Here is a 57,671-nt window from a genome sequence, read left to right as displayed (position 1 = left end):
ACCCACCCGACCCCGACGACCGCTGCCGTGCTCACCGCGAAGGCGAGCAGTGGGCGGCCGGCGAACCCGGACAGCGGCATTCGGGACAGAGCCAGGAACAGGGCCGACGGCATCGCGAGATGGAACACGAACCGGCCGAGCACCGCTGCCGCCGCCTCGCCCAGCAGGCCCCAACGACAGGCCGCGTAGCCGACCGCGGTGAGCATCCAGATCGGTACGAACGCCGACGCCATGCTCATCCGGGCGGCACCGAGGGGCGGGTGTCGCGCCGGCTCACGGCCTGGCGGGCGTCGGGAGAGTACGAGCCAATGAACCCGGCGACAGTCTCGACCTGGGCGAGGACGTCATCGACCTGTCGCAGGGCGAGCCGGGATCCGTGACACTCCGGCGGGCTTCCGCCGGTCTTCAATCGCACCGACGCGTCCGAAGTGCGTACCAAGCCGCCGGGCAGCCGGGGCTGCCGAAAGGTGCTTCGATCGGGGAAGCCACGTGTTCAGCCTCGCATCCCGTCCGGATCGGACGAACATCCCGCACATCCACCGGTGGCCGTGCGCGTACAACCGCCCTGCGACCGTCGCCCACCCTCGGACCGGCGGACGGACATGTGCTGGTCCGGAAGCACTCGCGTTGCCGAAGCTACCCGTCCTGGAACCATGCGATCGCTGGAGTGTTCATGAGGCCGACCTCAAACTCAGCTGGCCAACGCTCGCGCAGCGCGTCCAGTTCGTCAACAGTGGCCCCAGCAGAAGCGCATCGCGGCAAATGCAGGCAGCCCGGAAGCCCTGCACTGGCGAAAGCTCGGTGCATATTCCACGCCTGTGCCAGTTGCTCGCTGGAGAGCAGGTGAAGGGCGTAGACGCGAGGGTTGAAGTCCCACGTTTCGCCAGCCGCGTCGTTGGTGACCATGACGAACCAGTACTCGCGACCATCGTGCGCAGCGACACCCGTGATTGGCCCGTCGTACCAGTCGCTGAACCATACTTTCCGAACCTGGGCCAGCTCGGGTAGACCCGAAAGGCGGGATGCAGCGTGCACGGGCTCGACCATACTGCCGACAAAGACTGCGCAGCCGCCGTCCTCTTCTGCCGCTGACGGGAGTGGCGGTCGTGGGTGGGTGCGATGGCCAGCACGGGCATGCTGCCCGGGCTTTCTCTTCCACGCGTGCGGCTTGGAGAGGTGGTGGCGTGTCAGGTTACGCAACCCGCCACGCCACGTGCCTCACTCGCCGTTCGTGGTTGCCGGAGGAGTCCAGGCAGGCAGCGGGTCCATCCAGAAGCGGGTTAGCAGTACCGAATCGATAAGAAACCTACCGTTGACCTTCTTGTAGGTCTCGCGGTACTGCCCGTAGCCGTTGTGCCCCTCAGGAGCGTTCGGGCCGGCCGGGAAGGTGAGGATGTCTTCCATCGACCAGATTCCGGACGCCGTGTTCGGTCCCGTGATCGTGATCTCTGGCATGGCTCCCGAGTGAGCTGACGGGGCGGCGCCGGTGAGGTCGCGAATCGTGTAGGCGAACTCCTTCGGCGATTTCCAGGTGATCCCGTCGGTGACCAGCTTGGCGTCGGGCGTGAACAGCGCGGCCAGGTCGTCGTGCTTCTTCTCGTCCACGAAGCGGAAGTAGCGAGCCTTGAGTTGGTGGATCTCTTCGATGTCTTCCAAGCGCTGCACCCGCTCGGCGAGTGACTTGGAGGAGGTGCTCGTCGGGTGGTCGTGCGCGCTTGCCGCCCGGGAGGTGAGGGCTGCTGCGCCCACCCCGGCGCCGACCAGCAACGCAGCCGCCGCGGCCGCTGCGCTGACCCGCGACCGCAGCGTCGCCGCCCGACGGGTTTTCTGCTTGCTCATGACGTGGTTCCTCTCGTCTCTGTAACGGTCTCGGACGGCTCGGATCTCGTCCCTTGTAGGACGAAGGCCTCAGAACCGGCGAGCCCTCGCAATGGACTTGAATCGCTATGCGGACGGGTTGCGTCCGCTTTCAGACGGTGGCGAGCCTAGCCCAAGGGGACGACTGTCGTCCGCTTCTTTGGGTGGTCAACGCGGTGACCCTGGCCACCCCCGACGCGCACCGGAGCCGGTCGCCCGCCGCACGTCAGGCGGGGTCGGCCAGTCGAAGCGGAACGCCGCTTGTTTGCTGGTGGCGAGGGTCACGATGCCGGAGCTTTGGAAAGCGGACGATGCCCGTCCCGTTGGGTTAGAGTCAGATCCGGACGACGCCCGTCCGCCTAGTGATGCTCGATTGTTGATGGATGCGCAGGGAGGCCCCGTGAGTTCTCGCCATGAAACGTTCCGGCTACGGAACGGGTCGGCAGCGCTCGGAAGCAGTGAAGAGCGCCGGATCCCACACGTCTGGGCTGGGCTCCATGACTGACGTCCGGGCGGACGCTCGCCGCAACCGGCGCCAACTGATCGTTGCCACACGGGAGGCGATTGCCTCCCGTGGACTCGACGTGTCGGCTCTGGACATCGCCACGGCTGCGGGCGTGGGCGTGGGTACGTTGTACCGGCGCTTCGGCACCAAAGAGGCACTGCTCGACGCCGTGGTCCTCGGCCTGTATGACGAGTTGTGCGAGACCGCACAAGCTTGTATCGAACGCCCGAATCCCTGGGACGGGCTGGCCGAGTTCGTCATGGAACTGGCGGGGGCTCATCGGGACAGTCGTGGCCTGGCTGAGGTCACCGCAGCGTGCGAACGGCCGCCGTCGCCCGAACTGGCACAGCGGACCGCCGCGCTGCAGGACGCCGTCATCCGGCTGACCGAGCGGGCGCACGCCGCCGACGAGCTGCGCGCCGACGTGACGTGGCAGGACATCATGATCTGCTCACGTGCGCCGCTGGACACCGACCACTGTCTCGGTGTCGACGCGGGACCCGACGGATGGCGTCGCGTCGTCACCATCCTGCTCGACGGCATGCGTGCCCCCGGGCGAACAACTCTCGACGCGCCCGGCCCGCAGATCAGCCAGGCGTGAGCACCGGAGCTCCGCCCACGAGGTAAACCCCAGACTCCCTTCCGGCCGCAGGCGCAACCTCCTCGCACGCGACAGACCCCTCTCGAAAGGAGGCAGATCATGCATGTCGAAATCTGGTCGGATATATCCTGTCCATGGTGCTATGTCGGCAAAGCACGCTTCGAAAAGGCGCTTACTCTGTTCCGGCATCGGGACCACGTCGAGGTGACGCACCGCTCCTTCGAACTCGACCCTCAGCTTGCCCACACCGGCCCGACGACCGGGGCGGCGCATGCGAAGAAGTACGACCTGACTCCGGCCGAGGCCCGGGCGGCGGAGGAGAACCTCGCAGGCATCGCCCGGGAGGAAGGGCTCGACTACCTCGTCGACTTCCGGGACCACGGCAACACCTTCGACCTGCACCGGCTGTTGCAACTTTCCGCGGCCCGGGGTCTGCACGATGAGCTGCTGACGCTGTTCTATCAGGGCAACTTCGCTGCGGAACGGAGCATCTACGACTCCGAGCACCAGGTGGAGATCGCCGTCCGCGCCGGACTCGACGAGGCCGAGATCCGCGCCGTGCTTGCCGACAGGCGGGCGTACGCCGACGAGGTGCGAAGGGACGAGGCCGAGGCCGCGCAGCTGGGCATCACCGGCGTGCCGTTCTTCGTGATCGACCGGAAGTACGGCGTCTCCGGCGCCCAGTCGGTCGAGGCCTTCTCCGAGGTGCTGAGGCGGGCCTGGGCTGAACGCCAACCGGTGCTGACCGTCCTCGGTACCGACGACCGAGCCGGGTGCGACGCGCACGGGTGTGAAACGCCCCGCGGCTGGAGCACCGGCGAGCCAAGAACACCGGGCATTTGATGAACCCCGAGAGGAAGACTTTCGTGCGAGCTGTTGGTCTACATGAATTCGGCGGGCCGGAGGTGCTACGCGTCATCGAACTGCCGGAACCGCACGCGGGCCCCGGCGAGGTTCGGGTACGCGTACACGCGGCGGCGGTGAATCCGTCCGACACCCTGCTGCGCTCGGGCGTTCACGCGTCGGCCCTGGCCGGGGTGCCAGGGCCCTACGTGCCCGGAATGGACGTCGCGGGCGTGGTCGACGAGATCGGCCCGGGTGCGGTCACCGATCTGTCGGTCGGTGACCGGGTGATGGCGATGCTCCTCCCGGTGACCCCGACCCCGGACGGCACGCTGGAGAACAGCGGTGGCGGCTATGTGGAGTACGTGGTGCGTCCGGCCAGATGGGTCGTCCGCGCGCCAGCGGGCGTCAGCCATGAGGCGGCGGCGACGCTGCCGATGAACGGACTCACCGCGCTGCTCGCGCTCGACCAGCTGGCGCTCGCGCCAGGGTCGACCCTGGCCGTGATCGGGGCCGCCGGCACGCTCGGCGGCTACCTGGTCCAGATGGCCAGCAACGCCGGGCTGACCGTGGTCGCCGACGCCGCCCCGGCCGACGAAGCCCTGGTCCGGGAGTCCGGTGCGGCCATCGTGGTGGCCAGGGGACCCGATGTCGTCAACGGTATCCGGGCGCACTTCCCGGACGGTGTGGACGCCATCGCCGACGTGGCACTGTTCGGAACGGCACTCTTCGATGCCGTACGTGACGGCGGCATCCTGGTCCGGATCCGCCAGGCCGACGAGCCCGGCGGCTACGAGGCCGCGAGCACCCGGGGCATCAGGGTGCTGACGCCGTTCGTGCCCGAATACGCCGGCCGGACGGACAAGCTGGACGAGATCCGTCGGCTAGCCGAGGCGGGTGTGCTCGTTCCGCGGGTGGCGAAGATTCTGCCCGCCGTCGAGGCGCCCGACGCGCATCGCCGATTCGCCGCCGGCGGTGTCCGCGGCCGACTCGTGCTCACGTTCTGAACCACGCCTTTACTGAAACACTCCTCTGACAAAGACAAGGATCAACTGTGTCCACCCGATTCGCAGACAGGGTCATTCTGATCACCGGCGCCACCTCCGGCATGGGCCGGGCCACCGCCGAGCGGGTCGCCGCCGAGGGCGCGAAGGTCGTCCTGGCGGCCCGCGGCAAGGACGCCGGCGAGACGTTCGCCGCCGAACTGCGTTCCGCCGGGCGCGAAGCCCTCTTCGTGCCGACCGACGTGACGGTCGAGGCCGAAATGGCGCGGCTGGTCCAGCAGGCGGTCGACCACTACGGCCGGCTCGACGGTGCCTTCAACAACGTCGGCGCGGCCACCGCGTACGGCCCGGTAACCGACATCGACGGTGACGCCTGGGGTGCCGAACTGACACTCAACCTCACCAGTGTCTTCCACGGCCTGAAGCACCAGATCCCCGCACTGCAGGCCTCCGGCGGCGGTTCGATCGTGAACAACGCCTCCAACCTCGGTGTCACCGGGATGGCGGGCATGGCCGCCTACAGCGCGGCCAAGCACGGCGTTGTCGGGCTCACCCGATCGGCGGCACTCGACGTGGCCGCGACGGGCGTGCGGATCAACGCGCTCGTCACCGGTGGTGTCGACACCCCACTGCTGCGCGGCAACATGGGCCCGAACCCGCAGGAGGCACTCCGGGCTGCCGGCGCCATGCACCCCGTGGGCCGGATCGGAAGGCCCGAGGAGATTGCCGCGTTCGCGGCCTTCCTCCTCAGCGACGAAGCCCCGTTCGTCACCGGAGCCGCGCTCGCGATCGACGGCGGCCTGACCGCCGGCTGACGACTCGCCTGCAGATCTTCGGCGCGTTAACCGTGTGACCGACGATGCCATCGCCTCTCAGGTCGCCCGTTGGTATCCGGTGCCGTGCGACGCCATCCGACTCGCGCCACCAGTTTCGTCGTAGTCAATGGACTGTCCAGCCGGCCGCCCGGTTCGGATGCCCGGGTTGGCGATGCCCTACCGGGCGGCGGCGAGCGTCAGGCGGAGAGTTCGGCCGAGATCAGCGCGGCCAGTTCGGTGGGCTGAGAAAGAAATGGCGGGTGTGAGGAGTTCATCCGCAGCACCCGTTCAGCCCGCTTGGCCATGAGTTCCTGGGCGAAGGGTGGCAGGGCGTTGTCCGCCTCGCAGACGATGTAGGTGCTGGAAATGGTGTGCCACTCCGTCAACGAAAACGAGCACGGTTCTGGCCGCGCGTCAGCGCAACCATCAACGAAAGCCTCTCCCTCGACCGCAGGGTCGGTTCATCGGGAGACCGAAGGACCGGGCTCGGGAGCATCCCTCTGCCGGCTGTACACATTTGCTGCGGCAAACAGGCAGGCGCCGAGCTGACCGACGAGCGCGGGGAGGAGGGGTAACAGTGGGTCAGGCCGTACCCTGGCGGTTGACCCGCCCCTCCCGGGCCGTCTTAGAGCGGCTGTGGTCGCGCTCGGTGCCGGCTGATCCGGTCGCGGTGCGCTCGTGCCGCTGATTCGGCGAGTGCTCCACCGTGGCCCCTTGCCGGCCCCGCGCGCCGCTGCCCGGGTGCCGGCGGCCCCGCGCCGACTCGCCGCCGCTGTCATGCTTGTTGCGCTGCTGACTACCCATGCCCGGTGGTTACCCGGTGCCTGGGCGCCCATGCTTTCGAGCGGGATGCGGTCGGCGGGCCGCCATCTGTTTCATCCGGGACGACTCTGCCGATCTAGCCAGCCTTGCACAGTGTTGCCCGCCTCAGTGGGCGGGTCTGCCAGGAGCACGCCAGCTGGAGCCTCTCGACCGAACGGGTGGCCTAAGGATACGAGCTGATTTACGCCGGCCGCCGCAATGGTTCTCCGCGCTCGGGCGCACATCTTCGATGTCTTGGCTGAGCTTTCAGGTCCACTGTAGGTGCCACTGGTCATCGTGCCAGCAGGTGAGGCAGAGGCGGCACTGAGGAAGGCTTTGTAAATGAAAATCGCGGATTCCCTAGGAGGCAGGGGACACCTCGGCCGACTTGAAGGCTGGCAGTGCAGTCGATGATCGGGTTCCGTAAAGCTGGGAGCCTTTACCGCAAGCTGTGGCGACCAGCGCCACGCCAAAGGCACCCGGGAGCCACCCTCCTAGGATGCTGTACAGGTTGTGTCCGAGCCGGGACCCATTGATCTCCAGGGGCACCCTCCGCCCCGGAATGCTGTTGAGCATGGCGGGCCGCGTTGGGCGGTAGACGTTTTCATCTCCGAGTTGCCGTGAAACACCCGGGCGGGCCCAGCGACGAACGGCCGGTGGTCCGCGATGCCAGGAAACGGGCTCGGGTCTACGACCCCGAGCTGAGGCAGGTCTTACACGAGGCCCCCAAAGGTCCAGTCGGTTGCGGCTGCTGTGCCGGGCCACCATCGACTCAGACGGCACTGGTCGCTGACTTGTTTGTCGCTGCTTCGGGTAGTTACCCCCATGCGTGGCGCCCAGGAACCTTCGCCCGATCCGCCTTCAGTTGTCGACGCCGTAGCGGCCGAGGTGCGGCAGGCGGCACAGCAGGCTCGCCAGCGTGGGCGTCGGGGGTGGCGGGTGCGGCTGCACCTGACGGACGTCATTTTGGTGATCACGGTGCAGGCGGCGCTGGCCGCGGCGTTGTCCTGGTTCATCGGGCACGACGTGTTGGGCATTCCTGCGCCGGTTTTCGCTCCGTCCGCGGCGGTCGGGACGATCGTCGCCGCAATCGGCCAGCGGGTCCGACGAACCGTCCAGACGCTGATCGGCGTGGTAATCGGAATCCTCATCGGGGACGCTCTGCTCTATGTCGTCGGTCCGGGACCGGTGCAGATCGGCCTGGCGGTTGGTGTCGCGATCGCGTTCGCGCTGATCCTTTCCGGTGGCAGCGGCGCTACCGTCGCCCACGCGGGTGCTTCGGCTGTCGTGATCGCGACCCTGTCGCCGGCGGATCCCAACCTCGAGTGGCCCAGGATCCTGGATGCCTTGATCGGTGGGGCGGTGGGGCTGGCGGTGGTCACGCTCCTGTTTCCGGTCAACCCGATGCGCGTCCTCAACCGGGCGGCCACGCCGATCGTCGAGCTGACCAGCGGGGAGCTACGCACCGTCGCGACCGCGTTGGACAAGCGTGATGCTGAGCAGGCGACTGCGTCCCTGCAGCGCCTGCGGGACTCAGGACCCGACCTCGGACGGTTGTCGCAGGCGATCGACGGAGCGAAGGAGGTGGTGAGTCTGGCACCGGCGAGATGGCTCAGGCGTGACGACGTGGAACAGTTCGCCCACTTCGCGGAGCATGCCCAACGGTTGGTTGGCGACGCACAGGATCTGGCGCGTACCTCGGCGACCGTGTTGCAGTACGACGAGGCGGTTCCGTCTGAGCTGACCACGACACTCCGGCAACTCGCCGACGCCAACGAGCACCTTCGGGCTGAACGCGTGTCGGGCCGTGAACCGCAGCGGGCGCGGGCGACGGCCCTGGCGGCCATGCACAGCGCCCGCAAAGCCGGCGACGTTGCCACCGGCCGGTTCAGTCAGACGCTGATCACCCAGACGCGGGTCGCGGCGAGTGACCTGCTCCGCGCCAGCGGTCTCGATCCGGAGACGGCCAATCGGCTGACCCGGGAACGTTACGGCGAGAGCGCCTGAGATGGCCGTCGCGGTCAATCTTGGTCACTAATCTGGGCCAGTCGTGACCCCCGGGTGGCGGGAAGTGGTGTGATCTGGTCAATTGCTCTGCCACCACCGCCGGACGTCGATTCAGCTCGGCGGCTGCTGCCCCTGCGGGCCAGCCAGCCACGTCGTGACCTGCCTCAGCGGCTGGCTGCTGTTGACGATCTTCTTCATCCGTTGCCACGCGGCGTGGGCCGGAGACCCGCCCAGCACGCCGCCGAGACCCATGCCACCACCAGCCACCGTCCCGCTGCTGTGCGCACGTTGCTGGGTGCTCTGTCCGAGCTGCTGGGTGGCCTGCCCGAGTTGTTGGCCGACCTGCTGGGTCGCCTGCTGCAGCGTCTGCGACAGCGGTCCATCGGGTCCCAGCGCCTCCTGCGCCGTCTGCCCGACCTGGTGCACGGCGTTGTCCACCGTCTTCACGAGCGACTCGATGATCTGGGGGTTGCGCTCGATCGTGCGGAGGGCGCTGTCGAGAATGCCCCGAAGCTCATCGAGCCGAACCTCGAGCATCGCCTCGGCCTCCACGCCCTTGATGTCGACCTTCACCGTGCCAAGATGCGCCTGAACGCCCACATCGAGCTGGAGCAGGCTGCCTAGCCTTGCTCGCAGAGATACAGAGGTGTCCAGATCGTCTACCTCGACGTAGATCTGCTCAACCTTGACCTGCGGGATCTGGAGGACGACGTCGGGGTCCGACATCGTTTTGCTGCTGCGCCCACCGGCGGGCTGAGGAAGGCCGTGCGCACCACTCTTCTGGACGAGGGGGCGTTCGCCGGGCTCGGCCCCGGTTGGCCCGGTGGCGACACCGCGGTTCTCGCCCCACCCGGCGGATTCCGCGCCTTGCCCGGCGTCGCGCTGCCCGTCAACCCGCTTACGCGGTTGCCCCGGCGACTCCCGCGCGTCCGTGTCCCGGCTCTTTGATTCGGTCATCCCGCACTCCTCGGGCTTCGCCTGACGTGCGGGATCAGGTGCCGATCCGGCGGGGCTGGAGCTGTCCCGACCCCGGCCCGGTCAACTGCCAGAACTCCTGCGGCAACTGGTCGACGAAGTCCCCGTACTCCTTCGCGCTGGCAGCCTCACGGAGGGTGTCCAACACGGCTCGCGCTCCGTCGGTGGCCACCTTGTGGTCCACCCCTGCCCGGGACTGCACCCGTTGCAGGAACTCGGTGAGGCCGAACCGTTCCGGATCTTCGGTTTGCCTCGACACCAGGCCGCGCAGCTCCTCGGGGAGCTGGGAGGCGAGGTCCCTCGTCTGGCCACCGGTGACTCGTTTGGCAATGGTCTCAAGCGTGGCGCGGGTGATCGGTTCGGCCTTTTCGGGCGGAACCTTGGGTCGTGCTGCCACAGCCTGAATGAACTCGCTGTAGTTCACCTCGGATCCCCTCTCGAACCGGATCGCGGCGGGTACCCGCCGCCGCACGGGTGAAACGACGACTCGTCCGCCCTCAGGGTCGCGGCGGAGGACTGTGAGTGATACGTCGGGCCACGGGCGACTGGTACAGGCCGGCGCTGGTGATGGCGTAGAAGACGGGCAGGAGGACGAAGATGGTCAGGCCGATCAACGGCGCGGCCAGGTAGCCGACCAACCCCGCGAGGACGTACAGGACGACCCCGGCGAGCGCCCGGAGCCGCTCGACGGGAAAGAAGCCGCCCTTGGCCTGGTCCTTGAGCAGGTCTGGGTTCTTCGCCAGGTAGTGGTAGAACGCCAGCCAGGTAGCGCACAGCAACGCGCCGACCAGCGCGTAGAAGGCGACGGCCACCCGCTGGTCCGCGTTGTTGTGCTCCTGCAGCGCGTCCGACACGACGGCGGTCGGAAAAGGCAGCAAAGCCGTGCTGAACAGCACGAACAGGTTCATCCAGTGCAGGCCGCGATCGACCTGCTGGATGCGGTTGAACGCCGCCTTGTGGTTGAGCCAGACGACGGCTACATACGAGTAGGACGCGAGATACGCGGCGTACGAGGGCCACTGCTCGAGGAGGCCGGACAGGAGGCGGCCGGGAGGAACGTCCGGCACCCGCAGGTCCAGGACCAGCAACGTGATGATGATGGCGAAGATGGCGTCGCTGAACGCCACCGCGCGGCTGGTGTCTGACCGGGTGCCTAGGTCTGCGTCTGGCCCGCTCACCGACTGCGCCTACCCAGGGTCGTCTGCGGCAAACAGATGGAGAGCCGGGGTTGCGGATGCAGGCCGCCGCAGAAGATCGGTGCCCGCGGACACGCACCGCATCCGGCCACCGGGCGTGCCGCGGTGGCCGGATGCGGGTGGTGGTCAGGGTTTGAGGACGACCTTCTCGCAGTTGTCCTGCTTGTTCTTGAAGATCTCGAAGCCGTGTTCTGCCTGGTCGAGTGGCAGGGTGTGGGTGATGACCCGGGTCGGGTCGATCTCCCCACGTTCGATGCGCTGCAGCAGCGGTTTCATGTAGCGCTGCACGTGGCATTGACCGGTACGCAGGGTCAGTGCCCGATTCATCCACGCCCCGGCCGGGAACTTGTCGAGGAAGCCGCCGTACACGCCGATGACCGACACGATGCCGCCGCTGCGGCACGACAGGATCGCCTGCCGCAGCGCGTGCGGGCGCTCAGTCTCCGAGCGGACTGCCTGCTTGACCCGGTCGTAGGCGTGCACGTGCGCGGCACCGTGGCTGGCCTCCATGCCGACCGCGTCGATGCACTTGTCCGGTCCCCGTCCACCGGTCAGTTCGAGCAACCGGGACCGCACATCCACATCCTCGAAGTTCACCGGCGTGTGGCCCGCCCGTTCGGCCATTTGCAGCCGGTACGGCTCTTTGTCGATGGCGATGACCTTCGCGGCGCCGAGCGCCCGGGCGCTGTCCATAGCGAACTGACCGACCGGGCCGGCGCCCCATACCGCCACCACGTCGGTGGGCTGGATGTCGCACATTTCGGCGCCCATGTAGCCGGTGGGCAGGATGTCGGAGAGGAACAGCACCTGCTCGTCGGTGAGGTCGGACTCGATCTTCAGGGGACCGACGTCGGCGAACGGCACCCTCGCGTACTGCGCCTGACCGCCGGCGAAGCCGCCGGTCAGATGCGAGTAGCCGAAGATCCCGGCGACCGGGTGGCCGAACATCTTCTCCGCGATCCCGGCGTTGGGGTTGGAGTTCTCGCAGCAGGAGTACAGCTCAGCGGCGCAGGCGCCGCACGCGCCGCAGGCGATCGGGAACGGCACGACGACCCGGTCCCCGACGCGCAGCCGACCTGGGTCGACGCCCCGGCCGACCTCGACCACCTCGCCCATGAACTCGTGACCCATGACGTCGCCGTCCTGCATCGTGGGCACATACCCGTCGAGCAGGTGCAGGTCCGAGCCACAGATCGCGGTGGAGGTGATCCGTACGATGGCGTCGCGGTCGTTGAGGATCTTCGGGTCCGGTACGTCACGGACCTTGACCTTGTTGCGGCCTGCCCAGGTGTTGGCCCTCACGCGTCTGCCCCCTTCGCGAGCTCGGAGTCCGACAGCGGTTGCGCCGGACGCTGCGGGAACTCCTTGCGAGCCCGCTTGCCCCACGGGGCGCCGTCGGATCGGACGACCTGCCCGGTCTCCATCACCTGCTTGAGCCGGCGTAGGTCGTCGTCGAGCTGCTGGTGCGGTTCCTCACCGAAGTACCTGGCAACGGCCTTGCCGACCGGGCCGCCCGGGATGTCGTACGACATGACGACGTGCACCTCGGTGCTGACACCGTCCGGGGCCGGCACGAACCGGACCATGCCGGCGTTCGGCACGTCGGGGTTCCCGGTGGACCGCCACGCGATCTTCTCCCCGGGTGACTCGTCGATGATCTCTGCGTCCCATTCGACGTTCGTGCCGAAGGGCGCGCTGGCGGACCAGTGGCTCGTACGGTCGCCGGTGGCGCGGATCGTCTCAAGGTGTGCCATGAACGTGGGGAGGTTGTCCAGGTCACGCCAGAACGCGTAGACCGTGGGCGGGGGTTTGCGGATGGTTGTCGTGGCTGTCAGCTCCATGGATCCTCCTTCGCGTGGGCCTCGTACCGCCGGCGCCGAACCGATCCTCGGGACGCGGGTGGCCTGCACGGCGGTCAGCAGGTCCACCACCGTGATCCCGACGATGGCGCCGGTGACACCGACGAGGCGACGCCGGCGGTGCCCGCTACGGTGGGCGATGGCCACCCCGAGAGAGGCCAGGTCCATCGCGTCGCCCACGACCCGGGTCCACGCCCAGATGCCCTTGCGCCGGCTCGTCAGGAGTCCGGCCGCATGGACCAACTCCCGCGCCCCGACCAGTGGGACCACGGCCCGGGAGGTCGAGGAGTCGTCCACCCCGCTGATCCGGCGCACCGTGTCCGGTGCCGCCAGCTGTGCCACCCCCAGACCGAGACTCATCCAGCCGAGCCGGCGCCCTCGCCGTCGCACGTCTTCCCGCCTGGCCTGCGCGGCCTCCCGGGTTGCTAGTTGAGTCACGGGTCGCCTCCGTATCCGGTCGCACCCCGGTCGAGCCATTCCGGCTCGTGGAAGTCCGGCACGCAACCCATAGAGGCCCGCATACCCCTCGGAAACCACCTCAACCCGCGCATCGGTCGCGGTATAGAGCTGATCCCTGTCCCGCTGCTCAGCGCGGCGTCAGGGGATGCCACCGCTGTGGGGGCCCAGGATCCGGAGGATCCTGAGCCCCCACAGCGTCAGGCCGTCGCCATCTGGCGAACGTCTTCACCCTGGGCGAACACCTCTACCATCTTGGCGCAGAAGGCCGGAAGGTCGCTGGGGTTGCGGCTGGTGACCAGGCCGTTGTCGACCTGCACCTGTTGGTCCACCCAGTTCCCGCCCGCGTTGCGGATGTCGGTTCGCAGACTGGGGAACGAGGTGACGGTCCGGCCGCTGACCATGCCGGTCTCGACCAAAGACCACGGACCGTGGCAGATCGCCGCCACCGGCTTCTGCTGTTGAAAGAACGCCCGGACGAAGTCCATCGCCTGCGGGTTCATCCGGAGCCTGTCGGGATTGACCGTCCCGCCCGGCAGCAACAGGGCGTCGTAGTCGGCCGCATCGACGTCGTTCACGGTCCGATCAACGCGATAGTGGTTGGCTGGCTCGATGTCCTGGTTCATCGACTGGATCTCGCCGGACTGCAACGAGATCAGGTGCACTTCGGCTCCCGCCTGCTCGGCGGCGGCTCGGGACTGGGTGTACTCCACGTCCTCCACTCCGTCGGCGGCGAGGCAGGCGATTCGTTTGCCGGTCAAGGGCTGCTGGCTCTGCGCCATTTTGGCGGCCTTCCCTTCGTGGCGTCGCCCCGTCGGCGGCGCATCGTTCGCTCGCGGTCGCCTTCCCGGTGTCACTACCGGGAAACAGGTCGCCGAACGCCGCTCAAGGGGTGGACGGATCGGCCCTCTCGCCGATCCGGCACGGTCAGCGCGGAGCACGGTCGTGATACGAGACTTCTTCCGGTCGATGCGGGTAAACGCACTCACGCTCACGCCCTGGCGCCGAGGCCCCGGAAAGGCCGACATGACTCTCCCTACCGCTTCGACCGAACTGCCGTCCGGCCAGACCATGCCCGTGCTTGGTCAAGGCACCTGGTATTTGGGTGAGCGCTCCGGGAGGCGACGGGACGAGATCGCCGCCCTGCACGCTGGCCTGGACCTGGGTATGACCTTGATCGATACTGCGGAGATGTACGGCGATGGCGCGTCCGAGGAGCTTGTCGGCGAGGCCATTGTCGGACGACGCGATGACGTGTTCCTGGTCGACAAGGTGCTGCCGTCCAACGCCAGCCGGCAGGGAACAGTGCAGGCCTGCCGCCGTAGCCTGCAACGGCTCGGCGTCGACCACATCGACCTCTATCTGCTGCACTGGCGCGGCACGCACCCACTCGCGGAGACGATCGAGGCGTTCGCCGAACTCGTCGACGCCGGCGACATCGGGCAGTGGGGTGTGAGCAACTTCGACCTCTCCGACATGACCGAGCTGTTCGAGGCGGGCGGGAACGACTGCGCGACCAACCAGATCCTGTACAACCTCACCCGCCGTGGTCCCGAGTACGACCTGCTGCCGTGGCTGCGTGAACACCGAATCCCGGTGATGGCGTACTCCCCGATCGAGCAGGGCAGACTGCTCGGCCACGACCAGGTCGCGGAGGTCGCCGCCCGGCACGGGGCGACGCCCGCCCAGGTCGCGCTGGCCTGGGTGCTGAGGCAGGAGTTGGTTTCGGCCATCCCTCGATCGTCCAACCCGGAACACACGCGGGAGAACGCGGAAGCTCGCGACCTGCGCCTGACCGAGGAAGACATCGCGGGACTCGACTCGGCATTCCCGCCACCTACCGGCCCGCAGCCGCTGGAGATGTTGTAGGGCCAGCGGCCGCGCGGTTGTCGCAAACGCCCCTGCGGGTTCCGCCCCTTATGAAAGTGTTTGCGGTGAAGGTTGCCGATTGTTGACGGCACCCGCACGAGCAGATCAAGTGACAGGGGCGGACATGAGGTGGCTGATCGGTGGGGCGGCCGCGGTAGCCGGCGGGATGGTTGCCCGGCGCCTGCTCGGTGGGGCTGGCCGGGGCAGTGACCAGTGGCAACGGGTTCAGGCCCGGCGGCACGGGGCACGGTGGCATGTGGCGACGGTGAATCGACCGGCGGGTGAGGTTGCCCCTGGCGGCCGATTCCCCGAGCCGCTGGCAGGGCTTGGCGACGCCGTCGAGGTCCAGGTCCGGCCTGCCCCCGGCGGCCGGGGGACCGAGATCGCCGTACGGCTGCGCGACGGCGCCCGACTGCCTGCTGTCGCCGCGGCCCGACGGGTCACCGGCCGGGATCCTGACCAGGCGATCCGCGCTGCCCTACGCGAGTCGAAGCAACTGATCGAGACCAGTGAGGTCCTGCATCCGGACTATCCGCCCACCACCGAGCCGACTCCGGTGAACAAGCCACTGCGGATGGCCACCCAGCAGGGTCGGCGGGAGGGACGACTGTGAGGGCGCTGGTCTGGGAGGGAGCCAACGAGCTCGCGGTGCGGCAGGTTCCGGACCCGCAGATCCGCAACGAGCAGGACGTCATTGTACGGGTCCGTCGGACGGTGACCTGCGGTTCCGACCTGCACCTGCTCGGCGGGTACATCCCGTTCATGGAACGCGGCGACGTCCTCGGGCACGAGTTCCTCGGTGACATCGTCGAGGTCGGTCCGCAGGTACGCAACCACAAGGTAGGCGACCGGGTCGTGGTCTGTTCGTTCGTCTCCTGCGGCAAGTGCTGGTACTGCCAGCAGCAACAGTTCTCGCTGTGCGACAACGGCAACACGAACCCGATGATCACCGAGAACGTCTGGGGCTCCGCTCCCGGAGGATGCTACGGCTATTCGCACGCGCTCGGCGGCTTCGCCGGCAGCCACGCCGAATACATCCGCGTCCCCTACGCCGACCAGGGTGCCTTCACCGTCCCCGACGAGGTGAGCGACGAGCGCGCGTTGTTCGCCTCCGACTCCGCGCCCACCGGCTGGATGGGCGCCGACCTCGCCGGAGTGAAACCGGGTGATGTCGTGGCGGTCTGGGGCGCCGGGGCGGTGGGCCAAATGGCGGCTCGTGCCTCTGTGCTGCTCGGTGCCGACCGCGTGATCGTCATCGACCGGCTCGACAACCGGCTCCAGATGGCCCAGACACATCTCGGCGTCGAGACGCTCAACTATGAGCAGCAGGACGTCGGCGGCGAGTTGCTGGAACGCAGTGGCGGTCGCGGCCCGGACGTGTGCATCGAGGCAGTCGGTATGGAATCGCACAGCAGCGGTCCGCAATTCTGGTACGACCAGGTCAAGCAGCAACTGCGCATCGAGTCCGATCGCCCGATCGCTGCCCGGGAGGCGATCTACAACTGCCGCAAGGGCGGCAGTGTGTTCGTCTTGGGCGTGTTCGCCGGACTGGTGGACAAGTTCCCGCTCGGAGCGGTGATGAACAAGGGGCTGACGCTACGCGGCGCACAACAGCACGGACAACGCTACATTCCCATGCTGCTGGAGCGGATGGCCCGCGGCGAGCTGGTCACCGAACATCTCGCGACACACACCATGCCGTTGGACGAAGCGCCGCGCGGCTACGAGATGTTCAAACAGAAGGTCGACGGATGCGTACGGGCCGTCTTCCAGCCCACCAGTTGACCGTCGCGGCCCGGGCCTACGCCCAGTTACCTCCCGCTGTGCGGCTGTCCGCCTTTCTCGTCCCGCCAACCGTCGGGTTGGGGGTGGTAGCCGTATGCGGCGGCCCGGACCGTTTCCTCGTTCTCCAGCCCCGAGCCGATCGCGCCACCCACGGTGGCCAGCGAGCTGGTGATCCAGGCGAGCGTCAGATAGTCGGTGACATCGACCGGCCGTTGCAGAGTCTGCTCCAGCACGGACGTGTCGATCAGCAGTGCCTCGACGAGCACCGTTCCCACGAACAACACCACGTAAGACACTGCCGTGGCCAGAGTGAGAGTGAGGATCGTCCCCAGGTTGAACAACCGTGCCATCGCGGTCGGTGTCTCACGGTCTGGCTTCTCCCACAGGTCGTGCGCGACGATCAGCCAGGCCACCAACGCGGCCAGCCCGAGCAGCATGATCACGGCGAGCCGGAGTCCGCCGAGCGCGTCGCCCATCTGCCAGATGGTGTCCGTGGTGAGCGCGAACGCGGCCGTGCCGAACGCGCCGACCAGCAACTTGGACAGACCCAGGAGGGCACGCCCCGGGCGGTTGGCGCGGACCATCCCGCTCAACAGGCGAACCCGTCCGACCAGCCCCGACGCGACGTAGCGCCGTCCACCGGCGTCGGTTCCGTCGATCTCCCGGTGGACGGCGGGAGCCCGGGGTGCCATCTCGGCTGCCGCCCGGCCGTCCGGCGGCATCCGCTGGTCGGAGGCGTCAGTCAACAGCCTGCTCACCAGATCGGGAACGATAGCGCGGGCCGCTCGCAGTTGGCGCAGTCCCAGCGCGGGCAGGGACACGACCGCGACTCGACGTCGAGCGGAGGTCTGTGCCACCAGTGGCACCCGCTCCGCGTGCAGTGGCAGGTCGGTCAGGCAGATCGCGATGTCCCACCGGTCGTCGGCGCGCCGCTGCGCAAGATCGTCGAGCAGTGACTCGACGCCTCCGTCGCGGCGCGGCGCCACCTCGCCCCAGCCCTCCCGGACGACCCACCGCACGTCAGCGCCCACATCATCGGCGAGTCGGGCAGCCAGCTCTGTGGCGAGCCGCGCAGCCACCCGGGCCGGATGGTCCGGTGGGGTTGCCACCAGTCCCACGACGATCTCCTGGCGTCGCTGTTCGCTGTGGGTCACCGCTGCTCCTCACCGGTAGCCGGGCTCGGCCGCCGACGGCGAAGACCGGGGGCGTCTCGTGCCGTCGCGGCAGCTCCCGTGCCGACTGACGTAGTGGTGGGAGCCGGGCTCGCCGATGGGAGCGCGCCGATCAGTCCGTACAGCGCTGACGCGACGCCCGCGTCGAACCGGGCGGCCCGCCCACGCAGCCTAAATGACCATCCCGCGGGCTGTAGCGGATTCGATGGAAGGCGCTCAGGAGGCTCGCACCACCTCGCGGCGGGAACGGCGTCGAGGGCCATCGATCATCGTGAGATGTGGTGTGACTATTCACGTCACCCATTGCTCACTCACGTTACACCTAGGAGACTGGCGGCCACTGTGACATTGATCCGGGTGAACATGAGCGCCCGGCAGGCGCGGTGGGGAGGGGTCGCACGATGCCGAGAACGACGCCAGGTGCCAAGGCCATGGCCATTCCTGTCTACAAGGCGCTGCCGCGGCTGGTCCGCAACACGCACCAGTCACTCGTCGACATCGCCAACTGGTCCGGAGGTGCCGTCGTCCGCCTTGGACTGGGAGTTTCCAGCGCCTATCTCGTCACCAACCCGGCCGACGTGCAGCAGGTGCTGCAGGAGAAGGCCGACATCTACCCGCGAGGTGACGACACAGCACTGTGGCGGTCAGTACGGAGGCTGGTCGGAGACGGCATCCTCGCGGAGGGTGAGACCTGGGCGGCCAGCAGGCGGACACTCGGCCCCCTGTTTAGGACGACTCGCATCGGCCCACTGGTCGACACCATGGCCGAGGCCATCGCCACCTCGGTCGACGAGCTGGAGGCGGCGGCCGCTGCGGGAACGCCGATCGATGTCGGCTCCGAGCTGTCCCGGATCGTCTCCAGCGCCATCATGCGGGTCTTCTTCGCCGATCGAATCGACATCGAAGCCGCCCTGCGGATCATGGCAGCGCAGGAGGTGATCGTCACGGCGATGGGGCCCCGCCTGCTCGCGCCGGGGGTGCCGTGGTGGATCCGCCTGCCCGGCGACCGACGCTTCATGGCAGCGGTTCGCACAATCGACGACATCCTGCTGCCCGTACTACACGAGGCGCTCCAGCGACCAGGCGACAGCGACGACGTGTTGTCCACCCTGGCGCGAGCCCGGACCTCTGACGGGGCTCCGCTCAGTCTCCAGCAGATGCGCGACGACCTGGTGTCGATGGTCGCGGTCACGACGGAGACCTCGTACGTCGTGCTCACCTGGCTGTGGCCGGTCCTCGCCAACAACCCTGAGGTCGCCAGTCGGCTCTACGCCGAGGTCGACCACGTTGTCGGTGAAGGTCCGATCCGTGCCGAAAACCTCCAAGAGCTCACCTACACCCGGATGGTGCTGGACGAACTCCTCCGGCTCTACCCGGCCGGCTGGATTCTGCCCCGTCGCGCGGCCGAGGCGGACGTGCTCGGCGGAGTACGCATCAAGAAGGGGGCCAGCGTCATCCTCTCGCCGTACGCCACGCATCGGATGTCGGCGCTCTGGGGCGAGACGGCGGAGGTCTTCGACCCCGAGCGTTTCGCGCCGGGCCGTGACGAGGGTCGCCACCGGTACGCGTACTACCCCTTCGGAGGCGGGCGGCACCGCTGTCTGGGCGAGCACCTGTTCGCACTCGAGGCCGTCCTCGTCGTGGCGACCTTCCTGAGCCGGTTCCGGTTCCGTCTGAACGACCCCGCCATCCCCAGCACGCGGGTCGCCGCCTCGCTGCGTCCCGCACGCCCCGTGGAAATGGTCCTGACGCGGATTGCTCGCACCGCCGCATGAGAGGAGTACCTGTGCCTACCACCAGCGTCGCCGACAGCCTCGCGGCAGCCGCGGATCAGGGACGTATCTGCGTCCTCGCCGCTCGGGGCCATCGAGATCTGCAGCAGTGCGTGTCGGTGTATCCCACCCTGTTTCCCAGCCCGCCGGTTGACGGCGCCATGCTGGGCGCGCTGGCCCTGTCGACGGCGTTCATAGCGCCGTGGTGCACGGCAGAGCAGCTTCGCGTCGCCAACCGCGCGTCGTTGTGGGTCACTGCGGAAGACTGGATGGTCGACTCTGTTGCGACGTCCCTGGACTCCGTAACGGCGATCGCCTCCGCCTGCGTCGCGGTGGCCGACGGCGCCACGCCGGCGGCCGGAGACGCGCTCGGCCAGTTTCTCGCCGAGATTCGCGACGAGTTGGCCGCCTCACCCGCCTTCGCAGGCGCTCAGTCGCTGTGGCGGGACGAGGTCGACAGGATGCTCACCGCTGAGGTCGTGGAGTGGCGGTGGCGAGCCGCCAGGGCAGCCGACGAGCGTCAGCTGCCGTCGTTCGTGGAATACCTCGACAACGCCGACAACTACGGCGCGTCCTTCGTCAACGTGTCGCACTGGCTCGCCACCGCCGACGAGGAGACCCTGGGCCACCTTCCCGAACTGACAGCGGCCAGTCGTGAGGTACAGAAAATCCTGCGTCTGGTCAACGACATGGCCAGCTATGAACGCGATCTCAAGACAGGCGACCTCAACGCCCTCATGCTCGGCGTCGACAGGGACGACATCAACCGACACGTCGCCGAGCGCATCGACACGTGTCGGGCACTGCTTCAGGAAATGGAGAGCAGGTGCCCGCAGGAAGCCCGTTACCTGGCCCGGGAGATCGGGTTCACCAGTGGTTTCTATCGCGGCACGGACTACTGGGGCACCGTTGAGCGTTGACAGCGCTTTCCCGGAACAGGCGCGGGGACCAGAGGGCCGGGCCCTCGCCTCGACCGGCGCAGCTGAGCTGGTCGAGGCGATGCTGCGAGAACCAGCCGGGCAGATGTCCCCGTCCACCTACGAAACCGGTCGGCTCGTGAGTTTGGCTCCCTGGTTGACCGGCCATGACGAGCGGGTGCGGCACCTGCTGGGCACCCAGCGACTCGACGGCGGATGGGGCGCACCAGAGGGGTACGCCCTGGTTCCGACGTTGAGCGCCACGGAGGCTCTCCTCGCCGTCCTGATCAGGTCTCCCGCTGACATGCTGGTCGACGCCGTCGACCGTGGGCTGCTGTGGCTGAGGAGTTGGCTGGCGACCACGCGGCCCATCCCGGATACGCCAGCGATCGACCTCATCGTGCCGGCGCTGACCGACGCCATCAACGAGCACCTGACGTGCCGCGACATCCCGCGCGGTCTGGTCCACTGGCAGGCAGGTCCTCGGCTGCCTCTGCCGCCCGGCATGGATGGCATGAGACTCGACGTCGTGAGGGGCATCATCGCGGCAGGCGCGCCGGTGCCCGACAAGCTGCTGCACGCGTTGGAGGTCGTCGGTGACATCGCCCCGGACGCCGTCGGTGTCCAACCGCTGCCGCCCGGCGTCATCGGGGCGTCGCCGGCCGCCACCGCCGCGTGGTTGGGTGCGGCGGGAGAGGTCGATGAGCATGGCTGGGTACGGGCCCACCTGGAGTCCGTCATTCAGCGGCACGACGGTCTCGCTCCCTGCGCGACGCCGCTCGGCGTCTTCGAGCGTGCGTGGGTCGTCGGTTCCCTCGCACGGGCCGGCATCGCCGTACCCCCGGTTCCGGACCTGGTCGACAGCCTGACGGCAGATCTGACTTCGGTGGGGACACCAGCCGGCCCAGGCCTGCCGCCGGACGCGGATACCACCTCAGTCACTCTGTATGCGCTGTCGTGGCTGGGCGTGCCCACCGACCCGAGTAGCCTCTGGAGATTCGAGACGGATGCCGGATTCTGCACCTGGCCGGGCGAGGACGGCTTCTCGGTCACTACCAACGCCCACGTCCTGGACGCCCTGAGCCGGCACCTGGCGACGCAGTCAGACGCCGCACCACGCTACCGCTCCGCGGTCCGGCGTCTGGTCGATGCGCTGCGATCCTGCCAGCTTCCGGACGGCGGTTGGCAGGATCGGTGGCATGCCTCTCCCTACTACGCGACCGTCTGCTGCACGTTGGCTCTGGCCGATGCCGCCCCTTCCGCGGCTGCGGAGTCCCTGGCCCGCGCGGTGCGTTGGGTGGTAGCCACGCAGCAGCCCGACGGATCCTGGGGTCGCTGGAACGGATCGTCGGAGGAGACGGCGTACGCGATGCAGATCCTCGCCGTAGCGGGGCGGGGACTACCGGCCGCTGATGCGGCCCTCAGCCGAGGTATGTCCTATCTGGACATGACGAGCGCGATCCCGCAGGAGGGTCCCGCGCTGTGGCACGACAAGGACCTCTATCACCCCACGAAGATCGTCCGTGCCGCTGTGCTCGCCGCGCAGCACCTCGCGACGGAGAGCCGCCTACGGGTCAGGTTCGACGACGATCTGCGGACGTGCCCGACGTGACGGATGCCGTCGATCGCTGAGGAAGGGCACCGACAAGGACGGGCTCTCAACCCAGTCGATCCAGCCTCTCGCGAGCGGTGGTGTCGGGCCGAGGGGTGAGGACGACGAGACGCAGGTCGGTGTTCTGGGTGGTCAGGACGTTCGCGTCGAGCGGGATGGCGCCCACGTCCGGGTGTACCGCGGTCTTGTGCGCGCTCTCGTGGTTGGCCACCGCCCGGAGGGCCCACAGGTGGCAGAACCTGTCGTTGCCGGCCATGCGCGAGATCAGTGCCGCCACGTCGGGGTCGTTGGGATAGCGGGCGCTGGTGGCGCGCAGGTCGGCCACCAACGACTGCTCGAAGTAGGCGCGCTCGGTGTCGGTCTGGCGCACCCGGGGGTTTCGGGATTCGAACTGGACGACCAGGGCGTTGCGATCGTCGGCGGTGGCGCCCGTGGGGTCGCCGAAGACGGCCGCGAACATCCGGTTCCAGTGCAGCAGCCGCCAGACGGCGTCGTAGACGGCCACCGGGGTGTCGCCGAGGTGGTCGATGACGCGGTGCAGGCTGCTGGGGATCAGGTGGGGTATCCGGTCCGGGTCGGCTGCGAAGCCGGCCAGGCGCATCAGGTGCGCCTCCTCGTCGTCGGAGAGTCGTAACGCGCGGGCAAGGGAGGTGCACACCTGCACCGACGGCGTGGCGGCACGGCCCTGTTCGAGGCGTGCCACGTACTCGGGGGAGATGCCGGCCAGTGCTGCCAGCTCGCCGCGCCGTAGGCCGACGACGCGGCGAGGTGACCCGCTCGCGAGACCGACCACGGCCGGGTCCGTGCGATCCCGCCAGGCCCGCAACGCCGCTCCGAGGTCATTCATGAATACATGATCCGCCATCGGCGTCGAGGGCTGGGTGGTACCAGCGGTACGCGGAAGAACTGTGCCTTCCACAGTGGTGGTACGCGCCTGATGATGGGGATCATGAGCAAAGTGACCAGGATGCACCACATCGGAGTCCCGGTGAGTGATCTGGCGCGGTCGGTGCGGTGGTACGAGGACGTCCTCGGTATCGCGCCGAACGGCGTGACGATCTCGGCGACGAACCCGGCGATCGGCGCGGTTGTCGAGGTGGAGAACGCGTCGATGCGGGCGTCGTTCGCGCTGGCCGGTGACAACGTCCTTCTGGAGCTCATCCAGTACGACAGCCCGCAGCCGAGGCCCTTCACCGGGCGCAACTGCGACGTCGGGGTGATGCACCTGTGTTTCGAGGTCGACGACCTCGACGAGGCGCACCGCGAGCTGGTGGAGCGGGGCGTACACGTCAACGCCGAGCCGGTCGTGCTCCGGGACGGCGACGGCGTCGAAGCGGGCACGCTGGCCGGGACGAAGATCCTGTATCTCCGCGATCCCGACGGGATCCAGTTGGAACTGTTCCAGCTGCCCTCTTAGGCTGCGGATACCATCGGTCGGGCCGGACAGCTGGAGGGGAGTGGGCACCGTTACCCGCCATCGGCTCGCTACCAGGCCAGGGGCGTTCGTCGCCCGGGAGACGGAGTTGGGTGCGATCGCCTCGGTGACGGCGCCCGCGGCGCAGGGCCGTGGCAGGGCGATGCTCGTTGTCGGTGAGGCGGGGATCGGCAAGTCGACCCTCGTCGGTGAGGTCGCATCACGGCTGGACGGATGGCAGGTACTGCGCGCCGGTGGTATCGAGTTCGAGAGCGAACTGCCCTACTCGGCCCTGCACCAGCTGTGCGCGCCCGTGCTCGACCACCGCGCCGGACTCCCCGCACCGCAGCGGCACGCGCTCGACACGGTGTTCGGGCTGCACGCGGGGTTGACTCCGACTCCGATGCTGGTCGGCCTGGCCGTCCTGGGCCTGCTCAGCGCCGTAGGCCGGCGACGGCCGGTGTTCTGTGCCGTCGACGACGTGCAGTGGATCGACGCCGGCTCGCGGCAGGTGTTGGCGTTCGTCGCGGCGCGCGTGGCGGCGGAGCGGATCGCCATGGTCTTTGTCGCCCGCGACGCCGCATCGGTGTCGGAGCTCGGTCGCCTACCCGCCCTCACCCTCGGCGGGCTCACCGACTCGGAGGCTCTCACCCTGCTGCGGTACCGGACACCGTTGGGCCACGAGGCAGCGATCGTGCAACGGATTCTCGCCGAAGCGGCCGGTAACCCTCTCGCGCTGGTGGAGTTCGCCCGCGACGCGGGGCCGTTCGGACTACCCGGCGACGCCGGGCACGGCGCTGTGGAACATCGGTTCGTGAGTCGGTTCCGGCGGCTGCCGGCACCCGCGCGTTCGGTTCTGGCGCTGGCCGCCGCGGAGCCGACCGGCGACCTCGTTCTGCTGCGGCGCGCCCTGACGATCCAGGGACTGGACGCCTCGGATCTGGCCGCGGCCGAGGACAGCGGCCTGTTGGTGATCGGCCCCCGGGTGCACTTCCACCATCCGCTGGCGCGCTCAGCGGTGTACCGCTCGACCGGGGCCGGAACGCGACGGCAGGCACACGCGGCGCTCGCCGCCGTTACGGACGTCGACGCCGATCCCGACCGCCGCGCCTGGCACCAGGCGAACGCGATCACCGGGCCGGACGAGGAGACCGCGGCGGAACTGGAACGGTCGGCCGGACGGGCACAACGCCGCGGCGGCTTCGCGGCCGTGGCCGCGTTCCTCGAACGCGCGGCCCGACTGACACCGGACCGGTCGCGGCAGGTACGCCGCCTGTTGGACGCGGCCCGGGCACGGTTGAGTGCGGGCGCGCCTTCCACGGCCCGGGAACTCGTGGACGAGGCCGAGCGTCTCCAGCCGGACCTGGCCGACCGCCGCGCTGCGCGACTGCTGCGCGCGACGATCGACTATCACGTGGCGCGCAGTATCCCGGCGACGATCGCCCTCATCGACGCGGCCGACGTCATGGCCCCCGATGAGGTCCGCGAGACGTACCTGGAAGCCTTCGCGTCGCTCATGTTCAGCGTCGACGAGCCCGGTAGGCTACGGCGGCTCGCCCTGCACATCCGGGAACGGGTACCGCCGCGTCAGCCACCACGTCCGGTCGATCTGCTGTTGCAGGCGTTGGTCGAGCAGAACCTCCGCCCGGCGGACGAGGCGATCCCCCTGATGCGCCGCGCCGTCGACGCCTTCCGGGAGCACGCCCGCACGCCCGACGCGGATCCGTGGTGGATGGAACGCGCCTGCGTGTTGAGCGTCGACCTCGGCGACAGCGACGCCATGGAGGAGATCGTCGACCGTCAGGTGGAACTCGCCCGGGCGCAGGGAGCGTACGCGATCCTTCCCCACGCGCTGCGATTCCAGGCGGTCGCCCGGACGATCGTGGGTCGCTTCGCCGACGCGCACGTCTGCATCATCGAGGCGCGCGCGGTCGACGAGGCCGCGGGGACCTCCAACCTCGTCGGGTCCGACCTGATGCTCGCCGCGTGGAGCGGCGACGCCGACCGGTTCCGGGGAATTCAGGAGAGGCTGCGCGGCTGGGCAGGGATGAACCCGGCCGCGTTGCACTACGCGAACGCCGTGCTGTGCAACGGCAGCGGCGACCACGAGGCCGCGCTGACCGCGTTGCTGCTCGTGCGGGACCAGCACCGGCGCGGCTCGTACGCCGTCACCGCCTTCCACCAGGAGATGGTCGAAGCCGCCGCGTACGTCGGACGCCCCGAAGAGGCCGAGGATTCGGCTGAGTGGATCGGGGACGTCGCACGGGTCAACCCGAACGCGTGGACCACGGGTGCGCACCAGTTGGCGTGTGCGGTGCTGGACCCGGGGCTCGGCGCACAGGACCACTACCGCGAGGCGATCAGCCGGTTCGCCGGGAGCAGGATGCGCGTCCATTACGCGCGTGCCCGCCTGCTCTACGGGGAGTGGCTGCGACGGGTCGGCCGCCGGACCGAGGCGCGGGTGGAGCTGCGCGCCGCACACGATCTGCTCAGCACCATCGGCGCGCGCGGGTTCGCCGGCCGCGCCGCCCGCGAACTGGATGCCATCGGCGAGCCGACCCTGACCGACGACGCCGATCCGCTCGCAGGGCTGACCGCACGGGAGCTGCTCGTCGCCCGCAAGGTCGCCTCCGGCGCAGGCACCAAGGAGGTCGCCGCGCTGCTGTTCGTCAGCCCGCGAACGATCGACGCCCACCTGCGGAACCTCTACCGCAAACTGGGCATCAGCTCACGCCGGCAGTTGCGCGAACTCCTCCGCTGACGGGGCCGGGCCGGTCGGGCGACGAAAGGCCCCGCCGGTGGGAGACCGGCGGGGCCGTTGAGCGGCGTCAGCGCCGGTCCGTCGCACACTCCCGTTCGGCCAGCGTCTTCAACTCCGTCAGCCACGTCTCCAGACTCCCGGCGAGAGCCGTTGTGGAGAATGCGACGTCCTGTTCCACCTGCTCACCGCGCCACGTCTCCTCGGTACGCACGAGAACCCGTCCGTCGACCTCGGTGAACGTCCACACGTGGACACCCTCGTCGATGCGCAACCCCGCACCGATCGCCGGGCCGTCCCAGCGAAGGCACCTCTGGTGCTGAAGCTGGCGGACAGTGGACGTGACGACGAGGGTCGTGGCGGGATTCAACGTGGTCTCGGGCACCGACGTCGTCCATCGGAACGACGAACCGGGACGCAGTGGTCCGCGGTCGAGCCGCTTACTGGACAGCACCGGCTCCTGCCACGACGGCCAGCGTTCCACGTTGGTCTGGATCCTCCAGACGGTCCGTAGCGGAGCGTCGATCGTCGTCTCCGTCCGGTGGCGAATCTTCGCCGCGGTGTCGACGGTCCGTCCCGCGCATCGCACCGTCGCGCGGTCGGAGCCGCCGCCGCTGGCCTCGGCCCGAGCCGGTGCACCGCCGCCGCCCACGAGGCCGGCGACGACCGCTGCCGTCGCGACGGCGACCATCCGGGTCCTCATGACGCGCTCACCGCCTCGGCGGTGAGCTTGAGCCGGCCCAGCCACATGGCGAGGGTCGTGTCGAGGCCCTCCTGGAACGACGCATTGTCGGCATCGACGGGCGGGCCGGCGAAGGACTCCTCGGTCGACACCTCCACGCCGTCGTCGGCCGGAGTGAGCGTCCAGACGTGGACGCCGAGGACGCCGTCGGGCCCGTCACCGTATCCCCGCCAGACGAGGCGCTTCTGCGGCCGTACCTGGAGAATCGTCGACTCGATCTCCATGCCCGCGGCGGACCAGCGGAACACCGAGCCCGGCGCGAGCGGACCGGGTGTTTCCACACGTGCGTACGGGATTTCCGGCAACCAGGTCGTCCACGCGTCGATGTCCGTGAGGATCCGCCACACGGTGTCCGCGGACGCGGTCACCGTGACGCTGTGGCGGCTGATCACCGGGGCCGACAGGTCGATGCCGACCTCGTCGGCATCCGTCATGTTGTCCATCGTGAAGCCCCTCCGCGGTCACTGACGATCGGAACGCCGGGCGTGCGCGAGCCGCTAGATCCACACCCGGCAGAAACGATCGTGCCAAGACGGCAACCGCCGCACATCGGCAAGATTTACCTAGTTCGCGCTGCGGGGCCGAGAAGGGCAGCACGCAACGATGGCGGTTTCGCGTGCCCGCTCCCGACGAGCGGTGCCGCCGAGTCGATGGCATCATGCGGTGGATCACGATGTTCATCGATCGAGGGGGCGACGGTGCGCAGAGCAGGAGTTTCGGCGGCCCGACGGTGTGTGCGACAGCTCACCGTCGGCGTGGTCGGCACGTTGGCAGTCCTGGTCGCCGCTCCGGCACCCGCGCTGGCGGCCACGTGGTCCCCGGTCCAGGTCGTGTCGGAGGCCGGTTGGAGCGGGCAGGACCAGCCCTTCGTCGCTGTCGACCGGCAGGGTGACTCGTTGCTCGCCTGGGCCGGGTGCGACAACAACGCGAGCGGCTGCTATGACCAGGTGAAGGCCCAGACCGCCTCGGTCGACGGTGTGCTGGGGCCGGTCCAGACGCTCTCGCCGCTCGGCGCGTCCGCGTCCTGGCCCACTGTCGCATCCGACGACGACGGCGATTCCGCCGTGGTGTGGACGCAGGACGGCCTCGTGGCGGGCCGCCGCGTGTCCGCCACCGGCGAACTGGGTCCGCTGCGGATGATCACGACGTGGCACGGGGTCAGTCCGGCCGTCGCGGTGGACCCCTCAGGGCTGGCGCTGGTCGCCTGGACGGAGATCCGCGACGGCGCGTACACGACGAAGGCCCGCTATTTCGGCGCGGACAGCTCGCTCGGTCCGGAGTTGACCCTGGGCGTGGGTGCGGACCAGCCGGTCGTGGCCGTCGACCGGGCCGGGACCGCGCTCGTGGCCTGGACGGAGAGCTACGAACGGGTCGTCGCACGCCGAGTCCGCCCGGAGGGAGTCTCCGCCCTGCGCGCCATCGCCGGGCAGGGCACCGACATCAGGTACGCCAGCGTCTCGATGGCCATGGACCGGGACGGCGACGCGGTGATCAGCTACCGGTGGGTGAAGGCGGGTGAGCCGCCTCGCCTGCGCGTGCGGCACTACAGCCACACCGACACGTTGGGCAGCGTCATCAACGTGTCGCCCGCCGGCCACGAGTTGAGCCTCTTCGACGAACTCGCCGGTGACCTCGACGGTGACGCCGTGTTGACCTGGGGCCGTTGGACTTTCGACGGCACGCAGGTCCTCGCCCGCACGATCTCCAGCACCGGAGCCCTCGGCACGGTCACCAGGCTCGGTGCCGGCGACTGGCCGAAGGTCACTCTGGACGACGACGGTGATGGCCTCGTCACCTGGCAGGCGCCGAGCCCGGACTTCTCGACCAGCCGAGTGCACGCGCGAACGATCGGGTCGGACGGCGTGTTCGGGGCGGCTGAGATCCTCGCCCCCGACGGCCGCTACGCACAGCCGGCGTCCAGCCCGACCGGCCGATTCTCGGTCATCTGGCAGAAGGGGTCCTACCCGAGCGACATCCGGGCGCGTTTCGGCGGACAGGCGTACTGACCCGGCACCTGCGGTGGACAGCAAACCTTTGCCGCGCGACGTCCGCGGCAGCCGGCGCTACGGCGGCCGTCGACGCGTCCGCCCGACAAATTCGCTACCGGGACGGCGGTACGCGGTGATACACAGCCGGGGTGCCAAACACGTTGGAGTTCCCCGAGGTCCTGGGGCTGATCGAAGACCGTTCGGCCGCGTTCCGCGCCGCGATCGCGTCCGCTGCCGACCTTGACGTCCCGGTCCCGACCTGCCCGGACTGGACGCTGCGCGAACTGGCGCAGCACCTCGGCGACGGTCGCCGCCGTCAAGCCTCCATCGTGGCGGCGGGCCCGGGCGCTGGGCCGCCGGCCAAGACGGACCCGAAAGGCGCCCCGACCGCGCCCCGTGACCGCCAAGCCCTGGACGCCTGGCTCGCCGAGTCGACCGAACTCATGCTCGACGCGCTGCGCGAGGCCGGCGCGGACCGCGGCTGCTGGACCTGGTGGGGCCGCTCGCAGGCCCCGCAGACCAGCGGAGCCCTGGCCCGGCACCAGATCCAGGAGATCGCCGTCCACACCTACGACGTCCAGCTCACCCAGGGGGCCGCCCAGCCGCTGCCGACGGACGTCGCGGTCGAGGGCGTCGACGAGTTCCTGACGACCGTCGCGGCGACGACCGTCCCGTGGCCGTTCACGCCGGCGACAATCGACCTGCACACGACCGAGGGCCCTTCCTGGCGTCTGACCCTCAACGCCGACGGTGTCCGCTGCGACGACCTCGCCCCCGACGCGGAGCCGGGCGACCTGGCCATGCGAGGCGCAGCGAGCGAACTGGTCCTCTACTTCTACGCGCGGGTTCCGCTCGACGACCTGAAGACCACCGGCGACACCGAGCCGATGGAGCGGCTCGCAGACTGGGACCCGACCGCGTAACCAGAGGAGCGGCTCAGCGCCGACGTGCTGGGCGGCGCGCTGAGGTCGGGCCAGTCCACCGCGCAACACCGGACAGCTTCATGGCCGCCCTGCGGCTGCCGTGCCTGGGTCGGCAGACGAAAGCTCGCTGACCGGCTGTGCTGTGGTGCGCAGCAGCGGCAGAAGCTGGTCACCCTGTCGCGTGATCTCGGCGAGGTAGGGCGTGTCGGAGAGCACGAAGTGGGTGATGCCGAGCCGCTGGTACTTGCGCAGCGAGTTCGCCACGTCCTCGGCGGAGCCGACGAGCCAGGTGGTGCCCGCCCCGCCGCCACCGACCTTGCCGGGGGTGGTGTAAAGGTTGTCGTCGAGGACCTCTCCACGTGCGGCGAGGTCGAGCAGCCGTCGCTGACCCACGGCGGTCCGCCAGGTCTGGTCGCGTGCGGCCCCGTTGCCCTTGGCCATGGCGGCGACCTTGGCTTCGGCATCGGCCCAGGCCTGTTCGGTGCTCTCTCGCACCAGCGTGGTGACCCGCAGCCCGAATTCCAGCGGAGCGTGCTCGCGTCCCAGTTTGTCGCTGAGCTGCTTGAGCCGCTCGATACGATCGGCCACGCCGTCCAGTGGCTCGCCCCAGAAGAGTTGGACGTCGGCCTCGGTGGCGGCCACCTCCTCGGCGGCGGGGGAGGCGCCGCCGAAGTAGAGCCGGGGGTGCCGACGTCCGCCGCGGACGACTGGTCGGAGTGCCAGGGTCGAGCCGGTGACGGAGAAGTGCTCACCCTGGTAGGTGACGCTCTCCTCGGTCCACAGCCGGCGCACGATCTGGAGGAACTCCTTGGTGCGGGCGTAGCGGTGGGCCGGGTCGTTTTCCCCGTCGCCGTACGCGGCCAGGTCGTCAGTGCCCGAGACGATGTTGATCAGCGTCCGGCCCTGGCTGAGGTGGTCGAGTGTCGCGGCGGCGGAGGCGAAGTTGGCGGGTCGCCAGTAGCCGGGTCGGATCGCGATCAAGGGCTGGAACGTGGTCGTCCGGGCGGCGAGGGCGGTAGCCACAGTGAAGGTGTCCGGTCGGCCCCAGCCGGTCCCGATGAGCGCGCCGCCCCACCCGTGCTTCTCCAGCGCCTGCGCCTGCCGGGTGAGGGTGTCCAGGCTGTTGTGGCCGTCGACGACGTCGTCGCCGCGATGACCGGGCTTGACCTGGTTCGGGATGTACCAGAGGAACTCGAGGCTCATCAGAGGGTCTCCCCGCTTCGGGGGCGGAGCGGCGATGGCCGCCCCGCCCCGGGTGGATGTGGTCAGCGGAACAGCCGTGGTGCGTTGCGCAGCGTGTGCGCGGCCACGTCGCGGCCGAGCCGGACGCCGGCCTCGTCCGCGGTACGGGTGTGGATGCCCGACCACACCCGGGCGTCGACGTTCTCCCTGGTGGGTCGCTGCCAGTCGCGATAGGTCCGGGTGGCGCCGGGCTGGCTCGGGCTGGTGATGGTGTACGCCTTCCGGGCCTTCGGTCCGAACAGGGCGGTGAGCACCTGCTCGGCGGCGCCGGAGTAGGTGTTGTGCCCGCTCGGGTAGTCCGGGTGCGCGGGCGTGGTGTGCAGCGGCGTCCAGGCCGGATCACCGCCCGCGTCGGCCTGGATGGCGGTGACCGGTCGCCAGCGGAGGTGGGCGTACTTGGCGTCGGAGGTGGCGATCTGGGTGTCGACGAGCGCGACGTGGAAGATGGCCACGAGGCTCGCCCGCTCGGCGACCGGCCCGGTGGACTGCGCGAGCGCGGCGCGCAGGATCCCGGTGTAGAGGGTCAGAGAGGAGCCGAGCCAGAAGGTCGCCGTGTCGGTCTGCTGCGGTGTGCGTACGGCGCTGTCCACCGCCCCGAACGCCCGGACCTCGGCGAGGTCTGCCCGGTAGCGCTCCGAGTCCAGGGCGGGTGGTGGACCGGGCCGGTACCGGTCCGGGCGGTCGAGCAGGAACGGTCGGGCGAAACGGGTTCCGGCCTGCTGAGCGGGGGAGAAACTCGGTGGGGTGGGCTGCCAGTTACCCGGGCCCGGTTCGGGGTTCGGATACGCCGGATTGACCGACGCCGGGTCGAGCCCGTCGTCCGTCCGCTGGGCCAGCAGCGCGCGTGCTTCGGCGCTGCCGATGGCCACGCCGCGGTCCTTGGCCCGCCCGTCGGGGATCCGGTCCAGTGTGGTCCGCAGTGCGGTGTCGAGCGCGGCAGCACCCTCGGGTATCAGGGTGCTCAGCGCGGTGTGGACGGCGGCCGCGAGCGTGGCGTCCCGGTAGTGGCGCGGGTTCCCGGCGGGCGCGGTGCGGGTGGCGCGGGCGGCGGCGAGCCAGCTGATGGCCCACGCGCGGTTGTTGGTGACCTGTGGCCGGGTGCCGGTGGCGACGGCGGCCGCGGTGGCGTCGTACCACTCGAGAGCGGTGTCGGTCGTGGTGGTGGCGGAGGCCGGTGCGGCGGGCAGGCCGGCCGCCAGGACGGCGGCGGCGATGACCGCCACACCGCGGCGCCAACCGCGGCGGTTCGACAGGGTCATCATGGGGTGGTGACTCCTCGCGTGCGAAGGGTGGGAGCGGACGGAAGACGGCGCGCTTCGGCTGCTCACCGGGCCGGTCCGGCGACGTGTGGCGTCGTCCCGCCGCGGCGGCGACGCGCCGGGTCGCTCAGCGACGGCGGCTGGTAGCCGGCGTCGGCGGGGTTCAGCGTGGTGCCGGGCGGGACGATGGCGTCGATGCGGTCGAGCACGTCGCGGGAGAGCGTCACCTTGGCGGCGCCGAGCTGCGACTCCAGGTGGGCCAGGGTGCGCGGTCCGATGATCGCCGAGGTGACGGCCGGGTGTTCCAGGACGAAGGCGATCGCCAGGTGGATGAGGGACAGCCCGGCCTCGTCGGCGAGGGCGGCGAGCTGGTCGACGGCGGTCAGCTTGGCGGCGTTGGCGGGCACTGTCGGGTCGAACCGGGCCGGCAACCGGTCGGCCCGGCGGGAGATCGGGGCGCCGAGCCCGCCGTGATAGCGGCCGGAGAGCCACCCGCCGGCGAGTGGGCTCCACGGGATCACGGCCAACCCGTACTGCTGGGCCACCGGTAGCACCTCGCGTTCGATGCCGCGGGCCAGGATGGAGTACGGCGGCTGCTCGCTGACGACCCGTTCCCGCCCGCGCCGCTCTGCGATCCACTGGCCCTCGACGATGGCCGACGGCTCGAACGTGGACGTGCCGATGTAGCGGATCTTCCCCTGGCGCACCAGGTCGGTGAGCGCCCCGAGGGTTTCGTCGAAGTCGGTTTCCGGCTCCGGCCGGTGTGCCTGGTAGAGGTCGATCCAGTCGGTGCCCAGCCGGCGCAGGCTGTTCTCGACCGAGCGGACGATCCAGCGACGGGAGTTGCCCCGGTGCTGCGGGTTGTCACCGACCTGGCCGTGAAATTTGGTGGCCAGGAAGACGTCGTCACGCCGCCCGCCCGCGAGGGCCTTGCCGACGATCTCCTCCGACTCGCCGTGGGAGTAGACGTCGGCGGTGTCGATGGCGGTGATGCCCTCGTCGAGGGCCCGATGGATGATCCGGATGCCGTCCTCGTGGTCCGGGTTGCCCCGTTGCCCGAAGTTCATCGCACCAAGGGTCAGCGAGCTGATGCGGACGCCGGTGCGCCCGAAGGGCCGTTGCTCGACCATGACTTCTCCTTCGTGGTAAGTCAGCGGGACGCGGTGGTGAGCTGCCGCGTGAACTGGTTGGTCGGTCGAGCCAGCCCGTAGTGCTCCCGCAGAGTGGTCCCGGTGTACTCGGTGCGGAACAACCCGCGGCGTTGCAGGATCGGCACGACGTGCTCGACGAACGTCTCCAGCCCGGACGGCAGCACGGGAGGCATGATGTTGAAGCCGTCGGCCGCGCCACTGCGATGCCACTCCTCGATGGCGTCGGCGACCTGCTCCGGTGTGCCGGCGAAGGTCCGGTGCCCGCGTCCGCCGCCGAGCCTGCCGATGAGCTGGCGGACGGTCAGGCGTTCACGCCGGGCCAGGGTGACGATCAGCGTGTAACGGCTCTTGGCACCCTCGATCTCGTCCTCGCTCGGCAGGTCGGCGGGCAGTTCCCTGTCCAGGTCGAGGTCTTCCGGGGCGACCCGCAACGTCGCTGCGAGCTGCTGCCGGGCGTACTCCGGTTTGATCAACCGGTCCAGCTCCTCCTCCAGCGCGCGGGCCTCGGTCTCGGTGGCCCCGATGGCCGGCACGATGCCCGGAAGGATCTTGATGGTGTCCGGGTCGCGGCCGACTTGCGCGGCACGCCGCTTGAGGTCGCGGTAGAACGCCTGCGCCTCGCCGAGTGTCTGCTGCGCGGTGAAGACGGCCTCCGCGTAGCGGGCGGCCAGATCCTTGCCGTCCTCGGACGACCCGGCCTGCACCAGCAGTGGATAGCCCTGGGGTGAGCGGGGGACGTTGAGCGCCCCGGCCACCTTGAAGTACCGCCCCGAGTGCTCCGGTGGGTAGAGCAGTTCGTCGTCGCCCCACCGCCCGGCGTCCTTGTCGCCCAATGGAGCGGCGTCGTCCCAACTGTCCCAGAGTTTCTGGGACACCTCGATGAATTCGGCCGCCCGCTGGTACCGGTCCCGGTGCGCCGGCAGGTCGTCCAGGTTGAAGTTGCGGGCCGCCTTCTCGCCGGCGGTGGTGACGATGTTCCAGCCGGCCCGACCACCGCTGACGTGGTCCAGCGACGCGAAGCGGCGGGCCAGGTTGAACGGCTCGTTGTACGTCGTCGACGCCGTCGCGATGAGCCCGATGTGGCTCGTCGCGCCGGCCAGGGCGGTGAGCAGCACTGTCGGTTCCAGCGTGCCGCCTGGCCGTCGACCGATGCTGTTCCACAGCACCGGGCTGTCGGCGAGGAACAACGAGTCGAGCTTGCCCCGCTCGGCGATGCGGGCCAAACGGATGAAGTGCGCGACGTCGGTCTGCGCGAACGGGTCGCTCTCCGGCAGCCGCCAGGCCGCCTCGTGGTGGCCGACGCCCATGAGGAACGCGTTGAGGTGCAGCATGCTCATCCTTCCGTCGGGTCGACGCCGAGCGCCCGTAGCAGGGTTTCGCGGTAGGCGAGGAACTGCGGCTGCCGGTACGACCTCGGCGTGGGCAGGTCGATGGCGAGGTCGACGGCGATGCGACCGCTGTCCAGCAGCAGCACCCGGTCGGCCAGCGTGATGGCCTCGTCGACGTCGTGGGTGACGAGCAGCACGGTGGGCCGGTGCCGGGCGCACAACTCGCGCAGCAGGGCGTGCATGCGCAGTCGGGTCAGAGCGTCCAGCGCGCCGAACGGCTCGTCGGCGAGCAGCAGTTCCGGCTCGGACACCAGCGCTCGGGCCAGCGCCACACGTTGCTGCTCGCCGCCGGACAGTTCATTGGGCCAGGCCCGCTCCCTCCCGGCGAGGCCGACCTCGACGAGGGCCGCACGGCCGCGCTCGGTGGCGTCCGGCCCGCGCAGGCCGAGGAGGACGTTGTCCAGCACGCGCTGCCATGGCAGCAGTCGGGCGTCCTGAAAGACGACCGAGGAGTTCTCCGGTACGTCGACCAGGCCCGACCCCGTGGCATCGCCATCCAGGCCGGCGAGCGCCCGCAGCAGGGTGCTCTTGCCCGAGCCGCTGCGCCCCAGCAGCGCGACGAACTCGCCGGTGCCGATCTCCAGGTCGAATCCGTCCAGGACCACCCGGTCCCCGAATCCTCGCGCCAGGCCCTGCACTCGTACCGCGCGGGAGGCGGTCAGTCCGCCAGCGTGCGTCGCCACGACAGCGCCCTCCTCTGCGCAAGCCGCACCGCGCCGTCGGACAGCAGCCCGAGCAGGCCGTACAGCACGAGTCCGACGATGATGACGTCGGTCTGGCCGTACTGGCGGGCCAGCTCCATCATGTAGCCGATGCCGCTTGTCGAGTTGATCTGCTCGACGACCACCAGGGACAGCCAGGCCCCGACGACCGCGAACCGCATGCCGAGCAGGAAGCCGGGCAGCGCGCCGGGAAGCACGATCCGGCGGATGAAGGCGGGACGCCGCAGCCGGAGCGATTCGCCCAGTTCGACGTACCGGCTGTCGATGGTGCGTAGCCCGTTGTGGGTATGGATGTAGACGGGCACGAACACGCCGAGCGTGATGGTGATGACCTTCATCTCCTCGCCGATGCCGAACCAGAGCACGAGCAGCGGAATCAGCGCGAGCGCCGGGATGGCCCGCTTGATCTGGATCGGCCCGTCGAGGATGGCCTCGCCCCACCGGCTCAGACCGGCGAGGACGGCGAGGATCGTGCCGACGGCGGTGCCGATGGCGAGGCCCAGGCCGGCCCGTTGAGCCGAGACGGCCAGGTTGTCCTGTAGTCGGCCGTCGGCGATGAGGTCACCCGCCGTGATCACCACGGTCCAGGGCGCCGACAGGGTGCGACTGTCGATCCAGCCGGCCGCCGAGCCGGCCGCCCACACCGCCAGGAGCAGGGTCGGACCGATCGCCGCCCCGAACGGGATGGGGCGGCCCGGCTTGAGCCGGCGTCGCGGCCGGCCGGTGGGAGCGGCGGCGTTCGACCGAGGTCGGGCCAGGGTCGAGGCGGTCACTGGGCACCTCCGGAGGTCAGCGCCTGGGCGCCCACCGACTCGTACCGTCGGTCGTACAGGTCCTCCGCCTTCAGGGGCTTGTTGCCGGTCTCCTTCGCCAGCAGGTCGATGGTTTCCTGGTGCCGGGCGATGGCCTCGGTCCAACTCACCGGGATGTCGGCCACGCCGCCGTTCTGGACCAGCCACCTGCCGTCGTCGGCGGTCAGGCCCTGGTCCTTGACGTAGTACCGCTCGATCCACTCGTCGGGATTGGCCTCGCGCCACCGCCAGGCCCGCGCCCACGCCTGCACGTACTCGCGGATCGCCGCCGCCTTCGCCGGATCACCGAGCACGGTGACGGGCGCGTACAGGTGACCGGGGTCGTCGCGCAGGCCGTGCGCGATCGTCGTGCCGCCGTCCCGGGTGTACTTGGTCTCGTACCGTTTGATCTGCACCCCGCCGATCGGCGCGACCTCGACCTGGCGGCTGGCGAGCGCCGTGTTGTAGACGTCCCCGGTGCTCGGCAGCTCGACCAGCTTGACGTCCTTCTTGGTAAGGCCGGCCTTGTGGAGCACCCGCAGCACCAGTGCTCCCTGCGCCTGCCCCGGGCTGTACGCGATCTTCTTCCCGCGGAGGTCGGCGAGGGTGGCGACCGTGAGGCCGGGTGCGACGCCGAGCCGGTAGATGGCGTGGTTGAGCGGGTCCTGACGGAACTTCGAGGCCACGATCTTCGTGGGGATGCCGGTCCAATGCGAGTGGATCGGCGGGATGTCCGCCACCGAGCCGATGTCCAGCGCCTTCGCGCGGAATGCCTCCAGGGTCTGCGGGCCGCCGCTGATGTTCGCCCATTCCACCTCGAAGCTGAACTTGTCCGCCTCGCCGGAGAACTCGATCGCCTTCTGGTGCTCCTTGTCGCCGACGACCAGCTTGGTGCCCTTCGGCACGGCCTCAGGCAGCGGTGCGCCGGCGGCCAACGCCGCGACGGGTGTCTCCTCGCCGGCGCAGGCGGTCAGTCCCAGGGTGACCGCGCCGAGGGCTGCGGACAGGATCGTCCGACGGTCCAGGAGGGATGGTGAGGTCACTTACAACTCCTTCGTCGCTGGTTGCAGGGCGGTATAGCGCCCCATGTGGTAGAGCAGAGGCGCACCGTCGCTGTGACTGGCGATCACGGGCTCGGCGATCACGATGGCGTGGTCGCCCGCGGGCACCCGTTGGGTGACGCGACACAGGAGCCACGCGACCGGCTCGTCCAGCAGCGGCACGCGGTGCGGCCCGTACCGCCACGCTGGATGTGTGGTGAACCGGTCGATGCCGCTCGTCGCGAAGGTCCGCGCGACGTCCTCCTGGTTCTCGCCGAGCAGGTGCACGGCGACGTGCTCCGCCTCGGCGATCGTCGGCCAGCTCGACGACGATCGGGCCAGGCAGAACGACACCAGCGACGGGTGTAGCGACACGGACGTCAGCGACGTGACGGTGAACCCGACCGGTGGCTCGCCCGCGGCGGTGATCACCGCGACTGCGGCGGCGTGCCGGCGTAGAAGAGCGCGGAACATGTGCGGGTCGACCGGGGTCACGGGTTCGGCGGTGACTGTCATGGCTGTCCTCCTGGTCTGACGAAGACAGGTGGGCGCCGCCACGAGTGCGCGTGGACGCAGTGGCGGCGAGCAACCGTCGATCGGTGCGAGGAGTCGGCTGCCGGTCATCGTCGAGCCGGCGGCGCGAGTAAAGAGAGGGGAGCGGGCTCAGCGGCAGCAGCCGCTGGCGGCGGTCCAGCCACGGCAGCATCCCCGCGACACCGCGATTGCGGTGCCCTGAAGCAGGGTGTGTTGGCTGGTCACAGATACGACGCTAACCCACAATTCCTATGTGTCAAGTAGGTTTTCAGGCGGTGGGACGTCCCGGGCGGCATCTGTCGACCGTACGCGTCACCGGATGCCGGGATCGACCTGCGCTGATCGTCGGGCTACCGACCATTCCGCGAATCACCGCTGCCCCGCCCGGTATCCCGCAGCGACCGCAGGGCTGGCGGCAATGGACGGCTACGACCACATGGAAACCGGAGCGAGCATCACCGGGCACGACTTCTACCGTCGGCTCGGCTACATCGACGTCCGCTCCACCGAGACGGAGTTCGGCCTCAACTACATCCTGCGCCGCGGTCTGCCCTGACGATCGCCGAGCCGGCCCCGGGCGGCGCGGCTCGGCCCAGTCCGAGTCCCAGGCGTGGGGATCGGCCGCCGTCACCGGGGCCGTGGAGCGGCTCGGCCGGCCGAGCCGGGGCTGCCGACGCCGCATCGCTGACACCGTGGGCGGGCGAGTTCGAGCTCGCCCGCCCACTGCCGTGGCGTGTCTCCTCGGGTGCCTATCGTTCCTTGCGCACCGTCAACTTCTGGTAGTCGGCGGCGTGGGGCTGGTAGGTCGGGTTGCCGGAGTAGGCGACGTGGACCCGGTAGGCCCCAGGCCGCAGATCGGCGGTCTGCAGGTCGACGACCGCCTTACCGTGGGCCAGTGGCACGACCTGCACGGCGCCACCGAAGGTGACGGTGACCTCGCCGGTCGGGGTCGGAGCGTGCTGCTTCGGCCCGCCGGCCGACCCGACGGTCACGGTCAACCTGAACGTGTCCCCGCGGACAACCGACGCCGGCGTGGCCTTCGCCTTGACCTTGACGGCGGCCGGTCCGGAGGGCACCTCGAACGACGCCGTACCCTCCGACGCCTTCAGGTAGTCGAAGCCGAGGTACTCGGCCTTGACCGACCGGGCACCCGCGGGCAGACCCGTCGGCAGCGTGACGGTGGCCGCACCGTCGCTCAGGTAGGCGAGCGTCGACCACGAGCCGATGCTGACCCGTACCTGACCGCCGGTCTCGAACCCGTCGGCTGCCGCGACCGTCACGGTGGCAGTGGTCGTCTGCGCCCCGCCCGCGTACGGTTCGACGGCCACCTTGGTGGTGGTCGTGACGTCGCTGTTCGGGATTCCGCGGATGTCGTTCCACTCGCGGACGGTCAGCGGGATCACGGTGCCGTGACGCGGACGGACGACACCCGCGTTCGTCATCGTGATCGCCTTGGCGTTCCACGTCGGCGCCTCGATGTTCTCGTGACACGCGGCCTGGTACCCGCCACCGTTCGTGTACCGGTCGCCCCAGAGGTAGAACTGGCCGGGGCAGGCAGTGTCACCGGGGTTGGCCTTGAAGATGACAGGTCCCTCGTACCCCTGGTTGGCGACCCACGTCGTGCGCCCCAGAGCCGGCGCGACCAACGTCCAGTTGTCGATGTCGCTGTCCAGGAAGTCGGTGTGCTTCTCCGAGAAGATGTCCGAGCCCTGGTTGCCGGCCTCGTTCTTGGTCACCCGGTAGTAGTGGTCACCGACCCGGATCGCTGTCGTGTCGATGCGCGACAACGGGGCCGGATCCTGCCATACCTGCGGAGCGGAGAACGTCTTGAAGTCCCGCGTCGTGGCGTACCACATCTGCGCGTTGCCCTGACCCGTGCGGTTCACGGGGTCGTTCCACAACGACTGGGCCCAGAACACGACGTAGGCGCCGAGCTCCTCGACCCACAGCGACTCCGGTGCGAAGGCGTTGCCCGCGTTGTCGGGCGCGACCTTCACGTGCCGCTGCGGGGTCCAGTTCACCAGGTCGTGCGACTCGAACACCTCGATGTACTGGGTGTCGTTGATGGCGTACCCGCCCTGGTCGTACCAGTTCAGGTCGGTGGCGATCATGTAGAACGTGTCGCCGTCGGGGGAGCGGACGATGTGCGGGTCACGAAGCCCCTGGTCGCCCAGTTGGGAGATGAGTGACGGTCGTCCTCCGGTCAGACCGGTCCAGTCCAGGGCGGTGTTTCCGTTGGACGTGGCGAACATGATCTGCTCGCCGTCGGCGATTCCCTCTCCCTTGAAGTACCCCATGAAGTACCGCTCGTACTCCTCCGAGCGCGGCATGGCGGCGATGGTCACCGGGAACGACTTCTTCTGCGACGCCTTACCCTTGGTGATGGTCGCCGTCAGGGTGGCGGCGACATCCGTACGGCCGAAGGCCGGGCGGGTGACCTCGCCCGTCGGGGTGACGAGGCTGGTGGTCGACTTCCAGGTGATGGTGGATCCGAACTCGCCCTCGGCGGCGAGGTCGAGGTTGCCGCGCACGCCGTCGGTGGCGTCGACTGTCAGGTCGAAGGCGTCCCGGTCGACAGCCTGCGCATCGTCGAACTCGGCCTTCACCACCACGGGGATCTCCCGTGTGACGACCTGCTGGGAGCCCTTGCGGACAGTCGCCGTGAGCGTGGCTGTCGCGTCGGGCTGTCCCTGGGCGGGCCGGGTGATCCTGCCGGTCACCGCGACCTTGCGCGCGCTGGGTACGGCCGGCGGAATGTTGACCTCGACGACCGACGGGTCCGAACTCGTCCACGTGATGGTCGAGCCCGCCACGGAGCCCACCTTGGGCAGGACGAGGTCGCGTACGGCAGCACTGGTCCGGCCGAGGTCGAGGGCCGCGGCATCGGAGTGAACGCCGTCGGAGACCGTCTTCTCCGCCAGGGCGAGCGTCTCGTCGAGGCTCACCGCCCGGTCGTACACCCGGAAGTCCCGGATCGTTCCGCGGAACGAGTAGTGGCCCGATGTCTGCGAGCGACCGAGGAAGTTGCAGTTGGTCCCCGCGGCGTTCACCGACGGCGCCGTGGTCAGGTTCGTCGACGTCGCGTGCAGCACACCGTCGAGGTAGACCCTGCCGGTCCAGCTCGCTCCGTCCGAGTTCAACGACTGGGTGTAGGTGACATGGGTCCACGCTCCCTCGAGCATGCGGACCCGGTTCTGTTGGAGGTTCGTCGGACCCACCGCGACACGGAATCGCTGGGTGTTCGACGCGAAGATGGAGCCCTCGGCGCCGGTGTCGACGTCACACGAGCCGGACTTACGGCCGAAACCCCACATCTGGTGCTCGCCGACGTTCGCCGGGTCGACCCACACGTCGTAGTCCACGGTGAGGTTGGACATGCCGGCGGTGATGTCGTTCGGCAGCGCCACGTACGCGCCGTCGAGGGCGCTCTCGTAGGAGTCGGGGTTGAACCTGACTCCCTCGCCGGTCAAGGCCGCCTTCTCGGGATTCACGAGGGTGGCGTTCGCCGCCGCACCCGCGCTACCCGAGTTGACCAACGTCGTCCCGCTGGTCTCGTCGAGGGCGAAGTGGTGCACGAGGCCTTCGGTGAGCGGCTCCTCGGCAGCGTACGCGGGCGGTGCCGCAATCGAGACCGAGAGAAGCGCACCCAGTGCCAGGACCGCGACACCTCTACCCTTCCGACGTGGTCCGGGACGTGGTCTTGGCTGTCGCAGTCGCAATTGATCCTCCTTGGCCGGGACGGACATCACTCCAAACTGGACGGGCTTGTTAACGCTAACTACGGGGTGCTGCCGGGTCAACGCGGTGCGTCGTGGCCCGAGCCCCACGAAGGCCCGTGGTCGAGGTGCCCCCCAACCGGCCGGCCCGTCCTATTCACGACGGGCGCGCGTCCCTCATGCCAGCGGGGACGCGCCCGAGGTGCCAGTGGCGTGGTGTCACGATCACGTGTGACGTGGTGTCACTGTTCGTTCGCAGTTGAGCGCCGAATACTGGGGTCGTTACCGCACGATTGCCGCGTCACACCCGCGTCGATCGCGGCGGTCTCGCGGGCGCTCAGCGCGTAGGCGCTGGTCCAGCCCGCCGTGGCCGACCTGTTCGCCAGCCGATTCGGCGCAGGTCGCGACCTACGACACTCGCCACAGTGATCCAACGGATGCGCCGTCGCGCTCGGGAGTTGGACGGTGCTTCGTCGGACCCTGCCAGGGTGCGACGGTCGCTGAGCCGACCGGCAGGCCGAGGGCGCGACCGACAACCAGGAAGGACCCGCCCATGACCGCGTCGGCGATCGAGAAGCCCGATTTCACCGGTTTGCGAGCGATGTACATCAACTGCACCCTGAATCGTTCCCCCGCGCGTAGCCACACCCAGGGGGTCGTCGATCGCAGTGTGGCGATCATGGAGGCGAACGGGGTCGCCGTGGACCAGATTCGCGCCGTCGACCACGACATCGCCACCGGTGTCCGACCCGACATGACCGAGTACGGGGCGGACACCGACGAGTGGCCCGCGCTGCTGACCCGGGTGCTCGCAGCCGACATCCTGGTCATCGCCGGGCCGATCTGGCTCGGCGACAACAGTTCGGTAACCCGTCGGGTGATCGAGCGGCTCTACGGCTACTCCGGCGTGCTCAACGAGCAGGGCCAGTACGCTTACTACGGTCGGGTCGCGGGCTGCCTGCTCACCGGCAACGAGGATGGCCTGAAGCACTGCGCGATGAGCATCCTCTACAGCCTGCAGCACATCGGCTTCGCCGTCCCGCCGCAGGCGGACGCGGGTTGGCTCGGCGAGGTCGGCCCCGGGCCGTCCTACCTCGACGAGGGCTCCGGCGGGCCGGAGAACGACTTCACCAACCGCAATACCGCGTTCATGACCTACAACCTGCTCCACCTCGCGTCGATGATGCGCCGCACCGGTGGATTCCCGGCCTACGGCAACCAGCGCACGGCGTGGGAGGCAGGAGTTCATTCGGACGCCGCCAACCCGGAGTACCGCTGACGCGGCGACCGGCCACGACAACGACATTTGTCACCCGCTGGTGACAGCACCAAGGATGTGAGTAGCGATGACGAGCCTGACGACGACGACATGGCCGAGCCTGCGGGTCTCGGACTGGACCGCCACCCGCGACACGGTGCACATGTGGACCCAGATCGTCGGCAAGATCCGCATGGCGCACGCTCCGTTTCTCAACCACTGGTGGCAGGTGAGCCTGTACGTGAGCCCACGCGGGTTGACGACGTCCGCCATCCCGTACGGCACGGGAGTCTTCGAGATCGAGTTCGACTTCATCGGCCATCGGCTCGACGTACGCACCAGCGACGGCGGCGCGCGGAGCCTCGCGCTCCGGCCCATGCCGGTCGCCGAGTTCTACTCGCGGATCATGGCCATGCTCGACGAACTCGGGATCGAGGCACCGATCCGGCCGTACCCCAACGAGGTCGACCCGGCGATCCCGTTCGCCGAGGACCACGAGCACGCCTCCTACGACGCAGACGCGGCCGCACTGTTCTGGCGACAGTTGTTGCAGGCGAATCGGGTGATCGGCGAGTTCCGGTCGCATTTCGTGGGCAAGGTCAGCCCGGTGCACTTCTTCTGGGGCGGGATGGATCTCGCCTGCACCCGCTTCTCCGGCCGGTCGGCCCCGCCACACCCCGGGGGCGTGCCCAACTGCGGGGACTGGGTCATGGTCGAGGGCTACTCCCGCGAACTGTCCAGCTGCGGATTCTGGCCCGGCGGCGGCGAGGAAGGCGCCTTCTACTCGTACGCCTATCCGGCACCGGACGGGTTCGCCGAGCGGCAGGTCGGTCCTGACGGCGCGTACTACAGCGCCGAGTTCCAGCAGTTCCTCCTGCCCTACGAGGCCGCCCGTGCCGCACCGGACCCGGACCGCGCGGTGGCCGAGTTCCTCCGCACCACGTACGAGGCCGCCGCCGATCTCGGGAACTGGGACCGTTCCGCGTTGGAGGACGACCCCCTCCGGTGGCACCGTTCTCCTGCGTGAGGAGGCCGATGCTCGTGGATGCGGCGCGCTCAGCGCACGTCCGGGCAGGCGCTCACGGCATGGTGAAGTCGGCGAAGTCGAAGCCCGGGCTCACCACGCAACTGACGAGTACGTGCGTGTCGCCCGCCGGTGTCGCCGACTGCCACTCGCCTGCCGGGACCAGGACCTGCGGGCACTCGGCACTCAGGATCGTGGGTCGACTGCCCCTGCCGACGGTCAGCGCCAGCGGTCCGCCCGAGTGCCAGAACCAGATCTCGTCCGACCGCACGGTGTGCCAGGCCGACTCGTCACCCGGCTCCAGAAGGAAGAGGATCGCCGTCGCGGCGGCACGGCGGCCCGGGTAGCCGTCGGGCTCGAACGTGACAGCGGACCGATAGGTTTCCCGGAACCACCCACCTTCGGGGTGCGGTTGCAGATCGAATTGTTCGGCAAGAGGCGGACGTACGGTCATGAGGGGCCACTGTAGTGGCCGACACCACGGAGGTACGCGACGTCGGGCTTCCCGCTGCGCCGAGGCGTCACCGCGCGCCGGTCACCACCTCTGCTCGACGTCAGGACAGCACGCGTCGGGTCCGGTCTCCGGTCCAGGCCGCGTCGAGGATTGCCGTCAGGCTGGCGGTGTCGGTCGGGCCTGGATGGTTCTGGATCAGGCGGGTGACGCCACTGGCCATCTCCGCGAAGCGCGGAAGGTCGGCCCGTGCCACGCCGATGTCCGCCAGCGTGGGAGGGATACCGATGTCGGCGAGGAGCCCGTCGAGCCAGGTGAGGAACGTGTCCGCGGCCTCGGCATCCGAGGCGCCGGCCACGTCGAGACCGCACACCCCGGCAAGCACTGCCAACCGGTCGCCGATGGCGTCTTTGGCCGCCTCCAGCGCGTAGGGCAGGAGCAACCCGACGCCCAGGCCGTGCGGCGTGTGGGTGGCTGCGCCGATGGGGTACTGGAGAGCGTGCGGGGCCGCGTTGCCCGCGTGGGAGAAGGCGAGCCCGGCGAGCATCGACCCGTAGGACATGTCCGCCCGGGCGTCCGTGTCGCCTCCGTCCCTGACCGCACGTCGCAGGCTACGGGCGATCCGCTCGGCGGCCAGGAGCGCGTAGTGGTCGGTGATCGGGTTGCGGCCGAGGAAGACCTGCTCCACCGGGTCGCGCGGTCCGTGGGGCCGGGGTCGCGCGGTGTAGCTCTCCACCGCGTGGCAGAACGCGTCGATGCCGGAGTGGGCGGTGACGGTCGCCGGGCAGGTGTACGTGAGTTCCGGGTCGACGATCGCGAAGTCGGGCACGATGTGGACGCTGGACACCCCCACCTTCAGCTCGCGGTCCGGGTCGGTCAACACCGACACGGGTGTGAGCTCGGAGCCGGTGCCGGACGTCGTCGGGACCGCGACGAGCGGCATCGTCGGCCCGGGGACCTTCGACTCGCCGTAGAAGTCGCGCGGCGTCCCACCGTGGCGTCGGATGACGCCGACGATCTTGGCGAGGTCGATCACCGTGCCACCCCCGATGGCGAGGATCACGTCGGCGTCCACCTCGGCGGCGGCCGAGACGGCAAGGTCGACGTCGGTGAGTGGCACGTCCGGGGTCGCGTCGCAGAACACCCCGACCACAGCGACCTTCTCCCGCACGGCGGCAACGATGTCGGCCACGCCCGGCTGCCCCAGAAGAACCTGGTCGGTCACGATGAGGACGCGCGACCCACTCTCGGCCACCACCCGTGGGATGTTCTGCGCGACCCCTTCGCCCACGATCAGCTGGCGTGGTCCGCGGACGGTCTCAAGCATGTCGGTGCCTCTTTCGGAACGTCGGCGGTGATGTGCTGGGCGGACGCCCGGAGCAACAGGCCGGTCATGGCAGGTCGATCGCCGCGTAGGTGACGTCGAGGTATTCGAGGATGCCCTCGTGCGACCCCTCCTTACCGATCCCGGACTGCTTGACGCCTCCGAACGGGGCGGACGGGTCCGATATGAGACCGCGGTTGACCCCGACCATCCCCGTCTCCAGCCCTTCGGTGAACCGGAGCGCCCGCTGGAGGTCCCGGGTGAAGACGTATCCGACCAGGCCGTGCTCGGTGTCGTTGGCCTTCGCGATCACCTCGTCGTCGGACGTGAACGAGATGATCGGCGCCACCGGGCCGAAGATCTCCGTCTCCAGCATCCGCGCGTCCTCGGGTACGTCGACGAGGACGGTGGGCGGGTAGAAGTGGCCCGGCCCGTCCGGACGCTCGCCCCCCACCAGGACCCGGGCACCGCGATCGACCGCGTCGGCGACCAGTTCGGCGATCGTGGTGACCGAGGCCTCGTCGATCAACGCCCCGACGTCCACGCCGTCGTCGAGACCGTGGCCCACCGACAGCGCGGCCATCCGCTCGGCGAAGCGCGCCGTGAACTCCTCCCGCACCGGCTCCTCGACGTAGATCCGGTTGGCCGCGATGCAGGACTCCCCGATGTTGCGCATCTTGGCCACCATGGCACCGTCGACAGCGACGTCCAGGTCGGCGTCCGCACACACGATCAGGGCCGCGTTGCCACCCAGTTCCATCGAGGTACGCAGCACATTGTCCGCAGCCTGTCGCAGCAGTACGCGCCCGACCTCGGTCGACCCGGTGAACGAGAGCTTGCGGGTCCGACCGTCGGCGAGCAGTGCGGAGACCACAGCGCCGGAACGCCTGGTGGTCACCACGTTGACGACGCCCGGGGGGACGCCGACCTCCTCCATGACGCGGGCCAGCAACAGCATGGTGAGTGGCGTCTGGCCCGCCGGCTTGGTGACCGTCGTGCAGCCCGCGGCCAACGCGGGGGCGATCTTGCGGGCGCCCATGGCCAACGGGAAGTTCCAGGGCGTCACGAAGACGCACGGTCCGACCGGCTTCGGCACGGTGAGGATCCGGTATCCGCCTGCGGGAGCGACGCTGTAGCGCCCCTCGACGCGCACCGCCTCCTCGGCGAACCAGCGGAAGAACTCGGCGCCGTAGGCCACCTCCGCCCGAGCCTCGGCGAGCGGCTTGCCCATCTCGAGCGTTATCAGCCGGGCGATCTGCTCGGATCGCTCGGTCAGTGCCCGGTACGTCGCTGTCAACAACTCCGACCGTTTCCGCGGCGGGGTGGCAGCCCACTCGGCCATTGCCTTGCTCGCCGCGTCCAGAGCCGCGAGCCCGTCGACGACGTCGGCGTCGGCCACCTCGGCGATGGTCTTGCCGGTGGCCGGGTCCTCGACCGCGAAGGTGGCTCCGCTCTCGGCGTCGCGCCAGGCGTCGCCGATCCGGAGCCGCCGGTGCTCGGGGGCCAGGACGTCCATCGGGTCACTCATTGCGCCGCCTCCTGGTGATCTTCTTGATGGTGGGCAGGGCGACGCCCCGCCCACCGGCCGCCTTTCCGGGCCACCGGCGGGCGTAGCGTGCCGTCGCCGCCCAGGGCGGCTAACGCCCGGCCGCGGACAGCGACAGCCCGGTGTCCGCGTCGAACAGGTGCGCACGGTCCAGGTCGACGGTGACCTGCAGCCGTTCGCCCGGCGTACCGGTGACGGTGGGTCGTGCCTTCACCTTGAGGATCTCCGTCCCCACTCGGACGTCGACCACCGTGCGGTCACCGAGCGGTTCGAGCCCGTAGAGCTCGCCCGACAACGAGGCGTCCCCACGCTGCTCGACGGACAGGTCCTCCGCCCGCACGCCCAGCAGCAGCGCACGGCCGTCCTCAGCCGTGGTCCAGCGGGGCCGCGGCAGCGTCCAGCCGCCCGCACCGACCAGACGATCACCCTCGGCGCGGCAGGCGAGCAGGCTGATCGGGGGACTCCCGACGAATCCGGCGACCCACTGGTTGGCCGGACGTTCGTACACCTCGGTCGGTGTCCCGACCTGTTGCACGGTCCCGTCCTTGAGGACCGCTACCTGGTCGGCCATGGACAGGGCCTCGACCTGGTCGTTGGTCACGTAGACGAAGGTCGTTCCGAGGCTGCGGTGGATGCGGGTGAGCTCGGTGCGCATCTCGACGCGGAGCTTGAGGTCGAGGTTCGTCAGCGGTTCGTCCATGAGGAACGCGCGCGGGCTGCGGACCAGTGCCCGGGCCAGGGCCACACGCTGCATCTCACCGCCCGACAGTTGTGCGGGACGACGTTGCAGCAGACGCTCGATGTGCAGCAGGCTCGACATCCGCTCGACTGCGGTGGCGATCTCGCCCGACGAACAGCGGCGTGCCCGCAGCGGCGAGGCGATGTTCTCGTACACCGTGTGCCGCGGGTAGAGGGCGTAGTTCTGGAAGACCATGGCCAGGTCGCGTGCGGCCGGAGCGTCACCGGTCGCGTCCCTGCCGTCCAGACGCACCGACCCGGCGTCGAGCTTCTCCAGGCCGGCGATCGCGCGCAGCGTCGTCGTCTTGCCCGCCCCGGAGGGCCCGAGCACCACGAAGAACGAACCGTCCGGTACGTCCAGCGTCACCCCGTCCAGGGCCTGGACCTTGCCGAAGGACTTGCGCAGCCCACTCGCTGCCACGGTTCCCATCAGGCCACCAGTTCTTCCGTGCGCAGGTCGTAGACGGCCGGGGTTCCGCCGGTGTGTCGCAGCCCGACCGTCGCGTCGGCGTCGAAACGGACGGTCGGTGGCATCCGAACCCGCACGTCGCGCTGGCCGTTGTGGTCGACCACGTAGATGATCTCGTCGCCCAGCCATTCCGCCGAGACCACGCGGGCCGGGACCGAGTGTTCCGCCCCCGGTGCGGTGACCTCCAGCGCCTCCGGTCGGACGCCGGCAACCAGGTCACGGTCGCGCGGCAGATCCGCCGGCGGCGTGAGGACCAGCCCGCCCTGACCGCGAAGCTTCCCGTCGGCCACCTCGACCTCGATGAGGTTCATCGGCGGGGAGCCGATGAAGGCGGCGCAGAACAGACTCGCCGGACGGTCGTAGACCTCGAGTGGCGTGCCGATCTGCTCGACGCGGCCCTTGTTGAGGATGGCGATCCGGTGACCGAGCGACATCGCCTCGACCTGGTCATGGGTGACGTAGACCATCGTCGCCCCCATTTCTCCCTGCAGGTGCTTGATCTCCGTGCGCATGTCCGCCCTCAGTTCCGCGTCCAGATTGGTGAGGGGTTCGTCCATGAGGAATGCGCGCGGTCGTCGCACCAGGGCGCGAGCGAGCGCGACGCGCTGCTGCTCCCCGCCGGACAGCTGGCGCGGTCGCCGGTCCAGGAGCGGTCCGAGCCGCATCAGCCGGGCGGCCTCGGCGACCCGCTCCTGCACCTCCTCCTTGGGCAGTCCCTCGGCCCGCAGTGGGAACGCCAGGTTGTCGCGGGTCTTCAGGTGCGGGTAGAGAGCGTAGAACTGGAACACCATGGCGATGTCGCGCTCGGCCGGCGGCAGGTCGTTGACCAGCGTGTCACCGATGCGGATGTCGCCGCTCGTCTGCCTCTCCAGGCCGGCGATGGCCCGCAGCGTGGTCGTCTTACCGCAACCAGAGGGGCCGAGCATCACGAACAGCTCGCCGTCCTTGATGGACAGGTCGACGTGGTCGACCGCGACCGTGCCGTCCGGGTAGCGCTTGTGCAGGCTGGTCACCTCGATGCCCGCCATCAGCGTCGCACCGCCCCGAGCGTCACACCGGCGATGAGGTGTTTGCGCACCAGGTACGCGAAGACGAGCACCGGTAGGGCGAACACGACCGAGGCGGCGGCCACGAGACCCCAGTCGGTGGTGGTGCCGCCGATGAGGCCGGCGATGGCGGGCGGAGCTGTCTGCACATTCTCACTGGAGGTGAGGAAGATGGCGAACACGAACTCGTTCCACGAGAAGATGAGTGCGAAGACCGCCGTCGCGGCTATGCCGGGCACGAGCAGGGGAAGGGTGAACTTTCGGAACGCCTGGAATCGGGTCCAGCCGTCGAGCATGGCGGCATCCTCGTACTCGGCGGGCACCTCGTCGACGAACCCCTTCATCATCCAGATCGTGAACGGGACGTTGAACGCGGTGTAGATGAGAATCAGGCCGATCTTGGTGTCGGTGAGGTCGACCTCCCGGTACATGAGGAAGATCGGAATCACGACCACCACGGGCGGCATGAAGCGGGTGGACAGGATGAAGAACAGTTGGTCCTTCTTGGCCTTCACGGCGAGGCGTGAGTAGGCCCAGGCCGCCGGCACCCCCAGCACGGTGGCCAGCAGCGTCGAGACCCCGGCGACCACGACGGAGTTGAGGAACGAGACGGACACGGGCTGACGGCCACTGTCGGAGGCGACGAACACGTCCCTGTAATGGTCCAGGGTGACCTTGAAGTCGAAGAACTTCGCCGGGATGGCGTACACGTCCCGGTTGTCCTTGATGGACGTCTCGATCATCCACAGCACCGGGAAGAGCATCACGACGGCCAGCGCGGTCAGCAGCGCGACCTCCAGCACGGAGCGACCCCGGCCGCTGCGGCGGCGAGTGGAGGGCGTGTGATCCGGGGCAGGACCTGTGGACACGGCCTCGTCGACGGAGACGGCCATCAGCCCTCCTTGAGCTTGTTCAGGTAACGCAGGTACAACTGCGAGAGGACGATGACGACGAGGACCATGAGGATCCCGTACGCCGAGGCGGTTCCGGTGTTGAAGCCCAGGAACGCGACCTTGTAGACGTGGAACGACAACGTCTCGGTGGAGACGCCCGGGCCCCCGTTGGTGAGGATGTAGACGAGGTCGAACAGCCGGAACGCTTCGATACCCCGGAACATCACGGCAATGAGCAGCAGCGGCCACACCAGCGGAAGAGTGATGGTGCGGAAGCGGAACCACTCGGACGCCCGGTCGATCGAGGCGGCCTCGTACAGGTACTTCGGAACCGCGCTGAGGCCCGCGAGCGCGATGAGCATGATGAACGGCGTCCACTGCCAGGTGTCGACCACGATCAGGGAGACCAGTGCCGTCCGCTGCCGGGTGAGCCACTCCACCTGCCCCAGGCCGAGCGACCCGAGCATGCTGTTGACCACGCCGAACTGCGCGTCGAGCATGAATCGCCAGAACAGCCCGACCACGACCGGCGACAGCATCATCGGAATGAGGAACACGGTGGTCAGCAGTCCTCGCCCGCGCGTACGCCGTGAGATCAGGTAGGCGATGGCGAAGCCGAGCACGGTCTGCAGGCCGACAGCGCCGACCACGTAGATCAGCGTCGTCAGGGCTCTCTGGTGGACCTGCGCCGACGTCAGGATGGCGGTGTAGTTCCCGAACCCGATGAAGTCGGCGGGCCCCCCGCGGGTGGCCGAGTAGTCGGTGAAGGACAGGTACAACGCCCACAGCAACGGGAACACCGACATGCCGAGCAACAGCAGGAGCGCGGGGGAGACGAAGGTGACGGCGAGCCAGCGGTCACTCAGCCGGCGGGACCGACCCGGTGCGGGTGACGTCGCAGACGCCACCCGCCCGAGGTCGTCGGTCTTGACAGGTGCGGGGCCACTCACAGTCCGCCGCCGCCCTTACGGCTGCTCGAGTCGAGCACGCGCTGCTGCTCCTTGGCGATGTCGTCGAGCGCGTCCTTCGGCTTCTTCGCGCCGTTCAGAGCCGCGTTGACGTTCGTGTTCTCGATGTCGACGAGGCGCGCGTACTCGGGCACGTTCCACATGTCCCGCATCCGTGGCACCGAGTCGGCGTACACCTTGTTGAACGGCCCGGCGTTGAGGAACTCGGGGGATTGGATCGCGTCGGTACGCGACGGCACGCCACCCGCCGCGGCCCACTTCTTCTGGATGTCAGCCCGCTCGAACCACTTCATGAAGTTCAGGGCCTCCGCCTGGTTTGCCGCCGCGGAGTAGGCCGACACGTGCATCCCCATACCGCCGAGAGGGACCAGGTTCGTCTTCTGGCTCGGCAGGGTGGCGAAACCCAGCTTGTCGAGAATCTGCTCCCGGCTGGTGCCGAGCGTCGACTGCTTCGGATCGAGCAGACCGCCGCTCGCGGCGATCCAGTTGAACGCGATGCACGCCTTGCCCTGCGCGACGGCGGCGTTCACCTCGTCGATGAACCAGTTGCCGGAACCCTTGGCGGTCAGCGGCTTCATCTTGTTGACCAGGACGTCCATCGCCTCCTGGCCCGCGGCGTCGTTGAGGACGCCATCGATCTTGCGGGCCTTGGAGTCCCAGAGGTTGCCGCCGTAGACGCCGTTGACGGTGTTGTAGGTGACGGCCGCGGCGTCGGAGCCGTTGGCCTGGTGGAACGCCAGCCCGCTGACGCCGGGGTTGTCCGCCTGGCACTTCTCGGCGGCTGAGATCATCTCGTCCCAGGTCTGCGGCGGCTTGTCGCCGATCAGGTCCTTGCGGTAGATCATCGTCCAGGTGTCGCCGAGCAGCGGCAGTCCGTACAGGCTGGCGTTCTCGTCGCGCTTGCCGGTCTCCGCCTGGGGGAACTGGCCGTAGGCCGCCAGGAGGTACGGGTCGTAGGCGTTGACCTCGATGTTGTTCTTGACGAAGTCGGTGAGGTCGAGGATGTTGCCGTTCGTCACCGCCTCGCCGATGTGCTGCGAGTCCAGGATCGCGATGTCGAAGTCGGTCTTGCGCGCGGCGAACTGGGTGAACATCGCGTCGTGCCAGTTCGCGTTCGGCACGGTGTTGACCTTGATGGTCGCGTTCGGCCGCTCCTTCTTGTACTCCGCGTTGGCGAAGGCCTCCAGTGCTTGCGCGGGGGGCCATTCGAACCAGATGAAGCTGAGGGTCAGCGGGTCCTTGGTGAGCTCCGGGATGGTCGCCGGTGCCTTGGGGGCGCTCGCCTTCGCGTCGCCGTCGTCCTTGCCATCGCCGCAAGCCGCCACGGTCGTGGCCATCAGCAGCATGGCCGCCGCCGCCAGCTGCACCTTCCGGCCGGGACCGGATGTCCGTCCTGTTCGCTTCAAACGCCGCATATGCCTGCCTGCTTTCTGGGTTCGGACTTCTAGGGCCTCGCTAGGTGCTTCGCCGAGCAGGTGCCGGGTGGTTCAAGCGTGTTACCGGGCTGTCGCGGGGGTGATCCGCGGCCGGTGTCACGGGTGCGGTGATGTACCGGGTCTTCATGGCACCGAGAAGATCTTCGGTCCAGGTTTCCTATACGATCCAGTGGGGGCGTCAGCATGTCGCAGCGCTGTGACAGATGTCAACAGGTTCCCGAAGACGCAAGAAAGGGCCTCACGTCACGATGGACGACGAAGCGATCACCGCGCGGGGACGTAGGGCCGTGACGGGAGGGATGCCGCCGGGAAGAGCCGGCGGCCGGCTCGCCGACGAGGTGTACGACACGCTGCTCGGACAGCTGATGTCGCTACGGATCGAGCCCGGCTCCCGGGTGACGATCGACGTCCTGGCCCGAGAGCTGGGGGTCTCGCAGACGCCCATCCGGGACGCCCTGAACCGCATGGAGGCCGAGGGCCTGGTCGTGCGTGTGCCTCATGCCGGCTACCGAATTCCTCCGCAGATCACCCGTCACCGGTTCGAGGACATGCTCGAGGTCCGTCTGCTCCTCGAACCGGCGGCGGCCCGCAGGTCCGCCGAGCGCGCGTCATCGGAGCAGGTGGCCGGGCTGCGACGAATGCTGGAGGAGATGGCGGAGCTGGAGGGGGGAAGCGGGCCCGCGGCCTACGGCGCCTTCGGGCTGCGCGACGCCGCCTTTCACGATCTGGTCGCCCTGAGCGCGGAGAACCAGGTCATCCGTGAGGCGCTCGCTCGCCTGCACAGCCACGTGCATCTCTTCCGGCTCCACCACGACACCCAGGTCACCCACCTGGCGATGGCCGAGCACGAGGACGTCGTGGCCGCGATCGCCGCGCGTGACCCCGACGCCGCCGCCTACGCGATGCGTCGGCACATCCTGCGATCGGGTGATCGTTTCCGCCGATTGTTCGATGAAGTCACCGATGCGAATGGAATGACGGTGGAGGCTTGACGGGCGAGCGGGGTCGGGCGATGCTAACGCGATCGGATCAGATCGGATTGGATCCCCACCACCCGTCCCAAACGCGAGGAGAAGCAGGTGCCCAGAGCGCTGCTCCTGACCGGCGACGCCGCCGAGGAACTCGACACCATGTATCCCTACTACCGCGTGCAGGAAGGCGGCTGGGACGTCGACGTCTCGTCACGGACGATGCGTGACGTGCAACTGGTCATCCACGAGTTCGACCCCAACTCCGACGCCTATGTGGAGAAGGACGGCCGGAAGCTGCCGGTCGACGTGCCCTGGGCCGACGTCGACGTCGAGCGCTACGACGCCCTCATCATTCCCGGCGGACGTGCCCCCGAGTGGATCCGGGTCGACGCCGACGTCAGGCGCATCACCGAGCACTTCTTCGCGCGCAATCTCCCCATCGCACTGGTATGCCACGGCGCGCAGGTGCCGGCGGTGTACGGGCTCCTGAAGGGTCGGAAGACGGCGTGCTTCCCGCCCATCACCGGTGACATGGAGAACGCGGGCGCGACGGTCATCGACGCCCCCGACGTCATCGACGGCAACCTCGTCTCCTGCCGGGGATGGCCCGACATGCCGCAGTTCGGCAGGGCGATGATGGAGGTCTTCTCGAAGTCCGTCAGCCCCGCATCGGCATGAGCGCAGCTGGCCTTCGGCGGTGACGACACTTCGGACCGTCACGGTCGACGGTTCCCCCGTCCACGTCCTGGAGGGCGGCACCGGGCCCGCAGTACTGCTGCTGCACGGTTCCGGACCCGGCACGACCGGGTCCGGAGCCTGGGCAACGACAGCGCAGGCACTGGGCGCGACCTGGCACCTGGTGGCTCCGGACCAGGCGGGGTTCGGCCGCACACCCGTCCCGGTGGGCTCCCGGGGCGGGCTCCAGCTGTGGACGGAGCAGGCCGCCGGCCTGATGGACGCTCTCGGTATCGAGCACTACGCGGTGGTGGGTCACTCGATGGGCGGCGCCGTGGCGCTGGCGTTGGCGGCCGCGCGCCCCCAGCAGGTCACCCGTGTCGTGGCGGTCTCGACGATGGGCACCCCCGGGGCGCCGCTGTCCGACGACCTCGACGCGATCTGGGCCGCCCCTGCCGACCCGCTCGGCGCACGGGACATGCTGAGTCGCCTCGTCCTCGACCAGGCGCTCGTGACCGACGCTGCCGTCGATGCCCGGGCGGCTGCGATGCGAGCGGGGGCGGAGGCCTATGCGTCGTTGTTTCCTCCACCCAGGGGACGATGGAACGACGACCTCACCCTGTCGGCGCAGACGCTGGCAGCGGTGAGCGCGCCCGTGCTGCTCGTTCACGGCGCGGAGGATCGGGTCACCCCGCTCGAGACGACGGCCCAGCCCTTGCTCGAACACCTGGCCGACGTCCGTCTGCACGTGCTCGACCGATGCGGGCACGTGCCGGCGACCGAGCACCCGCAGGAGTTCAGGCGACTACTGTCGCGCTTCCTCGGTGGTCAGGACCGAGACCACTGATGCCGCGCCAGCCCCGCAGCCGGTGATCGTGGCCCGGGCGGCCTCAGGCGCCGAGGTGCTCGATGAGGAACTCGCCGGCATCCGCGAAGGCCCTCGCCTGGTTGTCGCGGCGGAGCAGGCCGTGGCCTTCGTCAGTGAAGACCTCGTAGCGAACCTCGACGCCACGGGACCGAAGTCGCTCGACGATCTGATCGCTCTCGTGCCGGGGTACGCGAGGATCGTTGGCGCCCTGGATGACCATCAAGGGCGCCTCGATCCGGTCGGCGTGTGTCACCGGCGAGCGCGCCATCAGTCGATCCGCGTCGGCTTCCGGGTCACCGATGACCGCGGCCACCAACGAGCGCCACGTCGGCGGTGAGGCCTTGGCCAAGGTGACCAGGTTGCTCGGTCCGTAGAGGTCGACACCGGCGGCCCACTTCAACTCCGACAGCCGGCTCAGACACGACAACACGGCGAAGCCCCCGTAGGACGCGCCCATGACACCGATGCGATCCGGGTCGATCCACTCCTGTGCCCGCAGGTAGGCGACCGCATCGGCGAGGTCGGTCAGATCGCCGCCGCCCCAGTCGCGGTTGACGAGGTCGGAGTAGGTGCGGCCGTAACCGAGTGAACCCCGCACGTTGGGAGCGAAGACGCCGATGCCGTGTGCCAGGAGATACTGGTAGAAGCCGTCATGCAGGTAGACCGGCAACTCCTGCCAGGCCGGACCGCCGTGGATCGAGATCAGGACACCTGCTGGTCCCGGTCCTTCGGGACGGTAGAGGTAACCGGGGATCTGGCGGCCGTCGCGCGCCGGATAACGGACCAACGTCGGGTCGCGGAAGGTGGCGGGGTCGGCCGTTACCGGCCGAGCGTCGCTCAGCCACCTGAGCTCCCCGCTCTCAAGATCAATCAAGAGGATGTTCCACGGTCGGGTTGCCGTGGATAGCCGCAGCACGACGAAGCGCCCGTCGCGGGACACGGTGAGGCCGGTCGCCGCGCCGGAGGGCAGCTCCGGCATGCGGATGTCGGCACCGGTGACGAGGTCACGTCCGCGCAGGCGGGAGAACCCGTCGACGTTGACGTTCCAGACCAGGACCCGGCCGTCGTCGGAGAGAGCGACCTCCTCCACGTCCCAGTCCGGAGTGTCCAGCCAGGTGAGGGCGCCCGTCTCGGCGTCCATGACCGCGAGTCCGGTGAACTCCCGACCGACATTCGACAGGACCAGGAAACCGCTGCCGTCCCTCAGCCACGGCCCCAACCAGTAGGTCGCCACCTCGTCGTGCGGCGTCAACGAGCGTGGTTCGGCACCGTCGAGAGTGATGAGATGTACCAAATGGTCGCTGTTGGTGGTGCGCCATTCGGCGACGGTGAGCCGGGACCCGTCAGGTGACCAGTGCCCGGGGCAGGCTCTGCCGCCGCCGGCGTACACCCGTCGTACGTCGTCGGTCGACAGGTCGAGCACCAGCACATCCTGGTCGGCCGGGTCCCGGTCGTTACCGCAGTAGGCGATGAACCGGCCGTCGGGGGAGAACGGGTCGCCAAGGGCGGCTGAATACTGCACGTCCGGCGCATCGGTGAGTGGCACCGGCTCCCCGCCGGCAGCGTCGATGCGATGGAGCTGCGTGTTCTCGTCCCCACTGTCGTCGGCGAGGAACAGCAGCCACTCACCGCCGGGATGCCACGCCACCCGACGGACCGTCGTGTCGGTGCCGGCGGTGAGGCGACGCGTGTCACCAGTCGACAGTGCCTGTGTGACGAGATTGAACTGGCCGTCGGCGTCGTCCACGTAGGCGATCGAGACACCGTCGGGTGCGATGGCCAGTGTCGGCAGGAATCTCAGGCCTGACTGGAAGTCGCGGTATCCGGGCACACAGGGGATCTTAGACAGTCGATGCACTGCGTCCTTACCGTCGATAGCGGCCGGGCCTGCCGAGATGCCCCACCGAGCTGCTACCCCGCTCTGCCCTGTCGGCGGCCGGTGACGCCGCGCAGAGCCAGATAGGCGGCTCCCGCGGCCAGCACCCAGGGCGCGGCGACGATGATCGGGTCGAGCAGATGATGTCCGCGCTCCACGCGCCGGTCACGGAGGCGCGACGAGATCCCGTTGTGGGTGAACTCGCTCAGAACACCGGTCTCGGTGACCGGGTTGTCGGGGTGGCGGGTCAGGAACGACCCGATGCTCACCACCTGGCTGGCAGAGGCCCGCCCCGGCGCGTGAGCGCGGCGCCGGCGGTCAGGTCGACTCGGTCTAGGTAGTTCGCGGGTCGGCTGTCGGCGACGCTTCGTCGGTTGGTGCGGTACGGCGGATGACCAGCAGAGCGATGTCGTC

55 protein-coding genes and 1 pseudogene (2 of these 56 cut by a window edge) are annotated in these 57,671 nt (G+C 69.2%); 21 read left to right on the top strand and 35 right to left on the bottom strand.

Annotation, left to right across the window (positions count from 1 at the left end; translation table 11 throughout):
- The 3 genes from O7631_RS27125 to O7631_RS27115 form a co-directional block, all read right to left on the bottom strand.
- On the bottom strand, positions 1-239 hold the 5' end (the start) of the coding sequence (locus O7631_RS27125; protein ID WP_278146883.1) for an AEC family transporter. Its footprint begins 676 nt before the window's first position; the window shows 239 of its 915 coding nt (coding positions 1-239); the start codon lies at positions 237-239; its stop codon lies beyond the left edge, outside the window.
- Between the two features lie 397 nt (positions 240-636).
- Positions 637-1,035: a hypothetical protein gene (locus O7631_RS27120; protein ID WP_278146882.1), complete on the bottom strand. Its 399-nt coding sequence runs from the start codon at positions 1,033-1,035 to the stop codon at positions 637-639.
- Between the two features lie 183 nt (positions 1,036-1,218).
- Positions 1,219-1,839, bottom strand: coding sequence for a nuclear transport factor 2 family protein (locus tag O7631_RS27115; protein ID WP_278146881.1), 621 nt, complete (start codon positions 1,837-1,839; stop codon positions 1,219-1,221).
- 431 nt (positions 1,840-2,270) lie between these two features.
- On the opposite strand from O7631_RS27115, the gene O7631_RS27110 reads away from it, so the two are divergent.
- The 4 genes from O7631_RS27110 to O7631_RS27095 all read left to right on the top strand — a co-directional run bounded on the left by O7631_RS27110 (position 2,271) and on the right by O7631_RS27095 (position 5,625).
- Positions 2,271-2,963, top strand: coding sequence for a TetR/AcrR family transcriptional regulator (locus O7631_RS27110; protein ID WP_278146880.1), 693 nt, complete (start codon positions 2,271-2,273; stop codon positions 2,961-2,963).
- Positions 2,964-3,062: 99 nt separating this feature from the next.
- Positions 3,063-3,806, top strand: coding sequence for a DsbA family oxidoreductase (locus O7631_RS27105; RefSeq protein WP_278146879.1), 744 nt, complete (start codon positions 3,063-3,065; stop codon positions 3,804-3,806).
- Between the two features lie 23 nt (positions 3,807-3,829).
- Positions 3,830-4,813: an NADP-dependent oxidoreductase gene (locus O7631_RS27100; protein WP_278146878.1), complete on the top strand. Its 984-nt coding sequence runs from the start codon at positions 3,830-3,832 to the stop codon at positions 4,811-4,813.
- A 47-nt stretch (positions 4,814-4,860) separates the two neighbouring features.
- Positions 4,861-5,625, top strand: a complete 765-nt coding sequence (locus O7631_RS27095) for an SDR family oxidoreductase (protein WP_278146877.1) — start codon at positions 4,861-4,863, stop codon at positions 5,623-5,625.
- 197 nt (positions 5,626-5,822) lie between these two features.
- On the opposite strand, the pseudogene O7631_RS27090 reads toward O7631_RS27095, so the two are convergent.
- Positions 5,823-6,053 (bottom strand): annotated as a pseudogene (locus O7631_RS27090) (alpha/beta fold hydrolase); the annotation flags it as partial.
- Between the two features lie 154 nt (positions 6,054-6,207).
- A complete protein-coding gene (locus tag O7631_RS27085) occupies positions 6,208-6,429 on the bottom strand; it encodes a hypothetical protein (RefSeq protein ID WP_278146876.1) in 222 nt (73 codons plus the stop codon).
- Positions 6,430-7,365: 936 nt separating this feature from the next.
- On the opposite strand from O7631_RS27085, the gene O7631_RS27080 reads away from it, so the two are divergent.
- Positions 7,366-8,433 carry an FUSC family protein gene (locus tag O7631_RS27080; protein WP_278146875.1) on the top strand — a complete coding sequence of 356 codons (1,068 nt, stop codon included), beginning with the start codon at positions 7,366-7,368 and terminating at the stop codon, positions 8,431-8,433.
- 111 nt (positions 8,434-8,544) lie between these two features.
- Here the strand turns inward: O7631_RS27080 and O7631_RS27075 are convergent, their stop codons facing one another.
- From O7631_RS27075 to O7631_RS27050, 6 genes are all read right to left on the bottom strand, one after another.
- Positions 8,545-9,390 (bottom strand): hypothetical protein, encoded by an 846-nt coding sequence (locus O7631_RS27075; protein WP_278146874.1) that lies wholly within the window; start codon positions 9,388-9,390, stop codon positions 8,545-8,547.
- Positions 9,391-9,424: 34 nt separating this feature from the next.
- Positions 9,425-9,832 carry a DUF2267 domain-containing protein gene (locus O7631_RS27070; RefSeq protein WP_278146873.1) on the bottom strand — a complete coding sequence of 136 codons (408 nt, stop codon included), beginning with the start codon at positions 9,830-9,832 and terminating at the stop codon, positions 9,425-9,427.
- 73 nt (positions 9,833-9,905) lie between these two features.
- On the bottom strand, positions 9,906-10,535 hold the full coding sequence (locus O7631_RS27065) for a TMEM175 family protein (RefSeq protein ID WP_278146872.1): 630 nt from the start codon (positions 10,533-10,535) through the stop codon (positions 9,906-9,908).
- A 195-nt stretch (positions 10,536-10,730) separates the two neighbouring features.
- Positions 10,731-11,906, bottom strand: coding sequence for a zinc-dependent alcohol dehydrogenase (locus O7631_RS27060; RefSeq protein WP_278146871.1), 1,176 nt, complete (start codon positions 11,904-11,906; stop codon positions 10,731-10,733).
- Positions 11,903-12,823 (bottom strand): SRPBCC family protein, encoded by a 921-nt coding sequence (locus O7631_RS27055; protein WP_278146870.1) that lies wholly within the window; start codon positions 12,821-12,823, stop codon positions 11,903-11,905. Before O7631_RS27055 ends, O7631_RS27060 begins: the two co-directional genes overlap by 4 nt.
- A 296-nt stretch (positions 12,824-13,119) precedes the next feature.
- Positions 13,120-13,701 (bottom strand): type 1 glutamine amidotransferase domain-containing protein, encoded by a 582-nt coding sequence (locus O7631_RS27050; protein ID WP_278146869.1) that lies wholly within the window; start codon positions 13,699-13,701, stop codon positions 13,120-13,122.
- A 244-nt stretch (positions 13,702-13,945) separates the two neighbouring features.
- Here O7631_RS27050 and O7631_RS27045 point away from each other — a divergent pair, with 244 nt between their 5' ends.
- The 3 genes from O7631_RS27045 (at position 13,946) to O7631_RS27035 (ending at position 16,573) form a co-directional block, all read left to right on the top strand.
- Complete coding sequence (locus O7631_RS27045) at positions 13,946-14,788, top strand: aldo/keto reductase (RefSeq protein WP_278146868.1); 843 nt, start codon at positions 13,946-13,948, stop codon at positions 14,786-14,788.
- 124 nt (positions 14,789-14,912) lie between these two features.
- Entirely contained in the window at positions 14,913-15,401 is a 489-nt protein-coding gene (locus O7631_RS27040; protein WP_278146867.1) for a hypothetical protein, read from the top strand.
- Positions 15,398-16,573, top strand: a complete 1,176-nt coding sequence (locus tag O7631_RS27035) for a zinc-dependent alcohol dehydrogenase (protein ID WP_278146866.1) — start codon at positions 15,398-15,400, stop codon at positions 16,571-16,573. The genes O7631_RS27040 and O7631_RS27035 overlap by 4 nt, the downstream gene beginning before the upstream one ends.
- Positions 16,574-16,599: 26 nt before the next feature.
- On the opposite strand, the gene O7631_RS27030 is transcribed toward O7631_RS27035, so the two are convergent.
- Positions 16,600-17,727 (bottom strand): hypothetical protein, encoded by a 1,128-nt coding sequence (locus O7631_RS27030; protein WP_278146865.1) that lies wholly within the window; start codon positions 17,725-17,727, stop codon positions 16,600-16,602.
- Between the two features lie 455 nt (positions 17,728-18,182).
- Between O7631_RS27030 and O7631_RS27025 the strand changes: the two genes are divergently transcribed.
- The 3 genes from O7631_RS27025 (at position 18,183) to O7631_RS27015 (ending at position 22,046) form a co-directional block, all read left to right on the top strand.
- Entirely contained in the window at positions 18,183-19,520 is a 1,338-nt protein-coding gene (locus O7631_RS27025; RefSeq protein WP_278148030.1) for a cytochrome P450, read from the top strand.
- A gap of 11 nt (positions 19,521-19,531) precedes the next feature.
- Complete coding sequence (locus tag O7631_RS27020) at positions 19,532-20,437, top strand: terpene synthase family protein (RefSeq protein WP_278146864.1); 906 nt, start codon at positions 19,532-19,534, stop codon at positions 20,435-20,437.
- Positions 20,438-20,573: 136 nt separating this feature from the next.
- The gene (locus O7631_RS27015; protein WP_278146863.1) at positions 20,574-22,046 is read left to right on the top strand and encodes a prenyltransferase/squalene oxidase repeat-containing protein; all 1,473 of its coding nucleotides are present in this window, start codon (positions 20,574-20,576) and stop codon (positions 22,044-22,046) included.
- Between the two features lie 46 nt (positions 22,047-22,092).
- On the opposite strand, the gene O7631_RS27010 is transcribed toward O7631_RS27015, so the two are convergent.
- A complete protein-coding gene (locus tag O7631_RS27010) occupies positions 22,093-22,893 on the bottom strand; it encodes a helix-turn-helix transcriptional regulator (protein ID WP_278146862.1) in 801 nt (266 codons plus the stop codon).
- A 6-nt stretch (positions 22,894-22,899) separates the two neighbouring features.
- Here O7631_RS27010 and O7631_RS27005 point away from each other — a divergent pair, with 6 nt between their 5' ends.
- Both O7631_RS27005 and O7631_RS27000 read left to right on the top strand, forming a co-directional pair.
- Positions 22,900-23,463: a VOC family protein gene (locus O7631_RS27005; RefSeq protein WP_347403523.1), complete on the top strand. Its 564-nt coding sequence runs from the start codon at positions 22,900-22,902 to the stop codon at positions 23,461-23,463.
- A 40-nt stretch (positions 23,464-23,503) separates the two neighbouring features.
- The gene (locus tag O7631_RS27000; RefSeq protein WP_278146861.1) at positions 23,504-26,221 is read left to right on the top strand and encodes a LuxR family transcriptional regulator; all 2,718 of its coding nucleotides are present in this window, start codon (positions 23,504-23,506) and stop codon (positions 26,219-26,221) included.
- Between the two features lie 67 nt (positions 26,222-26,288).
- Here the strand turns inward: O7631_RS27000 and O7631_RS26995 are convergent, their stop codons facing one another.
- On the bottom strand, positions 26,289-26,921 hold the full coding sequence (locus tag O7631_RS26995; protein WP_278146860.1) for an SRPBCC family protein: 633 nt from the start codon (positions 26,919-26,921) through the stop codon (positions 26,289-26,291).
- Positions 26,918-27,394 (bottom strand): SRPBCC family protein, encoded by a 477-nt coding sequence (locus O7631_RS26990; RefSeq protein ID WP_278146859.1) that lies wholly within the window; start codon positions 27,392-27,394, stop codon positions 26,918-26,920. The genes O7631_RS26995 and O7631_RS26990 overlap by 4 nt, the downstream gene beginning before the upstream one ends.
- A 264-nt stretch (positions 27,395-27,658) precedes the next feature.
- On the opposite strand from O7631_RS26990, the gene O7631_RS26985 reads away from it, so the two are divergent.
- Positions 27,659-28,966 carry a hypothetical protein gene (locus O7631_RS26985; RefSeq protein ID WP_278146858.1) on the top strand — a complete coding sequence of 436 codons (1,308 nt, stop codon included), beginning with the start codon at positions 27,659-27,661 and terminating at the stop codon, positions 28,964-28,966.
- 131 nt (positions 28,967-29,097) lie between these two features.
- A complete protein-coding gene (locus tag O7631_RS26980; protein WP_278146857.1) occupies positions 29,098-29,871 on the top strand; it encodes a maleylpyruvate isomerase N-terminal domain-containing protein in 774 nt (257 codons plus the stop codon).
- Positions 29,872-29,949: 78 nt separating this feature from the next.
- Here O7631_RS26980 and O7631_RS26975 read toward each other — a convergent pair whose 3' ends face one another.
- The 8 genes from O7631_RS26975 to O7631_RS26940 form a co-directional block, all read right to left on the bottom strand.
- Positions 29,950-31,074 carry an LLM class flavin-dependent oxidoreductase gene (locus O7631_RS26975; protein ID WP_278146856.1) on the bottom strand — a complete coding sequence of 375 codons (1,125 nt, stop codon included), beginning with the start codon at positions 31,072-31,074 and terminating at the stop codon, positions 29,950-29,952.
- A gap of 62 nt (positions 31,075-31,136) precedes the next feature.
- Positions 31,137-32,375 carry a vanadium-dependent haloperoxidase gene (locus tag O7631_RS26970; protein ID WP_278146855.1) on the bottom strand — a complete coding sequence of 413 codons (1,239 nt, stop codon included), beginning with the start codon at positions 32,373-32,375 and terminating at the stop codon, positions 31,137-31,139.
- A gap of 62 nt (positions 32,376-32,437) precedes the next feature.
- Positions 32,438-33,502 carry an aldo/keto reductase gene (locus O7631_RS26965; protein WP_278146854.1) on the bottom strand — a complete coding sequence of 355 codons (1,065 nt, stop codon included), beginning with the start codon at positions 33,500-33,502 and terminating at the stop codon, positions 32,438-32,440.
- A gap of 20 nt (positions 33,503-33,522) precedes the next feature.
- A complete protein-coding gene (locus O7631_RS26960) occupies positions 33,523-34,854 on the bottom strand; it encodes an LLM class flavin-dependent oxidoreductase (RefSeq protein WP_278146853.1) in 1,332 nt (443 codons plus the stop codon).
- A gap of 2 nt (positions 34,855-34,856) precedes the next feature.
- Positions 34,857-35,594: an ABC transporter ATP-binding protein gene (locus O7631_RS26955; protein WP_278146852.1), complete on the bottom strand. Its 738-nt coding sequence runs from the start codon at positions 35,592-35,594 to the stop codon at positions 34,857-34,859.
- On the bottom strand, positions 35,570-36,406 hold the full coding sequence (locus O7631_RS26950) for an ABC transporter permease (RefSeq protein ID WP_278146851.1): 837 nt from the start codon (positions 36,404-36,406) through the stop codon (positions 35,570-35,572). Before O7631_RS26950 ends, O7631_RS26955 begins: the two co-directional genes overlap by 25 nt.
- Positions 36,403-37,467 carry an ABC transporter substrate-binding protein gene (locus tag O7631_RS26945; RefSeq protein ID WP_278146850.1) on the bottom strand — a complete coding sequence of 355 codons (1,065 nt, stop codon included), beginning with the start codon at positions 37,465-37,467 and terminating at the stop codon, positions 36,403-36,405. The genes O7631_RS26950 and O7631_RS26945 overlap by 4 nt, the downstream gene beginning before the upstream one ends.
- On the bottom strand, positions 37,468-37,980 hold the full coding sequence (locus O7631_RS26940; protein ID WP_278146849.1) for a flavin reductase family protein: 513 nt from the start codon (positions 37,978-37,980) through the stop codon (positions 37,468-37,470).
- 436 nt (positions 37,981-38,416) lie between these two features.
- On the opposite strand from O7631_RS26940, the gene O7631_RS26935 reads away from it, so the two are divergent.
- Positions 38,417-38,554, top strand: coding sequence for a hypothetical protein (locus O7631_RS26935; protein WP_278146848.1), 138 nt, complete (start codon positions 38,417-38,419; stop codon positions 38,552-38,554).
- Positions 38,555-38,747: 193 nt separating this feature from the next.
- Here the strand turns inward: O7631_RS26935 and O7631_RS26930 are convergent, their stop codons facing one another.
- Positions 38,748-41,573, bottom strand: a complete 2,826-nt coding sequence (locus tag O7631_RS26930; RefSeq protein ID WP_278146847.1) for an immunoglobulin-like domain-containing protein — start codon at positions 41,571-41,573, stop codon at positions 38,748-38,750.
- A gap of 694 nt (positions 41,574-42,267) precedes the next feature.
- On the opposite strand from O7631_RS26930, the gene O7631_RS26925 reads away from it, so the two are divergent.
- On the top strand, positions 42,268-42,993 hold the full coding sequence (locus O7631_RS26925) for a flavodoxin family protein (protein ID WP_278146846.1): 726 nt from the start codon (positions 42,268-42,270) through the stop codon (positions 42,991-42,993).
- Between the two features lie 67 nt (positions 42,994-43,060).
- Positions 43,061-43,999, top strand: a complete 939-nt coding sequence (locus O7631_RS26920) for a DUF5996 family protein (RefSeq protein WP_278146845.1) — start codon at positions 43,061-43,063, stop codon at positions 43,997-43,999.
- Positions 44,000-44,051: 52 nt separating this feature from the next.
- Here O7631_RS26920 and O7631_RS26915 read toward each other — a convergent pair whose 3' ends face one another.
- The 8 genes from O7631_RS26915 to O7631_RS26880 all read right to left on the bottom strand — a co-directional run bounded on the left by O7631_RS26915 (position 44,052) and on the right by O7631_RS26880 (position 52,768).
- Entirely contained in the window at positions 44,052-44,450 is a 399-nt protein-coding gene (locus O7631_RS26915) for a cupin domain-containing protein (RefSeq protein ID WP_278146844.1), read from the bottom strand.
- A gap of 100 nt (positions 44,451-44,550) precedes the next feature.
- Entirely contained in the window at positions 44,551-45,774 is a 1,224-nt protein-coding gene (locus tag O7631_RS26910) for an iron-containing alcohol dehydrogenase (protein ID WP_278146843.1), read from the bottom strand.
- Positions 45,775-45,838: 64 nt separating this feature from the next.
- On the bottom strand, positions 45,839-47,299 hold the full coding sequence (locus tag O7631_RS26905; RefSeq protein ID WP_278146842.1) for an NAD-dependent succinate-semialdehyde dehydrogenase: 1,461 nt from the start codon (positions 47,297-47,299) through the stop codon (positions 45,839-45,841).
- A gap of 109 nt (positions 47,300-47,408) precedes the next feature.
- Positions 47,409-48,485 (bottom strand): ABC transporter ATP-binding protein, encoded by a 1,077-nt coding sequence (locus tag O7631_RS26900; RefSeq protein WP_278146841.1) that lies wholly within the window; start codon positions 48,483-48,485, stop codon positions 47,409-47,411.
- A complete protein-coding gene (locus O7631_RS26895) occupies positions 48,485-49,552 on the bottom strand; it encodes an ATP-binding cassette domain-containing protein (protein ID WP_278146840.1) in 1,068 nt (355 codons plus the stop codon). The genes O7631_RS26900 and O7631_RS26895 overlap by 1 nt, the downstream gene beginning before the upstream one ends.
- On the bottom strand, positions 49,552-50,463 hold the full coding sequence (locus O7631_RS26890) for a carbohydrate ABC transporter permease (RefSeq protein ID WP_278146839.1): 912 nt from the start codon (positions 50,461-50,463) through the stop codon (positions 49,552-49,554). Before O7631_RS26890 ends, O7631_RS26895 begins: the two co-directional genes overlap by 1 nt.
- The gene (locus O7631_RS26885) at positions 50,463-51,371 is read right to left on the bottom strand and encodes a sugar ABC transporter permease (RefSeq protein WP_278146838.1); all 909 of its coding nucleotides are present in this window, start codon (positions 51,369-51,371) and stop codon (positions 50,463-50,465) included. Before O7631_RS26885 ends, O7631_RS26890 begins: the two co-directional genes overlap by 1 nt.
- Before the next feature lie 38 nt (positions 51,372-51,409).
- Positions 51,410-52,768, bottom strand: coding sequence for an extracellular solute-binding protein (locus tag O7631_RS26880; protein ID WP_278146837.1), 1,359 nt, complete (start codon positions 52,766-52,768; stop codon positions 51,410-51,412).
- A gap of 437 nt (positions 52,769-53,205) precedes the next feature.
- Here O7631_RS26880 and O7631_RS26875 point away from each other — a divergent pair, with 437 nt between their 5' ends.
- The 3 genes from O7631_RS26875 (at position 53,206) to O7631_RS26865 (ending at position 55,360) form a co-directional block, all read left to right on the top strand.
- On the top strand, positions 53,206-53,859 hold the full coding sequence (locus O7631_RS26875; protein ID WP_278146836.1) for a GntR family transcriptional regulator: 654 nt from the start codon (positions 53,206-53,208) through the stop codon (positions 53,857-53,859).
- A gap of 87 nt (positions 53,860-53,946) precedes the next feature.
- Entirely contained in the window at positions 53,947-54,516 is a 570-nt protein-coding gene (locus tag O7631_RS26870; protein WP_269678100.1) for a DJ-1/PfpI family protein, read from the top strand.
- Positions 54,517-54,535: 19 nt separating this feature from the next.
- Complete coding sequence (locus tag O7631_RS26865) at positions 54,536-55,360, top strand: alpha/beta hydrolase (RefSeq protein ID WP_278146835.1); 825 nt, start codon at positions 54,536-54,538, stop codon at positions 55,358-55,360.
- 43 nt (positions 55,361-55,403) lie between these two features.
- Here the strand turns inward: O7631_RS26865 and O7631_RS26860 are convergent, their stop codons facing one another.
- The 3 genes from O7631_RS26860 to O7631_RS26850 all read right to left on the bottom strand — a co-directional run.
- Complete coding sequence (locus O7631_RS26860; protein WP_278146834.1) at positions 55,404-57,212, bottom strand: S9 family peptidase; 1,809 nt, start codon at positions 57,210-57,212, stop codon at positions 55,404-55,406.
- An 80-nt stretch (positions 57,213-57,292) separates the two neighbouring features.
- Positions 57,293-57,526 (bottom strand): hypothetical protein, encoded by a 234-nt coding sequence (locus O7631_RS26855; RefSeq protein ID WP_278146833.1) that lies wholly within the window; start codon positions 57,524-57,526, stop codon positions 57,293-57,295.
- Between the two features lie 64 nt (positions 57,527-57,590).
- A protein-coding gene (locus tag O7631_RS26850; RefSeq protein ID WP_278146832.1) for a GAF domain-containing SpoIIE family protein phosphatase crosses the window boundary here: on the bottom strand, positions 57,591-57,671 show its final stretch. It continues 1,173 nt past the right edge of the window; 81 of the gene's 1,254 nt are visible here — the last part of the coding sequence; its start codon lies off the right edge, out of view — the gene reads right to left on this strand; its stop codon occupies positions 57,591-57,593.

It is taken from the genome of Micromonospora sp. WMMD967 (assembly GCF_029626165.1).
GTDB classification, from domain to species: domain Bacteria; phylum Actinomycetota; class Actinomycetes; order Mycobacteriales; family Micromonosporaceae; genus Micromonospora; species Micromonospora taraxaci.
Note: the sequence above shows the minus strand (reverse complement) of the source record. Positions and strands in the feature narration are given on the sequence as shown.

Coding starts and splice junctions, on each gene's coding strand:
- O7631_RS27115 (WP_278146881.1), bottom strand. CDS start 1,839: ATGAGCAAGCAGAAAACCCGTCGGGCGGCGACGCTGCGGTCGCGGGTC.
- O7631_RS27110 (WP_278146880.1), top strand. CDS start 2,271: ATGAAACGTTCCGGCTACGGAACGGGTCGGCAGCGCTCGGAAGCAGTG.
- O7631_RS27105 (WP_278146879.1), top strand. CDS start 3,063: ATGCATGTCGAAATCTGGTCGGATATATCCTGTCCATGGTGCTATGTC.
- O7631_RS27085 (WP_278146876.1), bottom strand. CDS start 6,429: ATGGGTAGTCAGCAGCGCAACAAGCATGACAGCGGCGGCGAGTCGGCG.
- O7631_RS27075 (WP_278146874.1), bottom strand. CDS start 9,390: ATGACCGAATCAAAGAGCCGGGACACGGACGCGCGGGAGTCGCCGGGG.
- O7631_RS27055 (WP_278146870.1), bottom strand. CDS start 12,823: ATGAGTCTCGGTCTGGGGGTGGCACAGCTGGCGGCACCGGACACGGTG.
- O7631_RS27050 (WP_278146869.1), bottom strand. CDS start 13,701: ATGGCGCAGAGCCAGCAGCCCTTGACCGGCAAACGAATCGCCTGCCTC.
- O7631_RS27045 (WP_278146868.1), top strand. CDS start 13,946: ATGACTCTCCCTACCGCTTCGACCGAACTGCCGTCCGGCCAGACCATG.
- O7631_RS27040 (WP_278146867.1), top strand. CDS start 14,913: ATGAGGTGGCTGATCGGTGGGGCGGCCGCGGTAGCCGGCGGGATGGTT.
- O7631_RS27010 (WP_278146862.1), bottom strand. CDS start 22,893: ATGAATGACCTCGGAGCGGCGTTGCGGGCCTGGCGGGATCGCACGGAC.
- O7631_RS27005 (WP_347403523.1), top strand. CDS start 22,900: ATGATCCGCCATCGGCGTCGAGGGCTGGGTGGTACCAGCGGTACGCGG.
- O7631_RS26995 (WP_278146860.1), bottom strand. CDS start 26,921: ATGAGGACCCGGATGGTCGCCGTCGCGACGGCAGCGGTCGTCGCCGGC.
- O7631_RS26990 (WP_278146859.1), bottom strand. CDS start 27,394: ATGACGGATGCCGACGAGGTCGGCATCGACCTGTCGGCCCCGGTGATC.
- O7631_RS26975 (WP_278146856.1), bottom strand. CDS start 31,074: ATGAGCCTCGAGTTCCTCTGGTACATCCCGAACCAGGTCAAGCCCGGT.
- O7631_RS26970 (WP_278146855.1), bottom strand. CDS start 32,375: ATGATGACCCTGTCGAACCGCCGCGGTTGGCGCCGCGGTGTGGCGGTC.
- O7631_RS26965 (WP_278146854.1), bottom strand. CDS start 33,502: ATGGTCGAGCAACGGCCCTTCGGGCGCACCGGCGTCCGCATCAGCTCG.
- O7631_RS26960 (WP_278146853.1), bottom strand. CDS start 34,854: ATGCTGCACCTCAACGCGTTCCTCATGGGCGTCGGCCACCACGAGGCG.
- O7631_RS26940 (WP_278146849.1), bottom strand. CDS start 37,980: ATGACAGTCACCGCCGAACCCGTGACCCCGGTCGACCCGCACATGTTC.
- O7631_RS26935 (WP_278146848.1), top strand. CDS start 38,417: ATGGACGGCTACGACCACATGGAAACCGGAGCGAGCATCACCGGGCAC.
- O7631_RS26925 (WP_278146846.1), top strand. CDS start 42,268: ATGACCGCGTCGGCGATCGAGAAGCCCGATTTCACCGGTTTGCGAGCG.
- O7631_RS26920 (WP_278146845.1), top strand. CDS start 43,061: ATGACGAGCCTGACGACGACGACATGGCCGAGCCTGCGGGTCTCGGAC.
- O7631_RS26915 (WP_278146844.1), bottom strand. CDS start 44,450: ATGACCGTACGTCCGCCTCTTGCCGAACAATTCGATCTGCAACCGCAC.
- O7631_RS26910 (WP_278146843.1), bottom strand. CDS start 45,774: ATGCTTGAGACCGTCCGCGGACCACGCCAGCTGATCGTGGGCGAAGGG.
- O7631_RS26905 (WP_278146842.1), bottom strand. CDS start 47,299: ATGAGTGACCCGATGGACGTCCTGGCCCCCGAGCACCGGCGGCTCCGG.
- O7631_RS26900 (WP_278146841.1), bottom strand. CDS start 48,485: ATGGGAACCGTGGCAGCGAGTGGGCTGCGCAAGTCCTTCGGCAAGGTC.
- O7631_RS26895 (WP_278146840.1), bottom strand. CDS start 49,552: ATGGCGGGCATCGAGGTGACCAGCCTGCACAAGCGCTACCCGGACGGC.
- O7631_RS26890 (WP_278146839.1), bottom strand. CDS start 50,463: ATGGCCGTCTCCGTCGACGAGGCCGTGTCCACAGGTCCTGCCCCGGAT.
- O7631_RS26880 (WP_278146837.1), bottom strand. CDS start 52,768: ATGGCCACGACCGTGGCGGCTTGCGGCGATGGCAAGGACGACGGCGAC.